This is a genomic window from Methylobacterium sp. 275MFSha3.1 (assembly GCF_900108435.1).
Taxonomy (GTDB): Bacteria; Pseudomonadota; Alphaproteobacteria; order Rhizobiales; family Beijerinckiaceae; genus Methylobacterium.
The window spans coordinates 221,468-276,174 of the sequence record NZ_FNWP01000007.1; the positions used below are offsets into that span (position 1 = coordinate 221,468).

Sequence of the window (54,707 nt, forward strand, 5' to 3'; positions counted from 1 at the left end):
AGCACCACCAGCCGCACGCCGCGGGCACGGCGCGAGAAGGCCTCGACGAGCGTCAGGATGTTGTTGTCCGGCTCGATGCGGGCGATCGAGACGAGGTAGCGGTCGGGCTCGAGGCCGAGGGGCGGCGGCCCGACATCGGCCGCCGGGGGATCGCCGCCGTACGGGATGGTCGCGATGGCGCCGCGCGGCCTGCGACGGGCGAGGTGGTCGGCGATGACGGGATGGTCCGCCACCAGCCGCTGCGAGGACCACGCGGCGATCCACTCGCTGACGTAGAAGAAGGCGCGCACGGGCAGCGACCATTTCGGACGGCGCCACTCGATCCCGTCCATGTTGGTCAGGATACGCCCGCCCCGCGCCCGCAGGTAGGGCAGGAACGCGGCGCCGTTGTAGCCGAGCACGAGGCAGACGCCGCCGCGGGTCGCGGCGTCGTGGGCGCAGATGGCGTCGAAGGCGAGCGTCGCGACGGGACCGCCCAGGCCGATCTCCACGGTGATCAGTTCGACGCCGTTCCAGGTGCTCCGCACGATGCGGTCCCGCACCGCCTCGACATCCCTCTGGCAGTACACGCCGACCTGCCAGCCGCGTTCGACCAAGTAGAGCGCGAGACGTTCCGCGAAAGTCTCGAAACCACCGTGGGCGGCCGGGATACCGCGCGTGCCGAGAATAAGTAGTTTCGGTGCGCGGTCAGGCATGAAACTTCCTTTCCAATGTGTCGGCCCTATTGTAGATCCGAAGGATACAATCCCGACGACCGGCCTCTACAACTGCTAGTTGTTTATTTAATATAGAAATCATCTTATGGTAGACAATTTCGGACTGAGAGCGGCGCGCGACAGCGATCATGCTGCCGCCCCCGCGCTGCGGGCCGTCGGCAACGCCGCGGCGGAGCTTCGGATCACGTGCGTCCACCAGGGATTCGAGCTGTACGGCTCGGATCGCTGCTTCATCGAGACCGTCCGCACGATCCGGGCCGCCCATCCGGGTGCGCGGATCGACGTGGTGCTGCCGCGACGCGGGCCGATCGTGGCCGCGCTGGAGCCCTTCGCCAGCGAGATCGTGATCGCCCCGCTCTGGATCCTGCGGCGCAAGAAACTAGCGCGCCTCGTAACCCTGGGTCTGATGGCTCTGCCCATCGCGATGATCCGTGCGTGGCGCCGCATCCGCGCGAGCGACCTCGTCTACATCAACACCACCGTGGTGGCCGACTACCTGCTGGCCGCCCGGCTGGTCCCCGGCCGGAGCATCGTCCACGTCCATGAGATCCCCGAAGGCGCCGTGCTGAAGGTCCTGCGCGGGCTGATCCGCTGGAGCGGCGCCAACGTGGTGTTCAACTCGCGCGCCACCGAGCGGGCCTACGCCCTGCCCCGCGGGGCGACCGCCCGGGTCGTCTACAACGGGATCGCGGGTCCCGCCGAGCCGAATCGGAGCGCCTACGACGGCTCCCGCCCGCTCCGCGTGCTGATGCTCGGCCGGATCAGCCGGATCAAGGGCCAGGACGTCCTCGTGGAGGCGCTGGCCTCCCTGCCGGAGCCCGTGCGTCGGCGGATCGCGCTGCGCATCGTCGGCAGCGCCTTCGAGGACGAGGCCCGCGAGCGGGCCCTGGTCGGGCGGATCGCCGAGGCGGGGCTCGCCGCGCAGGTCACGCTCGAGCCGTTCGTGGCCGATCCCGCCGCCCTCTACCGCTGGGCCGACGTGGTCACGATGCCGTCGCAGCGGCCCGAATCCCTCGGCCGCGTGGCGATCGAGGCGATGTCCTACGGCGTGCCGCCGCTCGTCACGGCGATCGGCGGCCTGCCCGAGGTGGTGGAGGACGGGAAGACCGGCTGGATCGTCCCGCTGGGCGGCCCGGAGCCGATCGCCGCCGTGCTGGCGGATCTGGTCGCCGACCCGGCGCGCTGGCGCGACTTCGGCCGGGCGGCCCGGGCGCGCTACCTGAGCCTGTTCTCGGAGGCCTCGGCGGCGGAGGGCATCGAGGCCATGGTCCGGACGACGCTGCGCCGCCCGACACCGACGGATCCGTCCCGCGCCGCGGACGCGCCGGCGCGACCGGCCGCCTAGGATCCCCGCGCGTCCCCGTGGGACCGGCGTCGGTCCGGAACGGGCGTGCGCCCTGAGCGCGGGCGCCCTCGGCGTTACCGGGACGCCCTCAAGCACGCTCGCGGTCCGTGGCCAAGCGCCGCGGCCGGGCCTGCTGCCGGCGCCGCGCAACGACCGGCCCGGGCGCGTCCCCTCACCGGCCCCGGCCGCCCGGGCACCGGAGCCCCGCCGCGACGCAGCGGAATCCGACCCGCGCGACCGCCGTCACCCTGTGGACGATCGGCCGCGCGAGGATGCAATGCGGTGGCGCCTGACCGATGAGGCGTGCGGCGCGGGAACCCCTGCCCGGCCGGGACGGGGCGCGAGGACGAGGAGCGACATGGCGGCCAAGCTCGCGGTCCAGGAGATTGCGGATGCCCCGGACTGGGACCGGCGGGTCTGGGCCTGCCCGGGCGCCAACATCTATTGCGGCAGCCCCTGGGGCACCTACAAGGCGCGGCGCGGCCTGGAGGTGCGGCGGGCGGTCGTGTCCGGCGACGGCGCGGACCTCGCCTTCGTCCAGTGGCAGACGCGCCGGAAGGGGCCGGCGCGGTTCATCCACGTCCAGGGCGGCCCGCTGCTGACCGCCGCGGGCGCGCACCGCGCGGAGGCGGTGTTCGCCGCGTTCATCGACCACCTCGCGCTCGGCCGGCTCGACGTCCTCGCCGTCGACTACGAGCAGTTCGAGACCCGCGGCGCGACGCTGGCGCTGCTGATGCACGGCTTCGCCCCGGTGATCGGCGCGCCCGACCACACCCTCGAGCTCGACCTGACCCAGGACCTCGACGCCATCCAGGCCGGCATGGAGCCGCGCTGGCGCAAGGCCCTGCGCAAGGCCGAGCGGAACGCCGAGGTGACGACGCACTTCCTCGAGGACAGGGCCGAGCGCCTCGAAGCCTTCGACGACTTCACCGCGATGTTCGCGGCCCTGCGCGAGCGCAAGGGCTTCGCCACGACGCTGCAGCCGCAGGCCTACCGCGACATCGCGGCCGAGGACGAGCGCCTGCTGTTCCTCGACGTCCGCGAGAACGGACGGCGCGTCCTCGTGCGGATCGCGCACCTGTCGGACAGCCGCTGCACGGATTTCTACACGGCCTCGAACGAGCGGGCCCGCGCGACGGGCGCCGCGACCCTCGCGGTCTGGCGCTTCGTGGAGCGGGCGAAGGAAGAGGGCTGCCGGGTCTTCGATTTCGGCGGCATCGATCCGGCGGCGAACCGGCCCGTCTTCGAGTTCAAGCGCGGCCTGTGCACCGACGTCGTCCAGCACAACCCGCTCTGGGTCTACAGCCGGACGCCGGCGCTGCGGAGACTGGCGCCGGCCCTGCTCGCGCTGCGCTGAGCGACGGGCCGGTCACGCGGCGCCGAGGGGTCGCGCCGGTCCCGGGCGCCGCGCCAGGGTCCGGAAGGCCGAGACCGACCAGACCAGCGTCGCAACCTCGGAGGCCAGCAGGCCGGCGAGCGCGGTGGCGGGCGGCAGCAGCAGCAGCGCCGGCACCATCACGGCCATCCCGAGGGCGGCGCTCGCCACCGCCCCCGCCGTGATGGTCCGGAACGCCGCCGAGGCCTCGAGATAGGCCCGCGGGATCGCGTAGAGCAGCGACACGGTCACCACCGCCCAGACACCGAGCCCGATCCAGCCCATCGGCTGCGCGGCGAACCGACCCTTGAACAGGATGTCCTCGACCAGCGGCAGGGCGGCCGCCATCACCGCCCCGTAGGCGAGACAGGCGCTGCCGAGCAGGATTCCGTTGCGGACGACGAGCCGGCGGGCGGCATCGACCTGCCCGGCCGCGAGCAACCGGCTGATCTCGGGCAGGATCATGTTCAGCAGCGCGCTCGCGGGGATGCGCAGCGGCGCGTAGAGCACGATCGTGGCGGCGATCGGCGCGTAGGCGGCGGGCCCGGCCAGGAGCGCCAGCAGCAGGGTCAGCCCCTGACCCTGGACCGTCAGGCTGGTGACGCCGGCGAGCGACCACGCCAGGGTCCGCCAGATGGCCCGGTAGCGGGCGCGCGCCCGCGCGTGCAGCGAGAAGCGGATCCGCTCGCGCAGCGCCGCGTAGGCCACCGCGATCGCGACCGCGTGCGCGAGCGCGATCGCCGTGAAGGCCCGATCGAGAAGGGCCGTGCCCTCCCCGTTCAGCCAGCGCGCGACGAGGAGACCGCCGCAGACCGCGTAGACCAGGTCGCTCAGGCCGGCGATCCGGGGCCGGCCGCGGGCGAGGAGCACGATCCGCAGGTAGCTGCGGAAGGCGTAGAGGCCCACGAAGGCCCCGGCCGCCAGGGCACCGAGGCCGATCACCGGGATCAGCACGAGGCCGACGGCGGCCGCCATGAGGCCGGAGACCAGCACCGCGCCCGAGCCGAACATCACGTCGTAGCCGAGCGCCGCCGGACGCCCCAGGCTCCGGGCGACGTGGATCGTCGCCGGGACCGCCACCAGGGCCCGGATGTAGGTGATGCCGACCGCCCCGACCGCGAAGACGATGGCGAACAGGCCGTAATCGTGCGCGCCGAGCGCGCGCACCAGCAGGATGTTGAGGAGGAAGTGGAACAGGCTCTGGGTCAGCTCGCCCGACAGGATCACGGCGAACCGCCCCGACAGGACGGCACGCATCGGTCCGGGCAGGCGGAGGCGGCCGGCGCCCGGGAGCCGGAGCCGATCACCGGGACGCGGCATCGAATCGGTCATGCGGGGGTGGACGGTCTCCGTGTGGGCGCGCGGGCCGGGCGCCGGCGCCGGGAAGCGGTCGGCGGCGCGCAATCGTCTCGCGACTCTCTCCCGGCCCGCTCATGCCGGAGCGTCCGTTTCCGGACCGTCTCAGGTGATCCCCCGGAAGGCCCCGGACAGTGCGGCAAGGCAGCGCGCGAGATCGTCCTCGTCCGCCCAGACGTGCGGGCTGATGCGCAGCGCGCCGGAGCGCTCGCTCACGTAGACCCGGTCCCGCTGCAGGCGATCGACGAGGCCCGTCGGCAGACCCGCGGGTGGCCGCAGACCGAGGATGTGCGGCGCCCGCAGGGAAGCCGGCAACGGCGCCAGGCCGAGCCCGGCGGCCCCGTCCGCCAAGCGGTCCGTCAGCCCGCGCAGCCGGGCAGCGACGGCGGGCACGCCCCATTCGGCGATCTGCTCCAGCCCGGTCACGGCCATGAACAGCGCGACCGGATCGTTGAGCTCGCCCCGGTCGTAGCGGCGGGCACCGGCGGCCGGCGGGCGGTTCCCGATATTCTCCTCTATTGCCGCCCCGTCCTGCCGGTGCGGCGCTGCGTACAGGAAGGCGAGACCGTACGGTCCGAGAGCCCACTTGTAGGTCGGGAAGGCCAGGAAGTCCGGGCGCCACCGGGCGACGTCGACCGGCACGGCGCCCACGGCCTGCGTGGCGTCGATCACCAGGGCCGCGCCGGCGGCGTGGACCGCGGGAGCGAGCCGGTCGAGGTCGATCAGGCTGCCGTCGGTCCAGTGCAGCGGGGTCAGGGTGGCGAGGGCGAGCGGCGGGGCGCCCGGCCGGTCGATCGCGGCCGCGACCGCCGCGGTCCAGTCGCCGTCCGGGGGGCGCGGCACCTCCTCCACCACCAGACCCTGCCGGTCGGCCAGCCGATCGAAGGCGAAGCGCAGGGACGGAAACTCGTCGGCCACGCGGAGCAGGCGCCCGCCCGGCCTCAGGGTCAGGTTGCGGGCGGCCACCGCCATGGCGTGGCTGACCGCGCCGACGATCGCGATCTCGTCCGCGCCGGCGCCGATCAGCCGCGCGGCCGCAGCGCGCGCCCGCTCGGCCCAGGGCGGGACCGCCGTGCGGGGATGGTCCCAGGGGCGGCTCTTGACCAGGATCCCCGCCTCACCCGCCGCTCGCACGGCCCGCGGCAGCGGCGACCAGGCGGCGGCGTCGAGGTAGCTGACGTCGGCGGGCATCTCGAAGAGATGGCGCTGGCACGGGAGCGCCGCGGCGACGGATTCGGTGAACGCCATGATGCGCGACAGCCTAGAGGATCGGATCCGCCGGCACCACGGCCCGGACTCCATCGCGCGGCGCCCAGGCCGCAGGCCGGCGCGCCCGGTCCGCGCGGGTCGGCGGCGGCGTGCCCCCTGGCGGACCATCGCATCCTGGTGCTCCGACGCTCCGGCGCCCTGTCGAGCCTCGCGGGACGCGACGGGCTGGTGGACTCGCGGAAGATCTGACCGTGATCCGCCCGAACGACGCCCGGCCCGACCGGCCGCGCCGGGTGTTCGGCGGGGGCGGCAGCTGAGCTGTTGTTCCGGGCCGCGAGCCTGTAGAGCCTCGGGACACATCGCCACGACCCGACCGAGACCCCGTGACCCTGCTCGCCGATCGCGCCCCCGCCAAGGTCAACCTGACGCTCCACGTCCTCGGCCGCCGCGTCGGTGACGGCTACCACGTGCTCGAGAGCCTCGTCGCCTTCGCGGGCACGGCCGACCGCCTGACGCTGGATCCCGCGGCACCGCTCAGCCTGACCGTCAGCGGCCCCACCTCCGGCCCCGCCGGCCCGACGGACGACAACCTCGTCCTGAGGGCCGCCCGGGGGCTTGCCGCCCGGGTGCCGAACCTGCGCCTGGGCGCCTTCCACTTGGTGAAGCGCCTGCCGGTCGCGGCGGGGATCGGCGGCGGCTCCTCCGACGCCGCCGCGACCCTGCGCCTGCTGGCGCGCCTCAACGGGCTGCCCCTCGACCACGAGGCCGTCGGCGCGGTGGCGCGGGAGACCGGCGCCGACGTGCCGGTCTGCCTCGACCCGCGGGCCCGGATGATGCGCGGCGCGGGCGAGGCGATCGGGCCGGTCCTCGGCCTCGCACCGCTGCCCGCGGTGCTGATCAATCCCGGCGTTCCGGTGCCCACCGCCCCGGTCTTCAAGGCGCTGGGCCTGAGCGTCGGCCAGGATCTCGCGGGCGCGCCGCACCCGACGATCCCGCGGGCCATGGCGAGCGAGCCGCTGCTCCGGGCCCTGGCCGGGGCCCGCAACGATCTGGAGGCGCCGGCCCTGACCGTGGCGCCGGTGATCGGCGACGCGCTGGCGGCCCTCCGCGCCCAGGGCTGCCGCCTCGCGCGGATGTCGGGCTCCGGCGCGACCGTTTTCGCGCTATTCGCCGACCGGCGCGCGGCCGTCTGGGCCGCCGCCGCCCTGCGCGCCGCCCATCCGAGATGGTGGGTGGCGCCGACCTTCCTGCGCTGACCCGGCCCGCGGGCGGCGTTCAGCCGGACTCCGCCTCGTACACCGTCACGACGCCGCGGCCCTCGGGCACCATCACGCGCCAGCCGCGCGCCCGCGGCAGGTCGCCGGGATCGATGGCGCTGGCCCGACCGGTCCCGACATCGTAGGTCGCGAGCCGGCCGTCCGAGATGCGTCCGCGCAGATACGCCCGGCCGTCGCCGAGGTGGAGCGCGGCCGGAGCGGCGGTGACGCCGAGGGCGACGTCCGCGAGGGCGCCGCTCGGCGCCAGGACGGCCCCCGGCAGCGCCAGCACGTCGGCCTCGGGAGCGATCTCGGACGGGACCCGCAGGTGGCCATCGACCGCGTGACGGCGGTTCAGCAGCAGGGCCTCCCGACGTCCCTCACGCTGCACGACGAGGGCGAGATCCGGCCCGTCCCGGCCGGCGATCAGGTAGACGCTGCCCGGCGCGAGCCGATCGAGGCGGGTGGTCCGGCCGGGACGGTGCAGGTCCAGGGTCATGCTTCCATCCGCGCGCGCCGCTCACCCCGCCCCTTCCGGTAGAACGCGCGACGCTCGGCTTCGGCCCGAACCACGGTGGCGCGCACCTGGAGCAGGTCCTTGCGGGTCAGGAGCCCGACGAGGCCGCCGGTGCGCGGATCGGTGACCGGCAGGCGCCCCTGCCCGGCCGACAGCATCACGTCGAGGGCGTGCGAGACCACGTCGCCCGGATGGACGACGGCGAGATCGGCGTCCGAGACGCGCTCGCCGAGGGTGCCGGCCTCGGCCTCGCCGTCGCGCTCCTCCAGGGTCCAGCGCAGGGCGTCGCTGCGCGAGACGAGACCCACGGGCCGGCCCGCGCCGTCGACCACCGGATAGGCGTGGTGGGCACCGATCTCGATCGCCGCGAGGGCGTCGGCCAGGGGCAGGTCCGCGTCGAGGGTCTCGACCGTGCGGGTCATCACCGCCTCGACCCGGGCGAGTTCGTAGGGATCGATCCCGTATTCCCGGATCACGTGCTGCCCGCGCCGGGCGATCTTCTCGGTCAGGATCGAGCGCTTGAGGAGGAGCACGGTCACCGCGTAGGCCGCCATGGTGGCGGCGAGCAGCGGCGCCAGAGCGGCGACGTCGCCGGTCACCTCGACGGCGAAGACGACGCCGGTCAGCGGCGCCGGCAGGGTGCCGCCGAGCATCGCCGCCATGCCGATGAGCGCCCAGAAGCCGTGGGCGCCGGGCAGGAGGAGGCCGATCAGCCAGCCGACGGCGCCGCCGAGGATCAGCAGCGGCGCGAGCACGCCTCCGGACGTGCCCGACGATAGGGCGGCGAGCCAGATCACCGCCTTCACCACAAGGATCAGCACGACGGCGCTCGCCAGCATGTGGCCGGAGAGCAGGTCGTGAATGACGTCGTAGCCGACGCCGAGCGCCCGAGGCTCCACGAGGCCGCCCAGCCCGACCACGACGGCGCCGAGGGCGGGCCACCACATCCAGTGCAGCGGAAGCCGCCCGAAACCGTCCTCCAGCGCGTAGAGCGCCCGGGTCAGCGCCCCCGAGATCAGGCCGCAGGCGACCCCGAGCAGCGCGCAGGCGGGCAGCCCCCACCAGGGCAGGGCCGGATTGTCGGCGAAGGCGAAGAGCGGGCCGGCGCCGAACAGGGCCGGCCGCCAGCAGGCCGCGGTGACCGCCCCGACGGTCACCGGGACGAGGCTGCGCGGCCGCCACTCGAACAGCAGGACCTCCACGGCGAGCAGCACGGCCGCCACGGGCGTCCCGAAGATGGCGGTCATTCCGGCCGCCGCGCCCGCCACCAGCAGGGTCTTCCGCTCGGCGGCGCTGAGATGGAAGAACTGGGCGAAGAGCGAGCCGACCGCGCCGCCCGTCACGATGATCGGCCCCTCGGCGCCGAACGGGCCGCCGGTGCCGATCGCCACCGCCGAGGAGAGCGGCTTGAGCACGGCGACCTTGGGCGACATCCGGCTGCTGCCGATCAGGATCGCCTCCATCGCCTCCGGGATCCCGTGGCCGCGGATCTTCTCCGAGCCGTAGCGCGCCATGGCGCCGACGATCAGCGCCCCGATCACCGGGATCGCCACCATCCAGGGCCCCGGCGCCGCGCCGGCCAGGGAGGTCAGGTCGGTGTCGAGCCGGCCGTACCAAGCGAGGTTGGTCACGAGGCCGATCAGCGTGAGCAGGATCCAGGCGGTGCCGCTGGCGGCAGTCCCGGTGACGACCGCCATGCCGGCCAGCGTCAGGACCCGCCGGTCCGCGCTGAAATCTCCCAGCGCCCGCCGCGACGGCCTACCGTCCCCGCTCCCGCTCCCAGTCCCGCCGATCATCAGGGCCTCCTTTCCTCGCGGCGGCACTTATGTCGTGATCCGATATATTCGACAATGGCTCGACCGTTGCAGCCGGGACAGGACTGCCGATACGACGCAGCATCGGCGGCTCGGACGATTCACCACGGAGGCGATCATGGAGGCCGATGCCCCCGGAACGGCGGCACTGTCGCGGGAGCAGTACGCGGCGCTGGCGGATTTCCGATTCCGTCTCCGCCGCTTCCTGGCGTTCAGCGAGGCCGCCGCGGCCCGGGCGGGGCTGCCGCCGCAGCAGCATCAGGCGCTGCTGACGCTCGCAGGCCACGTCCGGCGCGCGCCCGCCACGGTCGGCCTGCTGGCCGAGCAGCTGCTCATCGCCCCCCACAGCGCGGCCGAGCTGGTGTCCCGCATGGTCGAGGCCGGCCTGCTGACCAAGACTCGCGCCGTCGAGGACAGGCGGCGCAGCGAGCTGTCGCTGACGCCGCGCGCCGAGGCCCTGCTGCGGACCCTCACGGACGCGCATCTCGCGGAGTTGCGCGACCTCGCCCCCGCCCTCACCGAGGCCCTCGGGCCCGTGACGCGGTGAGGCCGACGCGCCCCGTCAAGCTGGCGGAGGTCGGTTGCCGTCGACGCGGGAGCCGAGAGCGCCCGCCCTCAGCGCGCCCGCGCCACGCAGAACTCGACGGCCCCGAGGAGCGCCGCCTTGACGGGCCCGTCCGGGAAGATGTCGAGGGCGGCCCGGGCCTCGGCGCCGTAATGGTGGGCGCGGGCCACGGTCTCCTCCAGGGCACCGTGGCGCTGCAGGAGGTCGAGGGCGGTCTCCAGGTCGGTCTCGCCGATCTCGCCCTGCTGCAGGGTGCGCCGCCAGAAGCCGCGCTCGCCCTCGCTGGCCCGGCGATAGGCCAGCACGATCGGCAGGGTGATCTTGCCCTCGCGGAAATCGTCGCCGACGTTCTTGCCGAGCTCCGCGGAGGTGCCGCCGTAGTCGAGCACGTCGTCGATCAACTGGAAGGCGATGCCGAGATTCATCCCGTAGGACCGGGCGGCCGCCTGCTCGGCCTCGGGCCGGCCGGCGAGCACCGGCCCGACCTCGCAGGCGGCGGCGAACAGCTCGGCGGTCTTGCCGCGGATCACCGCCAGGTAGGCGGCCTCGTCGGTCTCCAGGTTCTTGGCGTTGGTGAGCTGCATCACCTCGCCCTCGGCGATCACCGTGGCGGCGGCCGAGAGGATGTCGAGCGCCTTGAGCGAGCCGACCTCCACCATCATCCGGAAGGCCTGGCCGAGCAGGAAGTCGCCGACCAGCACGGAGGCCTCGTTGCCCCACTTGATCCGGGCCGCGACGCGGCCGCGGCGCATGTCGCTCTCGTCGACCACGTCGTCGTGGAGGAGCGTCGCGGTGTGCATGAACTCGACGCTGGCGGCGAGCTTCACGTCGCCGTCGGCGGCGCCCGCGTAGCCGCAGAGCCGGGCGCAGGCCAGGGTCAGGATCGGGCGCAGGCGCTTGCCGCCGGAGGCGATCAGATGGTTGGCGACCTCGGGGATCATCGCCACGTCCGATCCCGTCCGCGACAGGATCGTGGTGTTGACCCGCGCCATGCCGTCGGCCACCAGCGCGACGAGGTCGTTGAGCCCCGCCTCCGCCTCGGGCTTCGGATTCTCGATGGAGAGGGCCATACCCAAGATCCGTGACCTCCAGACCGGTCGCCCCGCAGGGGGCGGGCGATCCCTTCGCACGCGCCCCGCGGCGCCGCAACATCGTCGCCGGCCGGATATGGGGTGTCGCCAGCGCGGATCTCACGCGACGAAACCGCCGATCCCCGCCCGTTCCGGAGCCGCGCCGCGATGATCGAGCTGATCCGGGCCAACGACGTGGTGCTGATCGGGTTCGCCCGCTCGGTCCTCGAGGCGGCCGAGATCCCGGTCCTCGTGGCCGACGGTCACATGAGCCTGATGGAGGGGTCGATCGGCGTCTTCGGCCAGCGCCTCCTCGTGCCGCGCGACCACGAGGCCCAGGCCCGCCGGCTGCTGACCGATGCCGGCATCGCCCACGAGTTGCGTCAGCCGTGACGGCCGAGGCCGACAGCGGCGCCGATCCCTTCCTCGGCGGCCGCCTGCGCCTGCACCAGCCGCCGCGGGGGGCGCACCGCGCCGGGACCGACGCGGTGCTGCTCGCCCGGCTGCTCGCGCCGCGCGCCGGGGACCGGCTCTGCGACGTCGGCGCCGGGACCGGCGCCGTCGGCCTCGCCTGCGCGGCCCTGGCGCCGGGGCTCCGGCCGACCCTGGTCGAGCGCGACCCGGCACTCGCCGATCTGGCCCGCGCCAACGCGGCCCTCAACGGCATCGACGCGCGGATCGTGGTCGCCGACGTGCTGGCACCCGCGGCGGAACGCCGCGCCGCCGGTCTGCTGCCGGACAGTTTCGACGTCGTGCTCACCAACCCGCCGTTCTTCGCGGCCGGCGATCACCGCGCCTCGCCGCATCCGGGCCGCGCCGCCGCCCACACCTTCGCGGGCGGCGATCTCGACGCCTGGATCCGCGCCTGCACGGCGATCCTGCGGCCCGGCGGGCGCCTCGGCCTCATCCACCGGGCGGACGCCCTCCCGGCCTGCCTCGACGCCCTCCGGGGCCGCTACGGCGGGCTGGCGATCCGCCCGGTCCATCCCCGCGGCGACGTGCCCGCGATCCGCGTGCTGATCGCGGCGACCCGCGGCAGCCGCGCCTTGCCGAGCCTGCTGCCGCCCCTCGTCCTGCACAGCCCCGACGGCACCTTCACCGACGAGGCCGAGGTGCTCCATCGCGGCGCGCCGTGGCCGGCGCTCTGATCGCCCGCGTCACGCCGCGAGGGCGGCGGGCTCGGCGTCGCGGATGCCGAGGAACCGCTCGACCTCCGGAAGGTCCGGGAAGGCGAGGAATTCGGGGCGCAGCGGCTCGGGCAGCCCCTCGAAGTTGAGCCCCGGGAACGTGTCGGGATGCGGGTAGAGCTGCCAGGCCGCGCCGGGCTCGACCGGAGGGAACAGGATCGCGACCTTCTCGGCGCCGAGGCGGACGATCCGCGTCGGGCTGTACGACAGGGTCTCGATGCTCCAGCCGCGGTGGGAGTCCCGGCGGGCCTTCATGGTGCGGCGGCTCGTCGCGCGATGCATGGCGGTCTCCTTCGGTGGGGGTGGAAGCGGGATCAGGCGGCGCTGCGGCGTCCGGCGCGCTTCGGCCAGCCCAGCGCCACGAGGCGGGCCTTGGCGTAGTCGCGCACCTCGTCGCGGGTGCCGGGCGGCATGGTCGCCAGAACGGCCTGGGTGGCGCCGTCCAGCATCAGGTCGGTGACCGCGTTGATGGTCTCGGCCTCGTCGATGCGGCGCTTGAGGTCGCCCTCGGCCTCGGTCACCTCGTCGAAGGCGGGCGCCTCCTCGAAATCCTCGTCGACGGCCCGGACCGGGACCTGATGGGCCCGGAACTCGTCGGCCTCCTCCTCGGAGTAGACGAGGCCGTGCAGCTCGATGAGCTTGAGGATGACGCGGTCCTTCCCGCGCTTCTCGGCCATGGCGTAGACGTAGGCCGCCTGCTTGCCCGAGACGCGGTAGTTCACGTTGACCAGCGCCTCGCCCATGGACCACTCGACCCGCTCGGTCCCGGGCTTCGCGCCGGGCAGCCGGCCGGTGACCAGGATCACGGCCTCGTCGCGCTCGGCCCGAATGACGGTCGGCGGCTCGAACACGATGCCGGCCTGCGCGGCGATGCGCTCCAAGGTCTTGTGGTAGATGACGGCGGTCCCCTGGACGCGCCAGACGTTGCCCCCGAAGGGCTCGCCGTAGCGGACGAGGATGTCGGCGATCTGCTTGTCGGCGGTTCGCATGGGGCGCTCGTTCCGTCAGGGTGAGGTCACGTCGTCCACAGCTTTTATCGGCGACGCTCTTTCGTTCTCTTTTTGTTCACATCTATATGCGCAATCCGCCCGCGATGCGCAAGGCTCGGACGCGAAAAGCGGCGGCCGCGGACATGCGTCATCGTCGGACACGTGCGGACGTGGCGCGGGTCCCCGCTCCCGTGCGGGAGAGCGCGTGCGTCGCGGATGTCTCAGGAAGACGGCTCGTTGTCGGCGCAGTCGTACAGCAGCTTCTCGGATCCGAAGGCCCGACGGGTTCCGGCCCGGCGCACGATGCCATTGCGGCACCCCCGCCGCCTGCGCCGCCGACCCGCATTGTTGCTGCACCGCACCCTAGGCTAGACCGCTTCCACGATGTCCGAGACAGCTGCCGCGATGACGCCTTCCCTCTGGACCCGCCTGTCGAACCCCAGCCACTTCATGCGGTGGTCGGGGGCGCTCGTGCCGTGGCTGACGGCCCTGTCCCTCGGCGTGCTGGCCCTGGGCCTGTACCAGACCTTCTTCGTGGTGCCGCCCGACTACCAGCAGGGCGAGACGGTGCGGATCATGTACATCCACGTCCCGGCGGCGTGGCTCGGCGTGTTCTTCTACGGCGCGATGAGCGTGTCGGCGATCGGAACCCTGGTCTGGCGCCACCCGCTGGCCGACGTCGCCCAGCGGGCGGCCGCGCCGATCGGGGCCGCCTTCACGCTGATCTGCCTCGTGACCGGCTCGCTGTGGGGCAAGCCCATGTGGGGCACCTACTGGGTCTGGGACGCGCGCCTGACCTCCATGCTGATCCTGCTGCTGATCTACTGCGGCATCATCGCCCTGTGGCGGACCCTGGAGGATCCGAACCGCGCCGCCCGCGCGGTCGCGATCCTGACGCTGGTCGGCGCCGTGAACCTGCCGATCATCAAGTTCTCGGTGAACTGGTGGTCGACCCTTCACCAGCCGGCCTCGATCCTGCGCATGGGCGGCTCCACCATCGATCCCTCGATGCTCCACCCGCTGCTGGTCATGATCGCCGCCGCGACCCTCGGCGGGACGACCCTGCACCTCTACGCGATGCGCACCGAGATCATGCGCCGCCGGGTGCGGACGCTGACGATCCGCGAGGCCGAGCGCCTCGACCGCGCCCAGCCGCGCCTCACCCCGACACCGGCCGCGATGCCGGTCGGGCAGCCGGTCTAGGAGGACCGCGATGGATCTCGGGTCTCACGGCGGCTTCATCCTGGCCGCCTACGCGTTCACGGCGGTGGTGATGGTCGCCCTCGTGGGCAACGCCCTGCGCGACCGACGGGCGCAGCGGCGCGCCCTCAGGGGCTTCGGCGAGGACCGGCGATGAGCGCGCCCCTCGACGACACCGCCGGCCGGACACCGCCGGTCCGCCGCTCGCTGTTGCTGATCCTGCCGGCGCTCGTCTTCGCGGCGCTCGCCGCCGTGCTGTTCCTGCGCCTGCGCTCCGGCGCCGACCCGGCCGCCCTCCCCTCCGCGATGATCGGCAAGCCGGTCCCGCGCTTCGACCTGCCCGCCGTGCCGGGGCTGACCGCCAACGGCGTACCCGTGCCCGGCCTGTCGAGCGCGGACCTCAAGGGCCAGATCACGGTGCTCAACGTCTTCGCCTCGTGGTGCGCGCCCTGCCAGGTGGAGCACCCGATGCTGATGCGGCTGGCGAAGGAGCCCGGCATCCGGCTCGTGGGGATCGACTACAAGGAGCCGAACCCCGAGGCCGGCCAGCGCTTCCTGACCCGGCACGGCGTGCCGTTCAGCGCGGTGGGAGCCGATGCCGGCGGCCGCGCGGCGATCGATTTCGGCGTCTACGGCGTGCCCGAGACCTTCATCATCGGGCCCGACGGCGTGATCCGCGACAAGCTGGTCGGCATCCTCACGCCGGAGAATTTTTCCAGCGTGCTCGCCCGCATCCGCGCGGCCGGCAAGGTCGCGGCGGCGCAGTAGGCGTCACGCCTCCGGCTGCGCCTTCTTGCGCTCGTAGCGGGTGAGCAGCGGCGTCTGCGCGAGGGCGAACAGCACGGTGATCGGCATGATGCCGAACACCTTGAAGTTGACCCAGAAATCCTCCGTCTGGGTCCGCCAGACCAGCTCGTTGAGCGCCGCCAGCACGAAGAAGAACACGCCCCAGCGGAAGGTGAGCTTCCGCCAGCCCTCGTCGGTGAGGCTGAACATCGAGTCGAGCACCACCGACAGCAGCGAGCGCCCGAACACGAGGCCGCCGAGCAGCACGGTGCCGAACAGGGCGTTCACGATGGTCGGCTTGACCATGATGAAGGTCTTGTCCTGCAGCGCCAGGGTCAGGCCGCCGAACACCACCACCACCACGCCGGACACGAGCGGCATGATCGGCAGGCGGCGCACCATCACGTAGTGGATCGCCAGAGCCACCACGGTCGCCGCGATGAACACGCCCGTGGCCACGAACAGCTTCTGGTCCGGGGCGACGCCGAACTTCTCGGAATAGGCGTTGCCGAGGAAGAACAGCACCAGCGGCCCGAGTTCCAGCGCCAGCTTCACGAGCGGCGGCAGGTGGCGGTGCGGGGGGACGGATTCGATCTGCATACGCTCGGTTGGCTCGGCTGCGGCGCTCACGGTAGGCTGAGAGCGTCGGACGGGATTCGCCGGGGTGTGTGTAACGCGGAGCGGGCGATGTCCATGACATCGCGCACCGAAGAGCGGCGGGCGCCCGCGCCCTAATCCTTCTCCAGCCCGGCGATCGCCCGGGCGAAGTCGCGGGCCGCGAAGGGCTCCAGATCCTCCACGCCCTCGCCGACACCGATGAAGTGCACCGGCAGGCCGAACTTCGCCGCCAGCGCCACCAGGATGCCGCCCCGGGCGGTGCCGTCGAGCTTGGTCATCACCAGGCCCGAGACCGGCGCGGCCTGCGAGAACAGCTCCACTTGGCTGAGCGCGTTCTGGCCGACCGTGGCGTCGAGGACGAGGAGCGTGGCGTGCGGCGCCTCCGGGTCCTGCTTGCGCAGGACGCGGACGATCTTCTCCAGCTCGGCCATCAAGCCGGCCTTGTTCTGGAGCCGGCCGGCGGTGTCGATCAGCAGCACGTCGGTGCCGGCGGCGCCCGCCTGCTTCAGGGCGTCGAAGGCGAGGCCCGCCGCGTCCGCCCCCTGCGCGCCGCTCACCACCGGCGTGCCGGTGCGCGCACCCCAGACCTTGAGCTGGTCGATCGCCGCCGCGCGGAAGGTGTCGCCGGCCGCGAGCATCACGGTGCGCCCCTCCGCCCGCAGCTTCGAGGCGAGCTTTCCGAGCGTCGTGGTCTTGCCGGCGCCGTTCACGCCGACCGTCAGGATCACGAAGGGCTTCCGGGCGGCGTCGATCGTCAGCGGCACCGCAACCGGCTCCAGCGCCCGCTCCACCTCCGCGGCCAGGATCGCCCGGACCTCGTCGGGCGAGATGCCCTTCTCGTAGCGGCCCTTGCCGACGGCCTCCGAGACCCGCATCGCGGTCTCCAGGCCGAAATCGGCCTGGATCAGGGCGTCCTCCAGGTCCTCAAGGGTCGTGGCGTCGAGCTTGCGCTTGGTGAACAGGCCCGTGACCCGGTCGGACAGCGCCGACGAGGTCCGCTTCATCCCGGAGGTGAGGCGGCTCCACCAGCCCTTGGCCTCCGGCTCGCGGTCCGGCCCGGCGCCGGCGTCGTGCGCGAGGGCCGCGGCGTTGTCGACCGGCTGGATGTCGGGCTGGGAAGCGGGTTGAATCTCGGGCTGCACGTCGGCAGCCGGCTCCACCACCGGCTCGCGGTTCATATCACCCGTATCGACCGGGTCGGCGCCGTGCGCGGGATCGTCACCGGCGGTGCCGGCCGGCGGACGCTCCGGCTCGCCCTCCACGGGCAGCAGGTCCGCACCCTCGACCGCGTCCGGGACCGGCTCCCCGGTCTCCTCGGGCGGCAGCGGGACGTGGGTGACATCTTCCGCGGCGGTGGCGAAGTCCGGCTCCCCCTCGGAGAGCGAGGCCGCCCCGGCCGGAAGCTCGGCCTCGGGCTTGTCCTCGGCCTGATCCTCGGCTCTGTCCTCGGGCGCGGGCTGGCCTTTGCGCCCGAACAGGCGTCCAAACCAGCCGGGCTTCTCCTCGCTCGCCATGAAATCGCGTCCTCGCCCCACCTTGCCCCGCCGACACCGACCCTCTAGCCGATCCGGATGTCCAACGCCTTCGACATAGGCGCGCGCCTCCTCTACCGCGATGCCCTGCTGCTCGTCATCGACAAGCCGGCGGGTTTACCGGTCCATCCGGGCCCCCGCGGCGGCGAGACGCTCACCGACCACCTCGACGCGCTCCGGTTCGGCCTGCCCCGCCGGCCGGAGGCCGCGCACCGGCTCGACCGCGACACCTCCGGCTGCCTCGCGCTGGGCCGCCACGCCAAGGCTCTGGCGCGGCTCGGAAAGCTCTTCTCCGGCAGCGCCGTCGACAAGACCTACTGGGCGATCGTGGCCGGCGGTCCCGCCGAGGAGGAAGGCAGCATCGACCTGGCGCTGGCCCGCCGCTCGGACGATCCGCGCTCGTGGTGGATGAAGGCCGACCCCGCGGGGGACCCGTCGCTGACGCACTGGCGGGTGCTCGGCCGCGCCGGCGGGCGGACCTGGCTGGAGCTGAAGCCGGTCACCGGCCGGACCCACCAGCTCCGGGTCCACTGCGCCGCCTCCGGCTGGCCGATCCTGGGCGACGCGGTCTACGGCGGCGCGCCCCGCGGGAGCGCGCTGCACCTCCACGCGCGGGCGCTGTCGATCCCGCTTTATCCTAAACGGGAGGCCATCACGGTGACGGCGCCGCCCCCACCGCACATCGCCGAAGCCGTGGCGACGATGGGCGCGTGAGCCTCGCATCATCGCGAGCGCAGCGAAGCGACCCAGGGCAGCGCGACATCGGGAGACCTGGCGCCGCTGGATTGCTTCGCTCCGCTCGCAAAGACGGCGCCGGGCACGATTGAACATGCGCCTGGACCGCATCCGTCCTTTCGGGGCCGGCACGGAGTGTGACAGGCCAGGAAGACCGGGCGCTAGGCGCCGATCAGCCGCGCCCCGTCGTGCCCGGCGATGGCGATGCTGTGAAACGTCCCGGGCGCCTCATCGGCCGCCAGCCGCACGGCCGTGAAATCCACACTCCGCCCGACGCCGCCTCGCTCGGCCAGGACCGTCAGGCGGCGCCCGACCTGCGCGTCGAGGTGCCGCCGCAGGGCACCCGCACCCGCCTCGCGCAGCCGCGCCGCCCGCGCACGGATCACGTCCGGCGCAACCGGCGGCATGCGCGCGGCCGGCGTCTCGGGACGTGGGGAATAGGGGAAGACGTGCAGGTGCGTCAGCCCGCACTCCGCCACGAGGTCGAGGGAGCGGGCGAACTGCGCCTCCGTCTCGGTCGGGAAGCCGGCGATCAGGTCGGCGCCGAGCACGATGTCGGGTCGCAGCCGCCGCACCGTCTCGCAGAAGCGGATCGCGTCGGCGCGCAGGTGCCGGCGCTTCATCCGCTTGAGGATCAGGTCATCGCCGGCCTGCAGCGACAGGTGCAGGTGCGGCATGAGCCGCTCCTCCTCGGCGATCGCCGCCAACAGGGCGTCGTCGGCCTCGACGGAATCGATCGAGGAGAGGCGCAGGCGCGCGAGGTCGGGCACCGCCCGGAGGATCGCCCGCACGAGGCCGCCGAGGGACGGGGCCGGGCCGGCGAGGTCGCGGCCGTAGGCGGTGAGGTCGACGCCGGTCAGCACCACCTCGCGCCCACCCCGGGCCACGAGGGTCTCGACCTGCGCGATCACGTCCGCCTCCGGCACCGAGCGGGAGACGCCCCGCCCGAACGGGATCACGCAGAAGGTGCAGCGGTGGTCGCAGCCGTTCTGCACGGGCACGAAGGCGCGGGTGTGCCCGGCCACGGCCTCGACCCGCGTCGGCTCGGCCGTTCGCGCCGCCATGACGGCGCCCGGGCCGGTCGCGGCCGCAGACCAGCCCTCCGGCCGCAGCTTCTCGGCGTTGCCGACGAGGCGCGCGACCTCCGGCATGGCCGCGTAGGCCTCCGTCTCGACTTCGGCGCCGCAGCCGGTGACGACGATCTCGGCGCCGGGCCGCTCCCGGGCGATGCGCCGGATCGCCTTGCGGGCCTGCCGCCCGGCCTCGGCGGTCACCGCGCAGGTGTTCACCACCACCCGGTCGCGCCCGTCCGCAGCCGCGTGGGCCCGGAGGGCCTCGGACTCGACCGTGTTGAGGCGGCAGCCGAAGGTGAGGGTCTCGACCGCCATCAGGCCGCGCTGTCGAACAGCTCCGGCGCCAGGGTCCCCTCGGCGACGAGCGCGACCGGACCGGTCATCAGGACGTGGTCGTCGGCACGCCACTCGACGAACAGCTCGCCGCCCGGCAGCGCGACGCTGGCCTGCCGGCCGATCATCCGCAGGCGCGAGGCGGCCACCACGGTGGCGCAGGCGGCGGTGCCGCAGGCGAGCGTCAGCCCGGCCCCCCGCTCCCAGACACGGAGCTTGATCGTCTCGCGGCCCGTCACCTGCGCCACCGAGATGTTGGCGCGCTCCGGGAACAGCGGGTGGTTCTCCAGCATCGGGCCGATCCGGGCGAGGTCGAAGCTGTCCGGATCCTGCTCCACGAAGAACACCGCGTGCGGGTTGCCCATGTTCACGGCGCCAGGCGAGTGCAGGATCGGGTCGTCGATCGGGCCGATCTGCAGCTCGATCCGCCGGGTATCGGGGAACGGCTCGGACAGGGGGATCTCGTCCCAGGCGAGCCGCGGCCGGCCCATATCGACCGTGAAGGCGCGTTCCGAGACGCGGCGCACTCCGAGCAGGCCGGCCTTGGTCTCCAGGGTGAGCCGGCCTCCCTCGGCCGGCCGCGCCATGGCCGGGTCGTCGAGCATCGCGTAGGCGACGCAGCGCGTGCCGTTGCCGCAGGCGCCCGATTCCGAACCGTCGGTGTTGTAGATGCGCATGAACGCGTCCGTGCCCGGACTCACGGGATCATGCAGGACCATCAGCTGATCGAAGGTCGAGCCGGGATCCTGGGCGATCGCCCGCGCCTCCTCGGGCCGGACTTTCGCCGCGGAGCCGCGCAGGTCCAGCACCACGATCGCGTTGCCGGCGCCGTGCATCTTCAGGAAGCGTCTGTGGGCGAGTGCGCTCATGCGGTCCCGCGGTTGGAGGAAGGCGCGGGCTATATCGCAAAAGCCGCTGCCCGGCGCGAGGGGTGCCACGGCGTGGCAGATGCGCCGCACCCGCGGCTCTCGTCCGCGGCGCCCTCGCGGGCCGTCCCGTTCGCCACTAGGTTACGCCGCGGGAGCCCGCGCGATCATCCGCGGGCCTCGACCGGAGCGCCCTACGTGATCCGCCTTCGTCCGCTCGTCGCCCTCTCGGCCGCCCTCGTACTCGCGTCGGCCGGCCCGATCGCCGCCCAGCAGCAGCCCGCGCCGCCGCCCTCCACGGCGCCCGCGCCGGCCCAGACGAACCCGCTGCCGACCACGACCGCGCCGAACCCGGTCGCGGACCCGGACAAGAGCGCGGCCCCGGCCCCGCAGCAATCGGTGGCGCCCCCGCCCGCGGGCCAGTCTGCGGCGGGAACGCCCCCGGCCACGAGCACGGGGACACCCGGCCGGCCCACGCTCATCGAGAAGGCCGGCGAGCCCGGCGACGTCGACGAGGTCACCCTCCCGGCCAAGCCCGCCGCGATCCTGTCCGGCAAGACCAAGTGGGAGGAGGCCGTGCCGAACCTGAAGCAGGCCTTCGCGCGGATCGAGGCCGACCTCGCCAAGCTCGGCGTCGCGCCGGCCGGCCGGCCGCTCGCGGTCTTCACCCGCACGGACGACGACGGCTTCGAGTTCGAGGCGATGGTCCCGGTGGCGGCCGCGCCGAGCCCGGCACCGGCCGAGACCGACGGCCTGCGCTTCGGCACGACGCCCTCCGGCAAGGCGCTGCGCTTCGCCCACAAGGGCTCCTACGAGTCGATCGACAGCACCTACGAGACGCTGACCGCCTACCTCGATGCCAAGGACATCGTCGTGCAGGACCGGTTCGTGGAGGAGTACGCCACCGACCTCAAGGACAGCACCGACGACAGCCTCGACGTGAACATCTACGCGCTGGTGAAGTAGGCGAGCGCGGGCCGGCGGCGGCGCCCTTCGGTCGCGACGACCGCCTCGGAATCGAGCGCGCCCTGCTCTCCGCTGGAAGCGCGCGGACCCGACGATGCGGACAGATCGCCGCTGCCTCGTACCAGCAGGAACAGGGGCGGCGGCTGACGGATTCGCCCGACATGCCCGCCGCCGACCTCAGATCCGCGACCGTCCCGCGTTCACGCCGCAAGGCGGTCCCCGCCGTCGCGGATCCGGCGCTGGCCGAGAAGGCGCTCGCCGTCCACGCGCGGCTCTGCCCGGTCTACGGCTGCCCGATCCCTTACTTCCACAGCCTCGATCCGGTCAGCGAGCTCGTCTCGTCGCTCCTGTCGCACCGGACCCGCAATGCCGAATCCGGCCGGGCCTTCAAGGCGCTGCGGGCGCGCTTCCCCGACTGGGACGCGGTGCTCGACGCGGACGTGCCGGAGATCGAGGCCGCCATCGCGGGCGTGACTTGGCCGGAGCTGAAGGCGCCGCGTATCCGCGACGTGCTCCGCGCCCTGCGCGACCGGCACGGCAGCCTCGACCTCGCCTTCCTGGCCGACATGGAGGTCGAGGCGGCGCGGGAATGGCTGCAGGCGATCCCGGGCGTCGGGCCGAAGACCAGCGCGGCGGTCCTGTCCTTCTCCACCCTGCGGATGCCGGCGCTGCCGGTCGACAGCCACCATCACCGGGTCGCCCAGCGCCTCGGGCTGATCGGCAGGCGGGTCGATGTCGGCCCGTCGCACCCGATCCTGCGGGCGCAGCTCCCCGCGGACTGGAGCGCGCAGGACCTCTACGACAATCACGAGATCCTGATGCTGCACGGGCAGAAGGTCTGCCATCATCATCGCCCGGCCTGCGGGCGCTGCGTCCTGGTCGACCTCTGCCCCAGCGCGAAGCTGCCCACGCGGGAGCCGTGAGCGCGTCCTTGACCATTCCGGCCTACGGGTGCGAGTAACCGCGCGCCCGGACGGCGCGGAGCCCCGGTCTTCCCTCGCTCAGGATCGGCGCCGATGGCCGCGTTCACCGAATTGGTCTTCTCGGGCGTCCAGCCCACCGGCAACCTGCACCTCGGCAACTATCTCGGGGCGGTGAAGCGCTTCGTGGAGATGCAGGAGCGCGACGCGCAGTGCCTGTACTGCGTGGTCGACCTGCACGCGATCACCGTCTGGCAGGATCCCGAGGCCCTGCGCGGCCAGATCCGCGAGGTCACGGCCGCCTTCCTCGCCGCCGGCATCGATCCGAAGCGCTCGATCGTGTTCAACCAGAGCCAGGTGCCGCAGCACGCCGAGCTCGCCTGGGTGTTCAACTGCGTCGCCCGTCTCGGCTGGCTGAACCGCATGACCCAGTTCAAGGAGAAGGCCGGCAAGGACCGGGAGAACGCCTCGATCGGCCTCTACGACTACCCGGTGCTGATGGCGGCCGACATCCTGGCCTACCGGGCGACCCATGTGCCGGTCGGCGAGGACCAGAAGCAGCACCTGGAGCTGACTCGGGACATCGCACAGAAGTTTAACACCGACTTCTCGGGGTCGATCACGGCGCACGGCCACGGCGACGCGTTCTTCCCGATCACGGAGCCGCTGATCGGCGGCCCGGCCGCCCGGGTCATGTCGCTGCGCGACGGCACCAAGAAGATGTCGAAGTCGGATCCGTCGGACAACGCCCGCATCAACCTCACGGACGACGCGGACGCCATCGCGCAGAAGATCCGGAGAGCGAAGACCGACCCCGAGCCCCTGCCATCCGAGGTGGCGGGCCTGAAGGAGCGGCCCGAGGCCGACAACCTCGTGGGGATCTACGCGGCGCTCGCCGGGATCACCCGCGAGGACGTTCTGCGCGATTTCGGCGGGGCGCAGTTCTCGACCTTCAAGCCGGCTCTGGCCGACCTCGCGGTGACGAGCCTCGCGCCGATCGCCGAGGAGATGCGCCGCCTCACCGCCGATCCGAGCCATATCGACGCTGTGCTGGCCGACGGCGGCGCCCGGGCCGAGACCATCGCGGCGCAGACCCTCGACGCGGTCAAGGACATCGTCGGCTTCGTACGGCGCGGTCCCAGCCTGCAGGCGGTGCGGTGACCGTCCGGGCGCTGATCTTCGACGTCTTCGGGACGCTGGTCGACTGGCGCTCCGGCGTCGCCCGCGAGGCGGCGCGGCTGCTCGCGCCCGTCGCGCCGGACCTCGATGCCGGCGCCTTCGCGGACGCGTGGCGGGCCCGCTACAACCCGTCGATGGAGACGGTGCGCTCCGGCGCCCGACCCTACGTCGACCTCGACACGCTCCAGGCCGAGTCGCTGCCCAGCGTGCTGGCGCAGTTCGGCATCGCGGGCGTCTCCGAGGCCGTGCGGGGCGAGCTTGTCCAGGCGTGGCACCGGCTCGACGCGTGGCCCGAGGTGCCGGACGCGCTGCGACGCCTGCGCGAGAAGCACCTCCTGGCACCGAACTCCAACGGGCATGTCCGGCTGATGGCCGACCTCGCCCGCCGCAACGGCCTGATCTTCGACGCGGTGCTCGGCGCCGGCTATTCCCGCGACTACAAGCCGAAGCCGGCGCTCTACCGCGACGCGGTCGCGGCCTTCGGCTTCGCGGCCGGCGAGACCATGATGGTCGCCGCCCACTGGAACGATCTCGCGGCGGCCGCCAGCCACGGGCTCGCCACCGCCCACATCGCCCGCCCGCACGAGCACGGCCCGGCCGGCGGCGAGACTGCGCCGACGGTGCCGGTCACCCACGCGGCGCGGGATCTGGCGGATCTCGCCGACCGGCTCGGCTGCTGACGGATCGATACGGGAGGGTGTGATGGCCGACTGGAACCCCGCCCTCTACACCCGCTTCGAGGACGAGCGGACCCGCCCCGCCGCCGAGCTCCTCGCCCGCGTGCCCCTCGACGCACCGCGGCTCGCCGTCGATCTCGGCTGCGGGCCGGGCAATTCCACCGCGCTGATCGCGGCGCGCTTCCCCGACGCGGAGGTGATCGGCCTCGACACCTCCCCGGCGATGCTGGAGAGCGCCCGCGCCCGCCTGCCGGGCCTGTCCTTCGCGCTGGCCGACGCCGCCACCTGGGTACCCGAGCGGGCCCCGGACCTGATCTACGCCAACGCCGTGCTGCAATGGCTGCCGGACCACGCGACCCTGCTGCCGCGGCTGTTCGGTCTCCTCGCCCCGGGCGGCGTGCTCGCCGTGCAGATGCCCGACAACCTCGCGGAGCACACCCATCGCCTGATGCGCGCGGTCGCGGCGGACGGCCCCTGGGCGGCCGCGATCGGCGATCCCGCCGTGGCCGGCCGCCTCGGGCGGATGCTGGAACCCGCCGCCTACTACGACCTGCTGGCGCCGCGCGCCGCCGCCGTCGACGTCTGGCGCACCGCCTACCACCACCGCATGGCGGACGCGGCCGCCATCGTGGACTGGGTCAGCGCGACCGGGCTCCGGCCGTTCCTCGACCCGCTGGATCCGGAGGAGCGGGCCGGCTTCCTGGCGGCCTACACCCGCGCGATCGACGCCGCCTACCCGCCGCGCAGCGACGGGCGGCGCCTGCTCGCCTTCCCGCGCGTGTTCATCGTCGCCCGCAAGGCGCCGTAGCGCGGGCCGGCACGGCGACCATCAGGCCGCGCGCACCGTTCCGAGGAAGCGGCCGACCTCCGCCCGGAGATGCGCGGATTGCCGCGACAGGTCCGCGGACGATTCCAGCACCTGACCGGCGGCAGAGCCGGTCATGTCGGCGGCTTCGGCCACGCGGGCGATGTTCGTCGTCACCTCGCCCGTGCCGGCGGCGGCCTGGGTCACATTGCGGACGATCTCCTGGGTTGCCGTGCCCTGCTGCTCGACCGCGGCCGCGATCGTCGTGGCCGCCCCGCTGATCTCGTCGACGCGCGTCGTGATGCTGCCGATCGCCGAGGCCGCCTGCTCGGTCGAGGCCTGGACGCGGGCGATCTGGCCCGCGATCTCCTCGGTGGCCCGTGCGGTCTGCTCGGCCAGCGCCTTCACCTCGGCGGCCACAACCGCGAAGCCCCGGCCGGCCTCGCCGGCGCGGGCCGCCTCGATGGTGGCGTTCAGGGCCAGCAGGTTGGTCTGGCCGGCGATGCCGCTGATCAGCGCCACAACATCACCGATCTTCATCACCGCCGCGCTCAGATCCTCCACCAGCCGCACCGTGCGCCCGGCCTCGTCGGCCGCGGCCCGCGCGAGTTGCGCGGATCCCTGGACCTGACGCCCGATCTCCTGCACCGAGCTGCCGAGTTCCTCGGCCGCGGAGGCCGCGGCCCGGACGTTGGCGGCGGCCTCCTCGGCCCCGGCCGCGACGGTGGTCGACTGGCCGGCGGTCTCCGACGCCGTGGCGGCCAGCGCCCCGGCCGTGGCCTGCAGCGCGGTGGCCGCGTCCGTGACCGTCGCGACGATGCCGCCGATGGCCTGCTCGAAGCTGTTCGCCAGGTCCGCGTACACCCGCTTGCGGTCCCGGTCGGCCGCCGCCTGAGCCTCCGCCCGCGTCCGCGCGTCGGCCTCCGCCTGCGCCCGCAGGCCGTCGCGCAGCTTCAGCACGGCACGCCCGACCAGTCCGACCTCGTCGCGGCGCCGCGCCTCGCGCACATCCGCCCCGTAATCGCCCGCGGCCATGTCGCCGATGGTCCGGCCGAGGCCGCGGATCGGCGCCCCGACGAGACGGTGCAGCGCGCCGAAGACGGCCGCGCACCCGATCAGCACGCAGAGGACCGAGATGCCGATCAGCGTCGCGCGCGCCCGATCGGCGGCGGCCGTGAGCGTCGCCACCGGCACCGCGACGACGATCGCCCAGCGGTCGGGCGTCTCGCCCGCCTGGATATGCTGCGCCATGTAGCGCCACGGCGCCCCGTCCGGGCCCGGCGCGTCGGTCACCACCACGGCTCCCGCCGCGATCGCCTGCCGGGCCGCGTCGGCCGCCGACGCGTCGAAGCCGTGCATCGGCTTCCCGGCCGCCGCGCGGGTCGGATGCGCGACGGTCGTTCCGTTCGCCGAGACCACGGCGAGGTAGCCGGTCCCGAACGGCCTCGCCGCCCCGAGGGCGGCATTCAGGAACCCGAGATCGATGTCGACGCCGGCGGTGCCGCGATACGTGCCGTCCACGCTGATCGGCGCACCGAAGGACATCATGACGACGTCCTTTCCGGCCACCGGGTAGATGTAGGGTTCGATGGCGACCAAGCGGTTCAGCCGCTTCGGCCGGAGGTAATAGGCGCCGTCCGGCTCGGCCTCGTAGCCCGTGAGGACCTCGCGCTTGATCGTGCCGCTCCCGCGGTTCCAGTAAGGCATGAAGCGGCCGCTCGCGTCCGAGGAGGCCGTGCCGGCGAACGCGCGGTCGCGCCCATCCAGAGCGTTCGGCTCCCAGCCCGTCCAGGTGGCGATCAGCTCGGGGTTGGCGCGCAGAAGCTCGCGCAGCAGCGCGTCGTAGATGTCCCGGTCCTGGATGCGGCCGGCGCGCAGGGCCGACGCGGAGGCCGCGATGCTCTCGGCAGTCTTGGCCGCTACCGCGAGGCGGAAGCGGACCTCGCGCGCCTCGTTCGACAGCGTCTCCGACTGTATCTCTGCGGCCTGCTCATCGAAGGAAGCGTCGATTCGGCGGGCGAGAAAAGTCGTCCCCCCCGCGAACACCGCAGCGATCAGGATGCTGCAGATCAATGCGACGCGCAGCGGGAGCGAAACCATGATCTTAACGGTCCGAGCAAAGATGCGATCGGCAAAATCTGCACGAAATTTATGGCTCGGCACTCGCATCGTCAAGAATTTTTTGGACAATTAAACTATAGAACACAGAAGTTTTGCTTTATTAGTATTTTGTACGGCAGATTTATACTCGGAAAAATCTGATTTGACGAAAATTGAGTTCCTCACCGGCCGCCCGGGACTGCGGGGCGGCCGGAATGGACGATCAGGCCTCGCCGCGGGCCATCAGCGCCTCGTACTCCGCGACTTCCAGCCGGCCCTCCTGGGCAACGCGGGCCTTGTCGGCATCGCTGATCACGTCGCCCGCGAGGTCGAGGCGCTTCCAGGCGGCGAGCGGGGTCTCGCGGCCGGGACGCGGCACGTACTTGTTCTGCTCGAGCTTCTGGTACTTGTGGATGTAGCGCGGGCAGTTGATCCAGATCTTCGTCACCGCGACCTTCACGAGGTACTTGGCCTCGGTGTACGCGGCCATGAGGGCGTCGTCGCGCAGCAGCGACGCGTGGCCCTGGACGCGGATCCGGTGGGGCGTCTCGAAGTCGATGAACAGCAGGCCGACCTTGGCCTGCCCCTCGATGTTGCCCATCGAGTAGAACATGCCGTTGCCGTCGAAGCCCGGGAAGACGAGCGTCTTGTCGTCGAGCACCTTCACGAAGCCCGTGGGACCGCCCTTGTAGGAGACAGTCGGCATGCCGTCGGGGTCGACGGTCGAGAGGAAGAACATGTCGCGGGAGCCGATGAAGGCGGCCTCGTCCGGCTGGACGCTCTCGTGGACCCAGTCCTCGTCGAGGCGCACGGCGAGCTTGGTGGTGCCGAACTCCTCCTGCAGCGCCCGGTGCGCGTCGGAATAGAGCGATGCCATGGGTGTCCTCTCCGCTTGCCGGTCCTCGTGCAGGCGAGACCGCTGCCGGGCTTATGGCCGGGATTTCCGGTGCCGGACAACCCGGAACGCGAAGGGCCGGCCACGCCTTCGCGCGACCGGCCCTCAAGCGCGGGCGAGCAGAGCCCGGCCGCGCGATCCGAAGCAATCAGTTGCGGGTCTTGTCGACCAGCGCCTTCTCGGAGATCCACGGCATCATGCCGCGGAGCTTGGCGCCGACCTCCTCGATCGGGTGGGCGGCGAGCTTGGCGCGGGTCGCCTTGAACGAGGTCTGGTTGACCCGGTTCTCCAGCATCCAGTTGCGGGTGAAGATGCCCGACTGAATGTCGTTCAGCACGCGCTTCATCTCGGCCTTGGTCTCGGGCGTGACGATGCGCGGGCCGGTGACGTACTCGCCGTACTCGGCCGTGTTGGAGATCGAGTAGTTCATGTTGGCGATGCCGCCCTCGTAGATGAGGTCGACAATCAGCTTCACCTCGTGGAGGCACTCGAAATAGGCCATCTCGGGGGCGTAGCCCGCCTCGACCAGGGTCTCGAAGCCGGCCTTGATCAGCTCGACGAGGCCGCCGCACAGCACGGCCTGCTCGCCGAACAGGTCGGTCTCGCACTCCTCCTTGAAGGTCGTCTCGATGATGCCGGCGCGGCCGCCGCCATTCGCCGAGGCGTAGGACAGGCCGAGGTCGTGGGCGTTTCCGCTCGCGTCCTGCGCGATGGCGATCAGGGTCGGCACGCCGCCACCGCGCAGGTACTCGGAGCGCACGGTGTGGCCCGGGCCCTTCGGGGCGACCATCAGGACGTCGAGGTCCTTGCGCGGCTCGATCAGGTTGAAGTGGACGTTGAGGCCGTGGGCGAACAGGAGCGCGGCGCCCTGCTTCATGTTGCCCTCGAGGGACTCGCGGTAGATGTCGCCCTGCAGCTCGTCGGGGGTCAGCATCATCACCACGTCGGCCCACTTGGCGGCCTCGGCGACCGACAGGACCTTGAAGCCCTCGTGCTCGGCCTTCTTGGCGGTGGCGGAGCCCTCGCGCAGCGCGATGACGATGTCCTTCACGCCGGAATCGCGCAGGTTGAGCGCGTGGGCGTGGCCCTGGCTGCCGTAGCCGACGATGGCGACCTTCTTGCCCTTGATCAGGTTCAGGTCGGCGTCGCGATCGTAATACACCCGCATGTCTGTCTCCTCTTAAGATCGGTGGTTCGGGTCGGGTTTGGCCCGGCCGTAGAGGGCCAGGAACTGCTCGACGGCGCGGCCCGCATCGCGCCGGATCTCGGCCCCGTCGAGGTCGAGGGTCTCGCCGAGCAGAAGTCGGATCTGAATATCCCGGCCGACGAGGCCGAAGAAGGTGCGGAACGCGGCCTCGCTGTCGGCGAAGGTGAGCAGGCCGGCGGCGCGCCCCGCCTCCAGCACGGGCTTCACCCGCTCGCCGATGGCGAAGCGGCCGTTGGCGAGGACGATGCCGCCGAGATTGCTCTTGCGCGAGCCCGCATGCGCGATGGCGATGCGGTTCAGCGCCACCGAGGTCGGGCCGGTGATGACCTCCAGCCACGTCACGGCGAAGTCCTGCAGGCGCTCCCGCAGGGTCGCGCCGTCGAGCACCTGCGCGGAGTCGTGCCCGGCATGGACCCGGGAGGCCTGCCAGCGCACGGTCGCGGTCAGCAGCCCGTCGCGGTCGCCGAACCACTTGTAGAGCGTCTCCTTCGAGCAGCTCGCCCGTCGCGCGACAGCGTCCATGGTGACTTGCTCGCCGTCCTCGACCATGAGGCCGAGCACGGCGTCCAGCACCGCCTGCTGGCGGGCCGACGGGGCTTCCTGCTCTGCTGTGGCGCTGGCCTGCATCGTCTCGAAATGGCGTACCGTACCGTACGGTACGCCCTCTAGGCCGATTCGGCGGCCGCGGCAAGGGGGTGCCGCGGCCGAACCGCGTCAGCGCGGCAGCGGCAGGCCCTCGCGGGCGAAGACGGCCTGCACGGCCGGGCGCTCGGCGACGCGGCGGGCGTGGGCGGTCCAAGCCGGGAAGCGGCCGGCCATGTCGAACCGCAGCACCGGACCGTTGGCCCAGAACCAGAAGACCATCAGGTAGGCGTCAACGACACTGAAGCGGTCGCCCACCGCCCAGCCGCCGTGCGAGAGGCGCACCTCGGTCATGGTGGCGAGGTCGGCGTAGGTGTTGGCCGCCTTCGCCTTGATGCCCGGAAAGGCGCTCTCGTCGTCGGAGTAGCGCTCGGGACGTCGGACATGGGCGTAGGTCACGTGGTGGTTGCAGGCGAGCCAGCCCAGCCACTCGTCCGCGGCCGCCTGCTCGCGCAGGTCCGCGGGCCACAGCCCCGTCTCGGGAATCTGACGGGCGACGTGGCGCATGATGGCCGCGCACTCGGTGAGGACCCAGCCGTCCTCGGTCAGGGCCGGCACGCGGCCGCGATCGTTGATCGCGAGGTATTCCGGCCGGCGCTGGTCGCCCGCGGCGAGGTCGAGCTTGATGCCCTCGTAGGGCAGCCCGGACTCCTCCAGGATGATGTGGGCGGCGAGCGAGCAGGCGCCGGGGGCGTAGTAGAGGGTGCGGGCGGTCATGAGAGATCCTTGATCGACGAAGTCGGGCGCCGCGTGTCCGCCACGGCGAGGCGACCGCAATCGGCTCGCCTCATCGATACAGCCGGCTCCCCGCAACAATGTTCGGCCTGGTTGCCAGATTTAGAGCGGCTCCGCCCCGCGTCCCATCGCGGAGATGCCGGTCCGGCAGATCTCCACCAGACCGATCACGCTCATCAGGCGCACGAACCGGTCGACATCCTCGGTGGCGCCGGTCAGCTCGAACACGAAGGAGTTGAGCGTGGCGTCCAGCGTCTTGGCGCCGAAGGCAGCGGCCAGTCGCAGGGCCTCGCTGCGGTGCTCGCCCTCGCCCTTCACCTTCACGAGGCAGATCTCGCGCTCGATGGCGTTGCCCTGGAGCGTGAGGTCCACGACCCGGTGCACCGGCACGAGACGGTCGAGCTGCGCCTTGATCTGCTCGATCACGGCGTTCGTCCCGGTGGTCACGATGGTGATGCGCGAGATGTGGCGCGCCTCCTCGGTCTCGGAGACGGTCAGGCTCTCGATGTTGTAGCCGCGGCCGGAGAACAGGCCCGAGATGCGGGCGAGCACGCCGGGCTCGTTGTCGACGATCACCGCCAGCGTGTGCCGGTTCACCGGCTCGACGCGGACGGCATCGGGGTAGTGGGTGTTCATCGCGTTCATCGCCGGCCTCGTCCTCGTCGTTCGACCCATCGCCGCCGCAGCGGCGGATCGCGGCCCGGCGGTGACGCCGGGCCGCCCGCCCTCACACCAGCATCTTGCCTTCCTCGGAGATCACGTCGCCGAGCTCGACGCCGGTCTCACCGAGGTAATCGGACAGGAGCATCTCGTTGTGCGCCTTGCCCGACGGGATCATCGGGAAGCAGTTCTCGGTCTTGTCGACGATGCAGTCGAAGATCACCGGGCCGTCGTAGGCGAGCATCTCGGCGATGGCGCCGTCGAGGTCGCCCGGCTTCTCGCAGCGCATGCCCTTGGCGCCGTAGGCCTCCGCGAGCTTCACGAAGTCCGGCAGGCTCTCCGAATAGCTCTGCGAGTAGCGCGAGCCGTGCAGCAGCTCCTGCCACTGCCGGACCATGCCCATGTACTCGTTGTTCAGGATGAACACCTTGATCGGCAGGCGGTACTGCACCGCCGTCGACATCTCCTGCATGTTCATCAGGATCGAGGCCTCGCCGGCGATGTCGATCACGAGCCCGTCCGGGTGCGCGAGCTGCGTGCCGATCGCGGCCGGCAGGCCGTAGCCCATCGTGCCGAGGCCGCCCGACGTCATCCAGCGGTTCGGCTCGTCGTACTTGAAGTACTGGGCGGCCCACATCTGGTGCTGACCGACCTCGGTGGTGATGTAGGTCTCGCGGTCCTTGCAAGCCTCGTAGAGGCGCTGCACGGCGTATTGCGGCTTGATGATCGTGCCCGACGGCCAGTAGGCGAGGCAGTCCCGCGCCTTCCAGGCGCTGATCTTCTGGAACCACGGATCGAGGTTCGACCTGTCGGGCCGCGACGGCAGGGCGCGCCACGCCTCCAGCATGTCGGCGAGCACCGAGGCGCAGTCGCCGACGATCCCGACATCGACCTTCACGACCTTGTTGATCGAGGACGCGTCGACGTCGATGTGGATCTTCTTGGAGAAGGGCGAGAACGCGTCGAGCCGGCCGGTGATCCGGTCGTCGAACCGGGCGCCGACGCAGATCATCACGTCGCACTCGTGCATCGCGAGGTTGGCCTCGTAGGTCCCGTGCATGCCGAGCATGCCCAGGAACTTCTCGTCCGTGCCCGGATAGGCGCCGAGGCCCATCAGGGTTGAGGTGATCGGGAAGCCGGTCTCGCGGACGAGCTCGCGCAGCAGGCGCGAGGCCTCGGGACCCGAGTTGATCACGCCGCCGCCGGTGTAGAAGACCGGCCGGCGCGCACCCGCCATCAGCTCGACGGCCGCGCGGATCCGGTCGGAATCGCCCTTTACGGCCGGGCGGTAGGTCTTGTGGCTCGCGATCTCGGGGCGCTCGTAGAGGCCGGAGGCGAACTGGATGTCCTTGGGCAGATCGACCACGACCGGGCCCGGCCGGCCGTTCGCCGCCACGTAGAACGCCTCGTGCAGGATGCGCGGCAGGTCGTCGATCGATTTGACGAGGTAATTGTGCTTCGTGCAGTGGCGCGTGATGCCGACCGTGTCGCATTCCTGGAAGGCGTCGGTGCCGATCAGGTGCGTCGGGACCTGGCCGGTGATGCAGACCAGCGGGATCGAGTCCAGCATCGCGTCGGTCAGCCCGGTGACGATGTTGGTCGCGCCGGGGCCCGAGGTGACGAGGACGCAGCCGACCTTGCCGGAGGAGCGGGCATAGCCCTCCGCCGCGTGGACGGCGCCCTGCTCGTGGCGGACGAGGATGTGCTTGACGGCGTTCTGGTGGAAGAGCGCGTCGTAGATCGGAAGTACGGCGCCGCCCGGGTACCCGAACAGCGTGTCGACACCCTGATCCTGGAAGGCCCGGATGACCATCTCGGCCCCGGTCATGACCTCGCCGCCCATGCTCGTCTCCTCGCGCTCTCCGGAGCCACCGCGATCCCGTGATCGCCGCCCTGCCCCGTCCTCTCTCCCGGCACCCCCGTCACGCGGGGCGGTCTCCGCCTCGCCCGAAGGTGCCTCTCGCCCCGGATCTCCGTCCGTCCCAGTCCTGTCCCGCCCGGCCGCGGGCAACAAAAAAGGGCCCCGAGGGACCCTGCATGCGCCACCGCCCGGATCGCGGCCCTAGCTCAGGGCCGCCCCGTCGGTGACGCTACCGCTACAATAAGGACCGTCGTCATCGGAAACCCGAACCTGCCCCGCGGCGGCCCCATGATCCGGAACTGGCTCATGGTCGGCGCGCGAAGTGTCGGGCCTCTTAGCGGAGTGCGCGGGGCCGGTCAACGCGTCCGCGCGTGCAATCGCGCCGGTTCCGCGCCGGTTCAGTGCCGGAGCCGCGCGCTCAGTGCAGCGGCGGCGGGAAGCGGCGGCCCCAGCTGCTGGCCGCGTCGTAGGCGGCGCCGAGCTGCAGGCAGGCGAGCTCGCCGTGGTTCGGGCCGACGATCTGGATGCCGGTGGGCAGCCCGGCCTCGCCGAACCCGGCCGGCACGGCGAGGGCCGGCAGGCCCGACATCGTCGCCGGGATCGTGATCTGCATCCAGCGGTGATAGGTGTCCATCGCGTGGCCGCCCACCGTCTCGGGCCAGCGCAGGGCCTTGTCGAACGGGAAGACCTGGGCGCTCGGCATGACCACGTAGTCGTAGGCCTCCATGAAGCGGCGCAGGGTCTCGTACCATCGGGTGCGCCCCTCCAGCGCCGCGATGATCCGGTCGGCGCCGAGCGCCAGCCCCCGCTCGACCTCCCAGGCCGCCTCCGGCTTGAGCAGGGCCCGGTGACGGGGCTCGTCGTAGAACGGGCGGAGGTTCGCCGCGACGGTGAGGGCCCGCAGCACCAGCCAGTCCTCCCAGAGCCGCTCCATGTCGTAGCGCGGCGTCGCCTCCTCGACGGTGCAGCCGATCTCCGCGAAGGTCGCCAGGGCGGCGCGCCCGACGTCGAGCACGCCGGGATCGAACGGGATCTGGCCGCCGCAATCGCCGAGCCACGCGATCCGCGTCCCGCGGAAGTCGCGGGCGAGCGGGCTCGCGAAGGCCGACGGGTCCTGCCGGATGGCGTTCGGGCAGCGCGGATCGTAGCCCGCCAGCACCGAGAGCATGAGGCCGATATCGCCGGGCGTGCGCCCGATCGCCCCGAGCACGCCGAGGTTCGGGCTGAACACGTCCTTCGCCTCGGCGGGGATCCGGCCCCAGCTCGGGCGCAGGCCGTAGCAATTGTTGAAGGCCGGCGGGTTGCGCAGGGAGCCGGCATGGTCGCTGCCGTCGGCGACCGGCTGCATCCGCAGGGCCACCGCGACGGCGGCGCCGCCGCTCGACCCGCCCCCGGTCTTGTCCGGATCGTAGGCGTTGCCGGTGGCGCCGTAGACCGGGTTGAAGCTGTGCGAGCCGAGGCCGAACTCGGGAATGTTGGTCTTGCCGATGAAGATCGCCCCGGCGGCGCGCAGGCGCGTGACCATGATCGAGTCGGTGTCGGCGACCCGGTCGGCGAAGATCGGCGAGCCTTGCGTGAACCGCAGGCCGCGGACCGGGTCGAGATCCTTCACGGCCAGCGGGAAGCCGTGCAGCGGCCCAACGGCGTCCCCCCGCGCCAGGGCGGCGTCGGCCGCCTCGGCCTCGCGCATGAGCGCGGCGTCGTCGGCGAGGCCCACGAGGGCGTTCACCCGCGGGTTGATCCGGTGGATCCGCTCCAGATAGGCGCGCATCACCTCCGCGCAGGAGACCACCCGGCCGCGGATGGCGGCCGCGAGGTCCACCGCGCCCATGGCGGTGATGCCGTCCTGTCGCGCGTCCTGCATCTTGCCCTCCCCCGGATCAACGGAAGATCGGTAACCGGAGGTTGGATCCAGGCAAAGATGGCTCGGCCGATTGAATGGATCGCCGATCATCGTCTTTGCGAGCGCAGCGAAGCAATCCAGTGTCGCGCGACGATCACCGATGTCGCGCATCCCTGGGTCGCTTCGCTGCGCTCGCGATGACGGAGCGCACCCATCGCCCTGATTCGCTATACCACCGACCAGGGCAGCGTCTCCTCGCCCCGGAACACCACCACCGCGGTGTCGTCGACCGCGACGGCCTCGGCGATGCGGCTCTCCCGCCGCTCCAGGGTCACGGTCCCGGCATTCGGCTCCAGCCCGTGGAAGCGGGCGCCGTTGAGCGACGCGAAGGCCTCGAACTTGTCGAGCGCCCCCTCCTCGTCGAAGACCTGCACGTAGGTCTGGAGCGCGGAAGGCCCGCAGAACACGCCGGCGCAGCCGCAGGATGCCTCCTTGGCGCCGCGGACATGCGGGGCGGTGTCGGTGCCGAGGTAGAAGCAGGCCTCGCCGGAGGTCGCGGCCTCGCGCAGGGCCAAACGGTGCCGCTCGCGCTTGGCCACGGGCAGGCAGTAGAGGTGCGGGCGCAGCCCCCCCTGGAAGATGTGCGTCCTGTTGATCACGAGGTGGTGCGGCGTGATCGTCGCCGCGCACCGGCCGCGGTGCTCCCGGACCACGTCGAGGATCTCCGCCGTGGTGGCGTGCTCGACGGTGACCTTCAGCCCCTGATGGCGAGCGAGCAGCGGGATCAAGCTGCCCTCCATGAAGGCGGCCTCGCGGTCGAAGATGTCGATCTCCGGGTCGGTCGCCTCGCCGTGGATCAGGAGCGGCATGCCGATCCGCTCCATGCGCTCCAGGACGGGGGTAATGCCGACGAGGTCCGTGACGCCCGCGTGCGAGTTCGTGGTCGCGCCGGCCGGGTAGAGCTTGGCGGCGACCCAGACCTTCTCGGCGAAGCCCCTCTCGATCTCGTCCGGGTCGGTGTCGTCCCGCAGGTAGCAGGTCATCAGCGGGGTGAAGTCCATGCCGGCCGGCAGGGCCGCCAGGATGCGCTCCCGGTAGGCCTGCGCCGCGGCGACCGTTGTCACCGGCGGCACGAGGTTCGGCATGATGATGCCCCGGGCGAACTGCGCCGCCGTGTAGGGCAGCACCGCCTTCAGCATCGCGCCGTCGCGCAGGTGAATGTGCCAGTCGTCCGGCCGCCGGATCGTGATCCGGTCGACGGTCTTCGCGGCCTGGCGCTCGGCGGGGAACAGGTCGGCGACGCTCATCGCGGGATGCCCCTCAGGCCTGGCCGAAGGCGGAGATGCCGCCGTGGGCCGCCGACCATTCCGCCGGCGCGTTGAGGAAGCGCTCGACCTCGGCCAGCGTCTTCGGGTCGAAGGTGCCCATCTCCTTGGCCACCGCCAGCACGTCCCACCACGTGGTGAGGTAGTGGAGCTTGATACCGATCTCCTCCATCAGCGCGGCGCTGTCGGGGAAGATGTCGTAGTAGAACAGCACGAAGCAGTGATCGACCTGGGCGCCCGAATCGCGGAGGGCCTTGCAGAAATTGACCTTGCTGCGCCCGTCGGTGGCGAGGTCCTCGACGAGCAGCGTCCGGGCGCCCTCGACGATCTCACCCTCGATCTGGGCGTTGCGGCCGAACCCCTTGGGCTTCTTCCGGATGTACTGCATCGGCAGCATCATCCGGTCGGCGATCCAGGCCGCGAAGGGGATGCCGGCGGTCTCGCCGCCGGCGATGTGGGTCAGCTTCTCGTAGCCGATCTCGCGCACGATGGTGGCGGTGGCGAAATCCATCAGCGTCGAGCGCAGGCGCGGGAACGAGATGATCTTCCGGCTGTCGGTGTAGACCGGGCTCGCCCAGCCCGAGGTGAACTTGAACGGCTCGTCCTTGTAGAAGAGCACCGCCTCGATCTCGAGGAACATCTTGGCCGCCTCGCGGGCGATCACTTTCCGGTCGAGGGGCAGGAAGGGGCTGGTCATGCGGCGTGCGCGCTCCGCTTGGGGCGCTCTCCGGGGCCTTGAGAACCGGTCCGGCCAGAGAGATCGCGTGGGAATAGGGCCTGACCGCCCTCCTCCGCCCTGTCTCCGCCAGCGTCAACCCTGATCGTGGCGCTATCCGCGCCTCAAGCAGGTCTGCCGGCCCGCAGATGCGCGAGGTGCCGGATCGCCAGCGCGTAGCCGTGCGTGCCGAATCCCGCCAGCACGGCCGTAGCCGCGAGCGAGATGTAGGAATGGTGGCGGAAGGCCTCGCGGCGGTGAACGTTCGAGATGTGGCACTCGATCACCGGCACCTCGCAGGTGTTCAGCGCGTCGAGGATGGCGACCGAGGTGTGGGTGTAGGCGCCCGCATTGATGACGATGCCGGCCGAGCCGACGCGGTACTCGTGGATCGCGTCGATCAGCACATGTTCGGCGTTGCTCTGGCGGAAATCGACCGCGAGGCCGAGGGCGGCGGCCGTCTCGCGGCACAGGGCCTCGACGTCGGCCAGCGTCTCGCGGCCGTAGATCTCCGGCTGGCGCTTGCCGAGCAGGTTCAGGTTCGGCCCGTTCAGGACCAGGACGGTGTCGTTCATCGTGTGCCTCGCGGGTCGAGAGGTGCGGCAAGCGCCCGCAAGACTCAAGTCCGGGCTGTCATCCGGCCGGAGATGTCCCGCACACGGAGCTGCCGCCCGCGCCGGGCGGTTCAGATCCGGATCCCGCGGCGCTATCCCGGTCGCGGAAGCCCGATGCGGCAGGGAGGACAGGCGAATGGCAGGATCCCGGAGCGACGCGCCCGTGGTGATCGCGGTGGCGATCACCGGCTCGGTGCCGCGCAAGACCGACAACCCGGCCGTTCCCGTCACCGTGCCCGAGCAGGTCGAGTCGACGCAGCAGGCCTTCGAGGCCGGCGCCACGCTCTGCCACATCCACGTGCGCAACGACGACGAGTCGCCCTCCTCCGATCCGGACAGGTTCGCCGCCGTGCAGGAGGGGCTGCGCCGGCACTGCCCGGGGATGATCGTGCAGTTCTCGACTGGCGGGCGCGGGCGCGACCCGGCCGCCCGCGGCCTCTCGCTCAGGCACCGGCCCGACATGGCCTCCCTGTCCACCGGCTCGGTGAACTTCCCGACGATCGTCTACGAGAATTCCGCGAGCCTCGTGACCGACCTCGCCGGCCAGATGAAGCAGTACGGCGTCCGTCCCGAGATCGAGATCTTCGACCTCTCGCACCTGCACGGCGCCAAGCGCCTCGTGGAGGCGGGCCTGATCGACGCGCGCCCGCACGTGCAGTTCGTCATGGGCGTCCAGAACGCGATGCCGGCCGAGGAGCACCTCCTCGACATCCTGCTCGCCGAGACCCGGCGGATCCTGCCGGAGGCGACCTGGACGGCGGCCGGGATCGGACGCAACCAGGCGATCGTGATGGACTGGGCGCTCGCCCGCGGGGCGGATGCGGTCCGCACCGGCCTGGAGGACAACATCCGGGTGACGAAGGACCGCTTGGCGGCGAGCAACGCCGAGCTTGTCGGCCTCGCCGCCGAGGCGGTGGCGCGCCACGGCCGCCGCGTCGCCACGCCCGCGGAGGCCCGCGCCGCCCTGGGCCTGGGTTGAGCGGGCGCGGATGTTGCCGCGGTCGCGCGGTGGAGACGGCACCGGATCCATGCGCCTCACGACACGCACGCCGTCCCGACCGCGATCCCTGATCGTCGGCTGCGCCGCCGCGGCCTGCGCGCTCCTGGCCGTGGCCTCGGAGGCCCCCGGTCAGGCCGGACCGGGATCGGCGGAGGCGCTCGTGAACGGGATCCAGACCATTCGGCGCGGCGACACCGTCACGAAGGTCGACCGGACCGGCAAGGGTGCGGTGCTGTGCATGCGCGGCATCCTGCAGGCGATGCGCGCCGTCGGACAGGCGTGCCACGCCGGCGTCGACCCGGACTTCCAGCAGGAATTGCGCGCCGCGCTCGCGCGCATCGATCGGTTCATCGCCGACAACGCCCCGGACAGGGCCGGCCCGCCGCGCGACGGGACGACGGAACCGGAGCAGCGGCCCGGCGCGGTCTGCGGCCGCGACGCAGAGGCCCTGTACGAGGCCCTGCGGACCGGCGGCGCCGCGGGCCTGCGCGCCCAGGTCGACGACCTGCTCTCGATCCCGCGCGAGCCGGTCATGAATCCGTGTCTGTGAGCCGGCCGTCGCTGCCGGGAATGCGGGACGGCGCCCGCGCTGCAGCGATCCCGACCCACCTTCTCACGGCCATCCCGGCGTGCTAACGATCCGCCCGCGCGGGTGTAGCTCAATGGTAGAGCAGCAGCCTTCCAAGCTGAATACCCGGGTTCGATTCCCGGTACCCGCTCCAAGCCCGCCGCGCGCCGCGCCTTCGGGCTCATCCGTCAGATCCCGTCAGGCGACGCCCGTGAAGAAGGTGGCGTAGCCGTCGTCGTTCACCCGGGCGAGATAGGCCCGGTACGGCGCGTAGCCCGGCTCCTCCGGCCCGATCCGCCCGTACCCGTGCGCGCCCGCCTGCTCGGGCAGCAGCGCCAGGGGCGCCGCGGCCGGGGTCAGCTGCGTGCCGCGCCCGGCGTGGAGCGTCGTCAGGACCCCGTACATCTCGCCCTGGATGTTGGGGCGGCACAGCACCGCGAGGCGGTGCTGCCCGTGCCAGTTGGTCACGAGGTAGATCATGCCCGACTGGCTCGGCACGGCGACGCTGCCGGACTGCGCGAAGGGGGCGTCGAGCCGCTCGGCCTCGCGGAACACGAGGCGGGCCGCGTCCGCGTCCCAGGCGATCTCGGTGCGGTAGGCGAAGATCGCGCCCGCCGACCCGAACGAGGGCCGCAGGGTGAGGTAGCGCCCCTCGATCCAGGCGACGCTCTCCCGCGAGTAGGAGCCGAGCTCGTCGGGCGCGTGACGGGCCGCCTCCGGGGCCGGGCGCGCCGTCTCCTGGCGCAGGGACTGGCCCAGGGCTTCCTCCAGGCGGATCGTCGTCGCCAGGGTGAAGGGCCTGCGGCCGGCGAGCGCCTTCTCCAGGGTCGAGATGCTGATCCGGGCCTCCTCGGCCAGCGTCTGCCGCGAGATGCGCCGGCGGGCCAGCGCCTCGCGCACGGTCTGGGCAATGGCGCGGCTCTGCGCCTCGGACAGTTCGATCTCGCTCACAGGCACGGCTCGCACGGGCTTGACCCGCACAGATCCGCACGAAACCGCACATTCGCGCAAGCGCGGCCAAGCTGACCGTCCACGCCGAGCCGTCAGGAACGCTCCGGCTCCGGGGCCAGCTCGGTCTCGACGATCAGCCGGAGCGGACCGGCCTGCAGCGCCTCCAGGGGCCAGCAGGTGACGAGGTCGAGATGCCGCCCCGGGGCCTGCGGGTCGATGCCCGAGGCGTCCCAGCGGGCCACCCGCGTGCCGGTGACGCGGAAGCGCAGAATCCGGCCGTCGCGGCCGGTCACCGTGACGGGATCGCCGGGTCCGAGCTGTCCCAGCACCGCGAACTGCGTGTCGCGGTGGGCGGCGATGACCGCGGTGCCGGGCGCGCCGACCTCCGGGGTGCCGTCCAGGTGGCCGGGGCCGAAGGCCAGGGCCTGGCCGCTCCCGCCCCGCAGCACCACGAAGCTGCGGCCCGCGACGGTGAGCCGGGCGACCGGCTCGGTGTCGGCCCAGGGCCAGGGCCGGGCGGGCCGACCCTCGGCCCGGGTGCGGGCGAAGGCGCGCTCCAGCAGCAGCTGGGCCAGGGCGGCCTTGGCGGGGATCCAGGCGGCCTGCGCCGCGAGCCCGAGCCCCGCGAGGGTGAGGAGGGCCGCGAGGGCCCTCCCCAGTCCGGTCACCGTGCGCCGGCTCATCGCGCGTCCCCGGTCCGCCGGCCGCCGATCGTCAGGCCGGTGCCGAGCAGGAGACCCAGCAGGGCGAGGAGCAGGCCCAGGCCGAGCTGCGCCACGATGCCGGCCCCGGTCCGCGGCAGGTCGACCGCCGCGCCCTCGGCCCGGATCGGCACGATCCGCGCTGCCCCGTCGTCGGCGGGCATGGCGCCCGGCCGGTCCGTGCCGAACACCTTGGCGAAGTCCCAGCCCGCCGGCAGGTTCAGCGGCAGGTCGGCGGCGACGAGGGGCGTGCCGGGCGCGCGGCGCGGCGTGGCGTCGACGGCCACGAGGCTGGTCAGCCGCGTCGTCAGGCCGTGCTCCAGGGCCAGCGCCAGGATGGCGGCGTCGGCCGCGTCCGCACCGAGGCGCCCCGTGATGCGCGCCGTCTCGGTCTCGCCGATCCGGGACCGCGCCCAGACCTTGGAGATGCCGGCGCCCGCACCTGCCTCGGCGAGGGGGAGCGTCCGGGTCCATGTCCGGCCGCCCACCCGGCCCGAGACGGTCACAGTCCCGCGGGCCGTGTCCTCGGCCGCGCCCGGCAGCCGCGCGGCGAAGACCAGCGGCTCGCCGCGATACAGGTCGGGCAGCGCGCCCGGCGTGACCTCGACGCCCGGGACCGAGAAGGTCGCGGTCAGGTCGGTGACGGCGGGGGATTCCAGCTTCTCGTAGAGCGCGCGGGTCCGCTCGCCGACCTGCGCGAGGTCGCGGATCTCGGTGAAGCTGCCGCGGCCGATCTCGGCGGCGTGGCGCATCAGGTGGCCGTTGGGCGCCGAGCCGATGCCGACCATGAACAGGCGCGTGCGCCCGAGATCGGCGTGGATCGCCGCGAAGATCCGCTCCTCGTCGCCGACGGCGCCGTCGGTGAGGAACACGACCTGCCGGACGCGCCCGTCCTCGGGGTGCGGGTCGGCGAGGGCCGCCTTGAGCGGCGCCAGCATCTCGGTGCCGCCGCGGGCTTCCAGAGCGGCGACGAAGGCCTGGGCCTGCGCCAGGGCCTCCGGCGTCGCCGGGACGGGCGCGGGATGAAGCGCGTCCCAGGTGTCGTCGAAGCGGATGACATTGAAGCGGTCCGACGGGGTCAGGCGGGCGAGACCGGCGAGCAGCCCGGCCTTGGCCTGCCGCATCGAGGCGCCCGACATCGAGCCGGAATTGTCGATGACGAAGGTGACGTCGCGCGCCGGCCGGGCGGCCGTGTCGGTCTCGATCGCCGGCGGGCTCACGGCGGCCAGCAGGTAGGTCCGGCCCGCCACGGTCTCGCGGAACAGGCCGAGGCCGGGCACCCGGCTCGGGACCGGCGCCCAGGTCAGCTCGAGGTCGCGGTCGGCCGGGACGACGCCGTCGGCGAGCGTGACGGTCCGCGCCTCCGGGCCGGTCTCGGTCACGCGGATCGCGTGGGTCGCGCTGCGGACGTCACCGACGGGGAAGCCCGCCTGCAGCCGCACGGTGACGGCGACCGGGTTGGTCGGCGACGACAGGGCCGGGTCGAGCACCGGCGGGCTGATCCGGGCGCGATCCGGAACCGGGTCGCGGGCCGCTCCGGCCACGCCGTCGAGGGAGACCGCGTCCACCGGGGCGAGGGCGGGATTGTAGCGGGGCGCGACCACCAGGGGCAGGCGCAGCGTCCGCGTCTCGCCCGAGACGGGGATCGTCTGCTGATAGGTGATCTGGACCACCACCGTCTCGCCGGGGCCGATATTGGCGACCGCGTTGGTGAAGACGTTGGGCCGCTCCTGCGCGGTCAGCGCCGCCGACTGCCCGGCCGCCTTCGCGGCCTCGTAGGCGCGCTTGGCCGCCGCCCGCTCGCGGATGTCGGCGACGATCACGTGGGAGCCGACGACGAGCTTCATCCCGTCGACGGCCGCGTCCTCCGGCAGGGGGTACACGTAGGTGCCCTCGACCCAGTCCGCCGTGACGTTGCGGAAGGCCTGGGTGACGGTGGCCCGGGCGGTCGGGCCGCTGACGTCGACGCTGATGTCGGTCGCCAACTGGACGGCCTCGACCGGCGCGGTGCCGGCCGGCCCGCGCAGGGTGAGGCCGCCCCGGTCTCGGCCCGGCGCCGCGTGGGCCGAGGCCAGCATGATGAGCAGCGCCAGCAGCGCGAGGAAGAGCGGTGACAGCGCGGCGTTGCGGGGGGGCTCGACCGCGGATCGTGGAGCGAAGAACGGCATCGGGGAAACCTCCTGCACCGGCGGATCGATGCCGGCTCGCCGCTGAAGCTCCCGCGCCAGCCCCTCCGTCGCCACGAGAAGCTTCGCCCTTTTCCAGGCTCGGACCGCACCGGCCGGCCGTGCCCGGGCGGATCTGTGCGGAGCCGGTGCGGAGCTGTGCGTTCCGCGGCGCTTCCCGGCGAATCCGCTCTCGGCTTGACATATGCGCAATCTGCGTCTTAGTTATGCTCAACTTGAGTAGAAAGACCGATGACCGAGTCCGAGTTCCTGGCAGGCTATGATCCTGCGGCCTACGAGCGGCCCGCCCTGGCGGTCGATCTCGTCCTGCTGGGGATCCGGGCGGGCCGGCTCGCCGCCCTCCTGCTGCGGCGGGGCCAACAGCCGCAGGCGGGCCTCTGGGCCCTGCCGGGCGGGTTCGTGGGCATCGCCGAGACCCTCGACGCCGCCGCGGAGCGCGTCCTGCGCGACAAGGCCGGCATCGGGCGGGCGCGGCTCGAGCAGCTCTACACCTTCGGCGCCGTTGATCGGGATCCGCGGATGCGGATCGTCTCGGTGGCCTACCTCGCGCTGCTGCCGGAGGCGGCCTTCGCCGAGGCCCTGGCGGGCCGCGCCGGGCTCGCGGCGGCGGTGCTGGTCGTGCCCTGGGCGGGCGAGTCCGGCGGCCCGGTCTCGGCCGAGGCGGAGGACGGCGCGCCCCTCGCCCTCGCCTTCGACCACGCCGACATCCTCGCGCTCGCCGTGAAGCGGCTGCGCGGCAAGCTCGACTACACGGATGTCGGCTTCGCGCTGCTCCCGGAGCACTTCACCCTCCGGCAGCTTCAGGACGTGCACTCGGCGATCCGCGGCGCGCCCCTCAACAAATCCGCCTTCCGTCGCCGCATGCGCGACCGGGGCTGGATCGCGCCGACGGGCGCCCGCGAGGCCGGGACGGCGTTCCGCCCCGCCGAACTCTTCCGCTTCGACAGGTCAGGCCAGTTCTAAGCCTTTGTTTCAACGTGCTCTCTTGAGCCGAACCGGTATCCACTTCGGCGGAGAGCGCTTCGAGGAGCCCATCATGGCTACGGTCCGCAACATCGGTGTCATCGCCCAGCTTCGGAGCGAGGCGAGCAGCCACATCATCCGCTTCCGCAACGGCCGTGTCCGGCAGAGCGGGCGGGGTCTGGTCTTCTGGTTCCGGCCCGAGACCGCCAGCATCAGCGAGGTGCCGGTGGACGACCGCGAGATGACGCTCTTCGTCCGCGGCCGCAGCCGAGACTTCCAGACCGTCGTGGTCCAGGGGACGATCGGCTGGCACGTCGTCGATCCGGAGCTGCTGGCGAGCCGCGTCGACTTCTCGATCGACCTCCGAACCGGGCGCCTGCAGGGTGAGCCGATCGAGCGGATCGAGGCGCGCCTCGGCGGCATCGCCAGCCAAGCGGCGCTCCAGTATCTCGGGGCGAGCCCGATCGGCGTCCTCCTCGACGCGGGTCCGGAGCCGCTGCGCGCCGTGCTGGAACGGGTGCTGTCCGACGCCCCGGCGCTGGCCGAGATCGGCGTGGCGGCGGTGTCTGTGCGGCTCACCAACCTCGCGCCGACGAGCGAGCTGGAGCGCGCCCTGCAGACCCCGACCTTCGAGGCCCTGCAGCAGAAGGCCGACGAGGCGACCTTCGCGCGGCGCGCCCTGGCGGTCGAGAAGGAGCGCGCCATCGCGGAGAACGAGCTCGCGACGAAGACCGAGCTGGCCCGGCGCGAAACCGTGCTGATCGCCCAGGAGGCCGAGAACGCCCGCGACCGCGCCGCCGGCGTCGCGGAGGCGCGGGGCCTGGAGGCGGCCGCGGAGGCCGAGCGGATCCGGCTCGTCGAGGGCGCCCGGGCCGACGCGGAGCAGCGCCGCGCCGCCGTCTACCGGGACATGCCGCCCGCCGTCCTGCTCGGGCTGGCGGCCCGGGAACTCGCCGGCAAGCTGGAGACGATCGAGCACGTCAACGTCACGCCCGACCTGCTGGCGGCCGTCCTCGGCGAGTTCCGGGGCGCGCTGTCCCCGCGGCTCGCGCCGCGCTGAGGAGGTCCGCCGTGCCGGCCATCACCCCCCGCGTGGTCTTCGTGATCCGCGACACGGATTACGAGCTGCTCATCGCCCGGCACGCGACCCGCGGCCAGGTCCGGTTCTTCCTGGAGAGCAGGGGCCAGACGCTCGCCGAGGTCGAGGCGCGCCACGCGCAATTCCAGGCCGTGCTCGCCGAGGCCCGGTCCGCCGTGCCGCTGGACTGGCGGCAAGCCCTGGTGCGGCGCCCCGACCTCGACCGCTTCCTGTTCGCCCCCGAGGACGTGGTCGTGGCCGTGGGGCAGGACGGGCTCGTGGCCAACGTCGCCAAGTACCTCGACGGGCAGCCGGTGGTCGGCGTCAACCCGGCGCCCGACCTCTACGACGGCGTGCTGGCCCGGGCGCGGGTCGAGGCCCTGCGCGCGCTCCTGCCCGCCAGCGCGGCCGGCGCCGCCCCCCTCCAGCGGCGCACCATGGTGCAGGCGACCTTCGACGGCGGCGAGCGGCTGCTCGCCCTGAACGAGATCTTCGTCGGCCATCGCAGCCACCAATCGGCGCGCTACCGCATCGACGACGGGGCGCGGGCGGAGGACCACTCGTCGAGCGGGCTGATCGTGGCCTCGGGCACCGGCCTGACCGGCTGGGCGCGCTCGATCAGCGAGGCGACGCACCTCACCGTGGAGGTGGGCATCGAGGAGGCGGCCTTCGGCTACTGGGTGCGCGAGCCGTTCCCGAGCGTCGCCACCGGCACCGACCTCCGCGGCGGCAAGTTCGCCGGATCGCCCCTCACCGTGGTGTCGCGGATGAACGAGGGCGGCGTGGTGTTCTCGGACGGGATCGAGCAGGATTTCGTCGCCTTCGACTGGGGGCGGCGGGTGAGCCTCGCCCCGGCCGACCGCACCTTCAACCTCGTGGCCGCGTAGCGCGGCGCCGACCGGGCGCCCGATGGCCGCCTGTGCGCGAGGCTCGGGATGCTGCCCGAGGGCCCGCTCCGCGCGTTCTTCGCCCGCGCGGGACCGGCATTGGTCGAAGAGCCCGGCTGAATACGCCGGCGGCATTCCGCTGCTTTCGCGGGCGTCGGACCGGTCGATGCGACACCTTCGTCATCACGAGCGCAGCGAAGTGACCCAGGGCAGCGCCATGTCCGGAGGCGTGGCGCGGCTGGATTGCTTCGCTCCGCTCGCAAGGACGGGATGGTACAGGTCTCCGACAGCGCCGACGGGCGAGGTGCGCCGCCAACACCGCAGATTCCCGCGTCTGGCACGCTTCTTGGTTCGTATTCACCAGCGCAGCGTCGCCCCGGCGGCGGCTAGAGGTTGGCGTGCCGTCGATGTGGTGAGGTGCCGGGCGACCGGATCTCCGCGACTGCCTTGAGCCTGTCCCGAGCTCCGATCCCTCCGTTTCAGCACCGGCACGCGCCGTCCGGCGGATCGCGCGATCCGCCCTCTGAGGAGAGTCGATATGTGCGACCGTCACGGCGATTATCGCGTCCCGGATCTCACGCGGTTCAAGCCCAGTCGCAGGCGCTTCCTCGGCGGGACCGCCGCCGCGCTGACCCTGGCGGTGGGCCCGGGCCTGACCGGCCCGGCCGCGGCGGCCACCGGCATCCGCGCGACCCACGGCACCGGGTTCTGCAACCTCGACTTCTTCCTGGCCGAGGCGATGCAGCTCGCCAAGGATGACGGGCTGACGATCGACTTCGTCAACACGCCGACCTTCTCGGATCAGGTCACCTTCCTCGGCATGGGCCAGGTCGATGCCGGCGTGATGCCCTACACCAGCTTCATGGCCCTCTACGACGCGGGTGCCCCGGTGAAGATCGTGGCCGGCGGCGGCATCGAGGGCTGCGTGCTCGTGGCCCAGCCCGGCCTCGACAGCCCGGAGAAGCTCAAGGGCAAGACGCTCGGGACCTTCCAGCTCGATACGCTCGAGGTCCTGCCCTACGACTGGCTGAAGAAGAACGGCGTTGCCTTCAAGGACATCACCGTCCGCTACATGGGCTCGACCCCGGAGGCCGTGGAGGCGTTCCGCGCCGGGGCGCTGGACATCATCTCGACCATCGAGCCCTACGGCACGGCGCTGCTCACCGACGTGAAGGGCGCGGTGAAGCTCTCCGACGGGACCGACATCTACGGCAAGGGCTACACCGACTGCGTGCTGGCGGTCCGCAACGAGTTGATCGTCAAGAACCCGGCCGCCGTGAAGGCCCTGATCAAGGGCATGATGAAGGCCCAGGCGCTGGCGGAGGGCGACCCCCAGGCCGCCCTGAACAAGCTCGTCGGCTCCTACTACAAGACCTCGATGAGCAACGCCCAGCTCGCCATGGGCCGGCAGCCCTCGGTGGTCGACGCCCGCAACCAGACGCAGTTCATCCTCGACCGGACCGATTCCGTCGCCGAGATGGGCTACATCAAGAAGAAGCCCGGCCGCGACGCGATCGACTGGACCCTGCTGGAACAGGTCATCGCCGAGAACCCGGACCTCTACGGCAAGCTCAAGCTGAAGTCGGCCTGAGCGGATGGCCACCTTCCTCGCCCGCGCCGCCGCCGTCCCGCAGGACCGGCCGCGCCTCCCGCTCGGTCAGCGCCTCGCGCTGCCCGAAGGGCTCGTCCCCCTGCTCCGCCGGATCGGCTGGATGCTGGTCTCGGTCGGCTGCTTCGCCGGCCTCTGGGAGCTGCTCTGGGCGCTCGGCATCGCCGACGCCAAGCTCCTGCCGCCGCCGCACATCTTCCTCGGCAACCTCGCCGAGCAGGCGCGCTTCTTCAACACCGCGCAGCGCTGGCAGATCGGCACCGGGATGAATACCGGCCCCAGCCCCGCCATGGCGGTGCTGATCACCGTGCTCGCCTCGACCGGCCGGGTGCTGGCGGGCCTCGCCCTGGCGGCCTCCCTGTCGATCCTGGTCGGGGTGGCGATCCGCTACTTCGAGCTGTTCGAGCGGCTGACCCTGCCGACCATCACGCTCCTGGCGCCGGTCTCGCCGATCGCGTGGCTGCCGGTGGCGATCTTCATGTTCGGGATCGGCAACGCCCCGGCGATCTTCATGGTGTTCATCGCCCTGTTCTTCACGATGGTGCTCTCGACCATCCAGCAGATCGACGGGGTCAACCGCAACTTCATCAACGTCGCCCGGACCATGGGGGCGTCGAAGCGCCAGATCTACGCCCGGGTGATCGTGCCGGCGATCCTGCCGGGGCTGCTCGCGGTGCTGCGCCTCAACCTGTTCGGCGCCTGGATGGTGGTGCTCGTCGCCGAGGCGACCGGCGTCGGCTACGGGCTCGGCCAGGTGATCATGCTGGCGCGCAACACCTTCAACCCGTCGCTCGTGTTCTTCACCATCACGCTGATCGGCCTGCTCGGCTTCGCCTTCGACCTGCTGTTCCGGCTGGTCCAGCGGCGGCTGCTGTACTGGCTGCCGCGCGACGCGGGGTCCTCCCTTGGCCTCTGATCCCGCATCCGAGGACGCCGTCTCGTGCCGCGGCGTCGCCAAGGTCTGGGCGGCCGGCACCGCCCGCGCCCACGAGGCCCTGCGCGACATCGACCTGACCGTGCGGCCCGGCGAGTTCGTGGTGTTCCTCGGCCCCTCGGGCTGCGGGAAGAGCACGCTGCTCTACCTGATCGCCGGGCTCGAACCCACCTCCGGGGGCGAACTCCTGGCCTTCGGCGAGGCCGTCACCGGTCCGTCGCCGGAGCGCAGCCTGATCTTCCAGGAGACCTCGCTGCTGCCCTGGCTCAGCGTCTGGCAGAACGTCAGCTTCGGCCTGTCGCTGAAGGGCGTGCCGGAGGCCGAGCGCCGGAGCGTCGCCCGGGCGGCGCTCCAGCGCGTCGGCCTCGCCGAGGCCTTCGACAAGCGGCCGGACGAGCTGTCCGGCGGCATGCGCCAGCGCGTGGCGGTGGCGCGGGCGCTGGCCATGCGCCCGAAGGTGCTGCTGATGGACGAGCCCTTCGCGGCGCTCGACGTCCAGACCCGCCAGAAGATGCAGGACTTCCTGCTCGACGTCTGGCGCGACAGCGGCGCCTCGGTGCTGTTCGTGACCCACCACATCGACGAGGCGGTGGCGCTCGCCGACCGGGTGGTGGTGTTCACCGCTCGCCCCGGGCGGATCAAGACGATCGTCCGCAACGATCTCGCCCGCCCGCGCGACCCGTTCTCGCCCGAGGCGGAGGCCTTGCGGCGGCACCTCACCGAGCTCCTGCGCGACGAGGTCGACCGGGCCTTCGCCGAGCAGGAAGCGCTCGTCTGACCCCCTCCCCCAACACGGACACGACCATGGCCACATCGCTGATCCGCAGCCGGCGGATGATCACCCGTACCCTCGACCACGATCGCTGGGAGGAGATCGCCGACGGCGCGGTTCTTCAGAAGGACGGGGTCATCGCCGCGGTCGGCACCTACGCGGACCTGCACGCCCGCTATCCCGACGCACCCGTGATCGGGTCCGGCCGCGAGATCCTGCTGCCGGGCTTCGTCAACGGCCACCATCATGTCGGCCTGACGCCGGTGCAGCTCGGCTCCCCCGACATGCCCCTGGAGCTGTGGTTCGTCACCCGCATGGTGGCACGCAACCTGAACCTCTACCTCGACACCCTGTACTCGGCCTTCGAGATGGTCGGCTCCGGGATCACCACGGTCCAGCACATCCACGGCTGGATGCCCGGCGGCCTGGAGGAGGTCGAGGCGCGCTCCAACGAGGTGCTGCGCGCCTACCGCGACATCGGCATGCGGGTCTCGTACTGCTTCGCGGTCCGCGACCAGAACCGCCTCGTCTACCAGGCCGACATGGACTTCGTGGCGAGCCTGCCGGCGCCGCTGCAGGACCCGATGAAGCGCTGGTTCGAGCGCTTCCAGATGTCCCTGGAGGACAATTTCTCGCTGTTCCGCAGCCTGCATGCCGGTCAGGAGGGCGCGTCGCGGGCGAAGATCCAGCTCGCACCCGCCAACCTGCACTGGTGTTCGGACGCGGCCCTCGAGGGCTTGGCCGGCCTGTCCGAATCCTACGACGTGCCGATGCACATGCACCTCGTCGAGACCGCCTACCAGAAGGCCTACGCGGAGAAGCGCGGCGGCGGGACCGCGGTCGAGTACCTCGACCGGTTCGGCATGCTGGGGCCCCGCCTGACGCTCGGCCACGGGGTCTGGCTCAACGAGTCCGACATCGACCGGGTGGCGGCGACCGGCACCTGCATCTGCCACAACTGTTCCTCGAACTTCCGGCTGCGCTCCGGCGTGGCGGCGCTCAACCGCTTCGAGGCCAAGGGGATCAACACGGCGATCGGCCTCGACGAGGCCGGCATCAACGACGACCGCGACATGCTGCAGGAGATGCGCCTCGTGCTGCGCGCCCACCGGGTGCCCGGCATGGACGAGGCCGACGTGCCGAGCATGGCGCAGGTGCTGCGCATGGCGACCGTCGGCGGCGCCCGCACCACCCCCTACGGCGACAGCCTCGGCACGATCGAGGTCGGCAAGGGCGCCGACATGGTCCTGATCGACTGGGACCAGATCGCCTACCCGTATCTCGACCCGGAGACGCCGCTCCTCGACGCGGTGATCCAGCGGGCCAAGACCGGCGGCGTCACCGCGGTTCTGTGCGAGGGTGAGGTGCTCTACGCGGACGGCCGCTTCACCCGGGTCGACCGCGACGCCGCCCTGAAGGCGCTCCACGACGACCTGTCGCGGGCGCTCTCGGATGACGAGGTCGAGCGGCGCCAGCTGTCGAAGGCGCTGCTCCCCCACGCGCGGCGCTTCTACGCCGACTACATCGACCCGTCGCGGCACGAGCCGTTCTACCGCCCGAGCTCGCGCGTCTGACGGCGCGGGCCCGGGCCGGGCCTCAGCGGACCAGGCAGGGCTTCTTGTTGTCGAAGGTCCAGCCGGGGATCAGGAACTGCATGGCGGCCGCGTCGTCGCGGGCGCCGAGGCCGTGGTCGCGGTAGAGGGCGTGGGCCTCCTCCACCGCCGACATGTCGAGCTCGATGCCGAGGCCCGGCCGCTCCGGCACCCGCACGAGGCCGCCGCGGATCGCCAGCGGCTCCCTGGTCAGGCGCTCGCCGTCCTGCCAGATCCAGTGCGTGTCGATCGCCGTGACGTTGCCGGGCGCCGCCGCGGCGACGTGAGTGAACATCGCGAGCGACACGTCGAAATGGTTGTTCGAGTGGGAGCCCCAGGTCAGGCCGTGGTCGCGGCACAGCTGGGCCACCCGGACCGAGCCGGCGAGCGTCCAGAAATGTGGGTCGGCCAGCGGGATGTCGACGGCGCCGAGCTGGATCGCGTGGTTCATCTGGCGCCAGTCGGTGGCGATCATGTTGGTGGCGGTGGACAGGCCGGTGGCGCGGCGGAACTCGGCCATGATCTCGCGGCCCGAGAACCCGCCCTCGGCGCCGCAGGGATCCTCCGCGTAGGCCAAGACGTGGCCCTGGCCTTTGCAGAGGCGGATCGCCTCCGCGAGGGACCACGCGCCGTTCGGGTCGAGCGTGACCCGCGCCTTGGGGAAGCGCTCGTGGATCGCGGTGACGGCGGCGATCTCCTTCTCGCCGCGCAGCACGCCGCCCTTCAGCTTGAAGTCGTTGAAGCCGTACCGGTCGTAAGCGGCCTCGGCGAGCCGGGCGACGGCCTCCGGGGTCAGCGCCTCCTCGTCGCGCAGGCGGAACCAGCCGTCGCGGGCGGTCGGCGCACGGTAATCGAGATCCGTGCGGGTGCGGTCGCCGACGTAGAACAGGTAGCCCAGCATCTCGACGGCGTCGCGCTGCTGGCCCTCGCCCAGGAGCGCGGCCACCGGGACGTCGAGGTACTGGCCGAGCAGGTCGAGGAAGGCGGATTCGACGGCCGTGACCGCGTGGATGGTGATGCGCAGGTCGAAGGTCTGCAGCCCGCGCCCGCCGGAATCGCGGTCCGCGAAGCGCGTGCGCATGGCGTTGAGCACCGCGTTCCAGGCGCCGAGCGGCTGCCCGACGACGAGGTCCCGGGCATCCTCCAGAGTCTTGCGGATGCCCTCGCCGCCGGGGACCTCGCCGAGGCCAGTGGCGCCGGTGGAGTCGGTCAGGATCACGAGGTTGCGGGTGAAGTACGGGCCGTGCGCGCCCGAGAGGTTGAGCAGCATGCTGTCGTGGCCGGCCACCGGCACGACCTTCATGGCGGTCACGGTCGGCGTGTGGCGGGCGGCGTGGCGACTGTCGTTCAGCATGGCGTCCTCCTCGGGGGCCCCCGGCCGGTCTGCGCCGGGCGCGAGGCGGGATCGATGCGGGGCCGGACCGGCCGGGGCCGGTCCGGCAGGCGAGTCAGTGGGGCTTGAGCTCGACGCGGCGGATCTCGCCGACCACCACGAGGTAGCAGAAGCAGGCGACGAGAGCGTTCAGGCCGACGAAGACCAGGGCGCCGTTGAACGAGCCCGTGCTCTGGACGATGTAGCCGATCGCGATCGGCGTGGTGATGCCGGCGGTGTTGCCGAAGGTGTTGAACAGGCCGCCCGAGAGGCCGCCGCTCTCCCGCGGGGAGGTATCGGCGACGACCGCCCAGCCGAGCGCGCCGATGCCCTTGCCGAAGAAGGCGAGCGCCATCAGGCCGACCACCAGGGCGTCCGCCTGGACGTAGTTGCAGCCGATGATGCTCATCGACAGCAGCATGCCGCCGACGATCGGGATCTTGCGGGCCGCCGTCAGCGAGAAGCCGCGGCGCAGGAGCAGGTCGGAGATCACGCCCCCGAGGATGCCGCCGATGAAGCCGCAGAGCGCCGGCAGCACCGCCGCGAAGCCGGCCTGCAGGATCGACAGGCCGCGCTCCTTGACGAGGTAGACCGGGAACCACGTCAGGAAGAAGTAGGTCAGCACGGTGATGCAGTACTGGCCGATATAGATGCCGAGCAGCATCCGGTTGGCGAGCAGCTGGCGCAGCGTCCGGCCGGCATCGCCCTGCTTGCTCCGGCTCAGGCCGTCCATGTCGAGCAGGGCACCGCCGGCCTCGATGTAGTCCCGCTCCGCCTGGTTCATCGACGGGTGGTTCTTCGGGCTGTCGACCACGCGCAGCCACACCACTGCGAACACGATGCCGAGCAGGCCCATGCTGGTGAAGACGTGGTGCCAGCCGAAATTGTGGACGATCCACGCCATCAGCGGCGTGAACAGCACCGTGGCGAAATACTGCGCCGAGTTGAAGAACGCCGAGGCCATGCCGCGCTCGCGGGTCGGGAACCACGCGGCGACGATCCGGGCGTTGGCGGGGAAGACCGGCGCCTCGGTGAGGCCGACGGCGAGCCGCAGGGCGAAGAGTATCACCACTGCGGTCAGGCCGGTGAAGAAGCCGACGGCGCCCTGGACCAGCGTGAAGGCCGACCAGAGGGCGACGGCGGCGGCGTAGACCCACTTGACGCTGTAGCGGTCGAGGAGCCAGCCGCCCGGGATCTGGGCGAGGACGTAGGACCACGCGAAGGCCGAGAAGACGTAGCCCATCTGGACCGGCGAGAGGCCGAGTTCCTTGGCCATGTCGGGGCCGGCGATCGAGATGGTCGCGCGGTCGGCGTAGTTGATGGTGGTCGCGGCGAACAGCATCGCGACGATCAGCAGGCGGACGCGGGTGCGGCGACCCGCGTCGGCGGCGGCGAGCAGGGTGCTCGGCGCGCCGGTCGAACTGGCACTCATGGACGTTCTCCCAGGCTCGTCGCCGCCCGGTTGATCCGGGAGGCGGGTCGTGGCCGCCGTTGGCTCGGCGGGTCTGTCTTGGGTGTCGAGGCGGGGGCTCAGCGGCGGTCGCCGATCAGGGCCGTCAGCTCGGCGCGCTCGGCCGCGTCGAGCTCGGTCAGCGGCGGCCGGACCGGGCCGGCGTGGCGGCCGACGGCGCTCATGCCCGCCTTGACGATCGAGACCGCGTAGCCGCGCTTGCGGTTGCGGATCGCGATGTAGGGGAGGACGAAGTCGCGCAGCTCCCGGTAGACGGCGTCGCGGTCCCGGCGGCGGACGCTGTCGTAGAAGGACAGCGCCCATTCGGGCAGGAAGTTGAAGATCGCCGAGGAGTAGGTGGTGACGCCCATCTCCAGGTACGGCAGCGCGAAGGTCTCGGCGGTGGGCAGGCCGCCGATATAGGTCAGGCGGTCGCCCAGAGCGGCGTAGACCCGGGTCATCAGCTCGACGTCGCCGACGCCGTCCTTGAAGCCGACGAGGTTCGGGCAGCGCTCGCACAGGCCCGCGAGCGTCTGCTCGTTGAGCTGGGCGTTGGCGCGGTTGTAGACGATGACGCCGAGCGAGGTCGCGCGGCAGACCGCCTCGATATGGGCGGCGAGACCGGCCTGCTCGGAGCCGACGAGGTAGGGCGGCAGCAGCAGGATCCCGTCCGCGCCGGCGGCCTCGGCGGCCCGAGCCATCTCGACCGCCAGGGCGGTACCCTGGCCGGCGGGGGCGATGACCGGGGTCCGGCCGCGGGTCTCCTCGACGGCGGCGCGCAGGACGCGGTCGATCTCGGCGGGCGTCAGCGAGAAGAACTCGCCGGTGCCGCCGGCGGCGAACAGGCCCGAAACCCTGTAGTCGGCCAGCCGCCCGAGATTGTCCCGGTAGGCGGTCTCGTCGAAGCTGAGATCGTCGCGGAAATGCGTGACCGGGAAGGACAGCAGGCCGGAGCCCA

At 72.3% G+C, this 54,707-nt stretch carries 53 protein-coding genes and 1 tRNA gene (2 of these 54 running past the window's edge); 25 read left to right on the forward strand and 29 right to left on the reverse strand.

All coding sequences use genetic code 11. The features are described from left to right. Positions 1-695: the 5' portion of a DUF1972 domain-containing protein gene (locus tag BLW78_RS10510; RefSeq protein ID WP_091679213.1), read on the reverse strand. It extends 490 nt beyond the left edge of the window; 695 of the gene's 1,185 nt are visible here — the first part of the coding sequence; the start codon lies at positions 693-695; its stop codon lies beyond the left edge, outside the window. 106 nt (positions 696-801) lie between these two features. On the opposite strand from BLW78_RS10510, the gene BLW78_RS10515 reads away from it, so the two are divergent. Both BLW78_RS10515 and BLW78_RS10520 read left to right on the forward strand, forming a co-directional pair. Then, a complete protein-coding gene (locus BLW78_RS10515) occupies positions 802-2,061 on the forward strand; it encodes a glycosyltransferase family 4 protein (RefSeq protein ID WP_091679216.1) in 1,260 nt (419 codons plus the stop codon). Positions 2,062-2,419: 358 nt separating this feature from the next. After that, entirely contained in the window at positions 2,420-3,418 is a 999-nt protein-coding gene (locus tag BLW78_RS10520) for a lipid II:glycine glycyltransferase FemX (RefSeq protein ID WP_091679219.1), read from the forward strand. 12 nt (positions 3,419-3,430) lie between these two features. Here BLW78_RS10520 and BLW78_RS10525 read toward each other — a convergent pair whose 3' ends face one another. After that, positions 3,431-4,768, reverse strand: coding sequence for an MATE family efflux transporter (locus BLW78_RS10525; RefSeq protein ID WP_244526900.1), 1,338 nt, complete (start codon positions 4,766-4,768; stop codon positions 3,431-3,433). Positions 4,769-4,897: 129 nt separating this feature from the next. Beyond that, complete coding sequence (locus BLW78_RS10530; protein WP_091679220.1) at positions 4,898-6,040, reverse strand: aminotransferase class V-fold PLP-dependent enzyme; 1,143 nt, start codon at positions 6,038-6,040, stop codon at positions 4,898-4,900. A gap of 344 nt (positions 6,041-6,384) precedes the next feature. On the opposite strand from BLW78_RS10530, the gene BLW78_RS10535 reads away from it, so the two are divergent. Continuing rightward, a complete protein-coding gene (locus BLW78_RS10535) occupies positions 6,385-7,257 on the forward strand; it encodes a 4-(cytidine 5'-diphospho)-2-C-methyl-D-erythritol kinase (protein WP_091679223.1) in 873 nt (290 codons plus the stop codon). Between the two features lie 19 nt (positions 7,258-7,276). On the opposite strand, the gene BLW78_RS10540 is transcribed toward BLW78_RS10535, so the two are convergent. After that, a complete protein-coding gene (locus BLW78_RS10540; RefSeq protein WP_091679225.1) occupies positions 7,277-7,756 on the reverse strand; it encodes a hypothetical protein in 480 nt (159 codons plus the stop codon). Continuing rightward, a complete protein-coding gene (locus BLW78_RS10545) occupies positions 7,753-9,570 on the reverse strand; it encodes a chloride channel protein (protein ID WP_091679228.1) in 1,818 nt (605 codons plus the stop codon). The genes BLW78_RS10540 and BLW78_RS10545 overlap by 4 nt, the downstream gene beginning before the upstream one ends. Before the next feature lie 136 nt (positions 9,571-9,706). On the opposite strand from BLW78_RS10545, the gene BLW78_RS10550 reads away from it, so the two are divergent. Then, the gene (locus tag BLW78_RS10550; RefSeq protein WP_091679230.1) at positions 9,707-10,135 is read left to right on the forward strand and encodes a MarR family winged helix-turn-helix transcriptional regulator; all 429 of its coding nucleotides are present in this window, start codon (positions 9,707-9,709) and stop codon (positions 10,133-10,135) included. A gap of 68 nt (positions 10,136-10,203) precedes the next feature. Here BLW78_RS10550 and BLW78_RS10555 read toward each other — a convergent pair whose 3' ends face one another. Further along, the gene (locus BLW78_RS10555; RefSeq protein ID WP_091679233.1) at positions 10,204-11,223 is read right to left on the reverse strand and encodes a polyprenyl synthetase family protein; all 1,020 of its coding nucleotides are present in this window, start codon (positions 11,221-11,223) and stop codon (positions 10,204-10,206) included. Between the two features lie 168 nt (positions 11,224-11,391). On the opposite strand from BLW78_RS10555, the gene BLW78_RS10560 reads away from it, so the two are divergent. Together BLW78_RS10560 and BLW78_RS10565 are read left to right on the forward strand one after the other, a co-directional pair. Further along, positions 11,392-11,616, forward strand: coding sequence for a putative signal transducing protein (locus tag BLW78_RS10560; RefSeq protein WP_091679359.1), 225 nt, complete (start codon positions 11,392-11,394; stop codon positions 11,614-11,616). Then, a complete protein-coding gene (locus tag BLW78_RS10565) occupies positions 11,613-12,371 on the forward strand; it encodes a tRNA1(Val) (adenine(37)-N6)-methyltransferase (protein ID WP_091679235.1) in 759 nt (252 codons plus the stop codon). The genes BLW78_RS10560 and BLW78_RS10565 overlap by 4 nt, the downstream gene beginning before the upstream one ends. Before the next feature lie 9 nt (positions 12,372-12,380). Here the strand turns inward: BLW78_RS10565 and BLW78_RS10570 are convergent, their stop codons facing one another. Both BLW78_RS10570 and BLW78_RS10575 read right to left on the reverse strand, forming a co-directional pair. Further along, positions 12,381-12,692: a hypothetical protein gene (locus BLW78_RS10570; RefSeq protein WP_056531638.1), complete on the reverse strand. Its 312-nt coding sequence runs from the start codon at positions 12,690-12,692 to the stop codon at positions 12,381-12,383. A gap of 32 nt (positions 12,693-12,724) precedes the next feature. Then, the gene (locus tag BLW78_RS10575; protein WP_056531636.1) at positions 12,725-13,399 is read right to left on the reverse strand and encodes a hypothetical protein; all 675 of its coding nucleotides are present in this window, start codon (positions 13,397-13,399) and stop codon (positions 12,725-12,727) included. Between the two features lie 405 nt (positions 13,400-13,804). Here BLW78_RS10575 and BLW78_RS10580 point away from each other — a divergent pair, with 405 nt between their 5' ends. Genes BLW78_RS10580 through BLW78_RS10590 form a run of 3 tightly spaced genes read left to right on the forward strand, consistent with a single transcriptional unit; the run spans position 13,805 to position 15,367 of the window. After that, positions 13,805-14,602 (forward strand): heme ABC transporter permease, encoded by a 798-nt coding sequence (locus tag BLW78_RS10580; RefSeq protein ID WP_026604551.1) that lies wholly within the window; start codon positions 13,805-13,807, stop codon positions 14,600-14,602. Between the two features lie 10 nt (positions 14,603-14,612). Next, on the forward strand, positions 14,613-14,756 hold the full coding sequence (gene ccmD, locus BLW78_RS10585) for a heme exporter protein CcmD (RefSeq protein ID WP_020090708.1): 144 nt from the start codon (positions 14,613-14,615) through the stop codon (positions 14,754-14,756). Further along, positions 14,753-15,367, forward strand: coding sequence for a DsbE family thiol:disulfide interchange protein (locus BLW78_RS10590; protein WP_091679238.1), 615 nt, complete (start codon positions 14,753-14,755; stop codon positions 15,365-15,367). The genes ccmD and BLW78_RS10590 overlap by 4 nt, the downstream gene beginning before the upstream one ends. A 3-nt stretch (positions 15,368-15,370) precedes the next feature. Here the strand turns inward: BLW78_RS10590 and BLW78_RS10595 are convergent, their stop codons facing one another. Beyond that, the gene (locus tag BLW78_RS10595; protein WP_091679240.1) at positions 15,371-15,985 is read right to left on the reverse strand and encodes a septation protein A; all 615 of its coding nucleotides are present in this window, start codon (positions 15,983-15,985) and stop codon (positions 15,371-15,373) included. Positions 15,986-16,116: 131 nt separating this feature from the next. Continuing rightward, positions 16,117-17,517: a signal recognition particle-docking protein FtsY gene (ftsY, locus tag BLW78_RS10600; protein ID WP_091679243.1), complete on the reverse strand. Its 1,401-nt coding sequence runs from the start codon at positions 17,515-17,517 to the stop codon at positions 16,117-16,119. A 57-nt stretch (positions 17,518-17,574) separates the two neighbouring features. On the opposite strand from ftsY, the gene BLW78_RS10605 reads away from it, so the two are divergent. Further along, positions 17,575-18,249 (forward strand): RluA family pseudouridine synthase, encoded by a 675-nt coding sequence (locus BLW78_RS10605; RefSeq protein WP_091679246.1) that lies wholly within the window; start codon positions 17,575-17,577, stop codon positions 18,247-18,249. A 182-nt stretch (positions 18,250-18,431) separates the two neighbouring features. Here the strand turns inward: BLW78_RS10605 and mtaB are convergent, their stop codons facing one another. Continuing rightward, positions 18,432-19,658 (reverse strand): tRNA (N(6)-L-threonylcarbamoyladenosine(37)-C(2))-methylthiotransferase MtaB, encoded by a 1,227-nt coding sequence (gene mtaB, locus BLW78_RS10610; RefSeq protein WP_091679250.1) that lies wholly within the window; start codon positions 19,656-19,658, stop codon positions 18,432-18,434. After that, positions 19,658-20,545: a diaminopimelate epimerase gene (gene dapF / locus BLW78_RS10615; protein ID WP_091679253.1), complete on the reverse strand. Its 888-nt coding sequence runs from the start codon at positions 20,543-20,545 to the stop codon at positions 19,658-19,660. The genes mtaB and dapF overlap by 1 nt, the downstream gene beginning before the upstream one ends. 195 nt (positions 20,546-20,740) lie before the next feature. Between dapF and BLW78_RS10620 the strand changes: the two genes are divergently transcribed. The 5 genes from BLW78_RS10620 to tam all read left to right on the forward strand — a co-directional run bounded on the left by BLW78_RS10620 (position 20,741) and on the right by tam (position 25,092). Continuing rightward, complete coding sequence (locus tag BLW78_RS10620; RefSeq protein ID WP_091679256.1) at positions 20,741-21,508, forward strand: GyrI-like domain-containing protein; 768 nt, start codon at positions 20,741-20,743, stop codon at positions 21,506-21,508. A 161-nt stretch (positions 21,509-21,669) separates the two neighbouring features. Next, positions 21,670-22,431 (forward strand): endonuclease III domain-containing protein, encoded by a 762-nt coding sequence (locus tag BLW78_RS10625; protein WP_042674887.1) that lies wholly within the window; start codon positions 21,670-21,672, stop codon positions 22,429-22,431. Positions 22,432-22,524: 93 nt separating this feature from the next. Further along, a complete protein-coding gene (trpS, locus tag BLW78_RS10630; protein WP_091679259.1) occupies positions 22,525-23,589 on the forward strand; it encodes a tryptophan--tRNA ligase in 1,065 nt (354 codons plus the stop codon). After that, a complete protein-coding gene (locus tag BLW78_RS10635) occupies positions 23,586-24,287 on the forward strand; it encodes a haloacid dehalogenase type II (protein WP_091679262.1) in 702 nt (233 codons plus the stop codon). The genes trpS and BLW78_RS10635 overlap by 4 nt, the downstream gene beginning before the upstream one ends. A 22-nt stretch (positions 24,288-24,309) precedes the next feature. Next, positions 24,310-25,092: a trans-aconitate 2-methyltransferase gene (tam, locus tag BLW78_RS10640; protein ID WP_091679265.1), complete on the forward strand. Its 783-nt coding sequence runs from the start codon at positions 24,310-24,312 to the stop codon at positions 25,090-25,092. A 21-nt stretch (positions 25,093-25,113) separates the two neighbouring features. On the opposite strand, the gene BLW78_RS10645 is transcribed toward tam, so the two are convergent. The 11 genes from BLW78_RS10645 to aroQ all read right to left on the reverse strand — a co-directional run bounded on the left by BLW78_RS10645 (position 25,114) and on the right by aroQ (position 37,647). Beyond that, positions 25,114-27,189 (reverse strand): methyl-accepting chemotaxis protein, encoded by a 2,076-nt coding sequence (locus tag BLW78_RS10645; protein ID WP_091679268.1) that lies wholly within the window; start codon positions 27,187-27,189, stop codon positions 25,114-25,116. Between the two features lie 223 nt (positions 27,190-27,412). Beyond that, the gene (locus BLW78_RS10650; RefSeq protein WP_091679271.1) at positions 27,413-28,066 is read right to left on the reverse strand and encodes a pyridoxamine 5'-phosphate oxidase family protein; all 654 of its coding nucleotides are present in this window, start codon (positions 28,064-28,066) and stop codon (positions 27,413-27,415) included. 166 nt (positions 28,067-28,232) lie between these two features. After that, complete coding sequence (gene ilvC, locus BLW78_RS10655) at positions 28,233-29,252, reverse strand: ketol-acid reductoisomerase (protein WP_091679273.1); 1,020 nt, start codon at positions 29,250-29,252, stop codon at positions 28,233-28,235. A gap of 12 nt (positions 29,253-29,264) precedes the next feature. Then, positions 29,265-29,918, reverse strand: a complete 654-nt coding sequence (locus tag BLW78_RS10660; protein ID WP_091679276.1) for a TetR/AcrR family transcriptional regulator C-terminal domain-containing protein — start codon at positions 29,916-29,918, stop codon at positions 29,265-29,267. An 87-nt stretch (positions 29,919-30,005) separates the two neighbouring features. After that, a complete protein-coding gene (locus tag BLW78_RS10665; RefSeq protein WP_091679278.1) occupies positions 30,006-30,650 on the reverse strand; it encodes a glutathione S-transferase family protein in 645 nt (214 codons plus the stop codon). Between the two features lie 120 nt (positions 30,651-30,770). Continuing rightward, positions 30,771-31,313 carry an acetolactate synthase small subunit gene (gene ilvN / locus BLW78_RS10670; RefSeq protein ID WP_020090724.1) on the reverse strand — a complete coding sequence of 181 codons (543 nt, stop codon included), beginning with the start codon at positions 31,311-31,313 and terminating at the stop codon, positions 30,771-30,773. A gap of 82 nt (positions 31,314-31,395) precedes the next feature. After that, positions 31,396-33,171, reverse strand: a complete 1,776-nt coding sequence (locus tag BLW78_RS10675) for an acetolactate synthase 3 large subunit (RefSeq protein WP_091679281.1) — start codon at positions 33,169-33,171, stop codon at positions 31,396-31,398. 436 nt (positions 33,172-33,607) lie between these two features. Then, the gene (locus BLW78_RS10680; protein ID WP_091679283.1) at positions 33,608-35,053 is read right to left on the reverse strand and encodes an amidase; all 1,446 of its coding nucleotides are present in this window, start codon (positions 35,051-35,053) and stop codon (positions 33,608-33,610) included. Between the two features lie 206 nt (positions 35,054-35,259). Continuing rightward, positions 35,260-36,339, reverse strand: coding sequence for a dihydroorotase (pyrC, locus tag BLW78_RS10685; protein WP_091679286.1), 1,080 nt, complete (start codon positions 36,337-36,339; stop codon positions 35,260-35,262). A gap of 13 nt (positions 36,340-36,352) precedes the next feature. Further along, positions 36,353-37,054 carry an orotate phosphoribosyltransferase gene (locus BLW78_RS10690; RefSeq protein WP_056531596.1) on the reverse strand — a complete coding sequence of 234 codons (702 nt, stop codon included), beginning with the start codon at positions 37,052-37,054 and terminating at the stop codon, positions 36,353-36,355. 143 nt (positions 37,055-37,197) lie between these two features. Further along, positions 37,198-37,647, reverse strand: a complete 450-nt coding sequence (gene aroQ, locus BLW78_RS10695) for a type II 3-dehydroquinate dehydratase (RefSeq protein ID WP_091679289.1) — start codon at positions 37,645-37,647, stop codon at positions 37,198-37,200. 175 nt (positions 37,648-37,822) lie between these two features. Here aroQ and BLW78_RS10700 point away from each other — a divergent pair, with 175 nt between their 5' ends. From BLW78_RS10700 to BLW78_RS10710, 3 genes are all read left to right on the forward strand, one after another. Beyond that, positions 37,823-38,665 carry a 3-oxoadipate:acetyl-CoA acetyltransferase gene (locus BLW78_RS10700; RefSeq protein WP_091679292.1) on the forward strand — a complete coding sequence of 281 codons (843 nt, stop codon included), beginning with the start codon at positions 37,823-37,825 and terminating at the stop codon, positions 38,663-38,665. Between the two features lie 49 nt (positions 38,666-38,714). Further along, entirely contained in the window at positions 38,715-39,236 is a 522-nt protein-coding gene (locus BLW78_RS10705) for a hypothetical protein (protein ID WP_091679295.1), read from the forward strand. 98 nt (positions 39,237-39,334) lie between these two features. Continuing rightward, a tRNA-Gly gene (locus BLW78_RS10710) sits at positions 39,335-39,408 on the forward strand. A gap of 44 nt (positions 39,409-39,452) precedes the next feature. Here the strand turns inward: BLW78_RS10710 and BLW78_RS10715 are convergent. From BLW78_RS10715 to BLW78_RS10725, 3 genes are all read right to left on the reverse strand, one after another. Then, complete coding sequence (locus BLW78_RS10715; RefSeq protein WP_091679297.1) at positions 39,453-40,205, reverse strand: helix-turn-helix domain-containing protein; 753 nt, start codon at positions 40,203-40,205, stop codon at positions 39,453-39,455. A 92-nt stretch (positions 40,206-40,297) separates the two neighbouring features. After that, positions 40,298-40,888: a class GN sortase gene (locus BLW78_RS10720; protein WP_091679300.1), complete on the reverse strand. Its 591-nt coding sequence runs from the start codon at positions 40,886-40,888 to the stop codon at positions 40,298-40,300. After that, the gene (locus BLW78_RS10725) at positions 40,885-43,074 is read right to left on the reverse strand and encodes a marine proteobacterial sortase target protein (protein ID WP_091679361.1); all 2,190 of its coding nucleotides are present in this window, start codon (positions 43,072-43,074) and stop codon (positions 40,885-40,887) included. Before BLW78_RS10725 ends, BLW78_RS10720 begins: the two co-directional genes overlap by 4 nt. Positions 43,075-43,323: 249 nt before the next feature. Here BLW78_RS10725 and BLW78_RS10730 point away from each other — a divergent pair, with 249 nt between their 5' ends. The 7 genes from BLW78_RS10730 to BLW78_RS10760 all read left to right on the forward strand — a co-directional run bounded on the left by BLW78_RS10730 (position 43,324) and on the right by BLW78_RS10760 (position 50,909). Next, on the forward strand, positions 43,324-44,055 hold the full coding sequence (locus BLW78_RS10730) for an NUDIX hydrolase (protein WP_091679303.1): 732 nt from the start codon (positions 43,324-43,326) through the stop codon (positions 44,053-44,055). 73 nt (positions 44,056-44,128) lie between these two features. Continuing rightward, positions 44,129-45,115 carry an SPFH domain-containing protein gene (locus BLW78_RS10735; RefSeq protein WP_091679305.1) on the forward strand — a complete coding sequence of 329 codons (987 nt, stop codon included), beginning with the start codon at positions 44,129-44,131 and terminating at the stop codon, positions 45,113-45,115. Between the two features lie 11 nt (positions 45,116-45,126). Continuing rightward, entirely contained in the window at positions 45,127-46,020 is an 894-nt protein-coding gene (locus tag BLW78_RS10740; RefSeq protein ID WP_043386741.1) for an NAD(+)/NADH kinase, read from the forward strand. Between the two features lie 538 nt (positions 46,021-46,558). Then, positions 46,559-47,611 (forward strand): ABC transporter substrate-binding protein, encoded by a 1,053-nt coding sequence (locus BLW78_RS10745; RefSeq protein ID WP_091679308.1) that lies wholly within the window; start codon positions 46,559-46,561, stop codon positions 47,609-47,611. A gap of 4 nt (positions 47,612-47,615) precedes the next feature. Beyond that, complete coding sequence (locus BLW78_RS10750) at positions 47,616-48,545, forward strand: ABC transporter permease (protein WP_091679310.1); 930 nt, start codon at positions 47,616-47,618, stop codon at positions 48,543-48,545. Further along, the gene (locus BLW78_RS10755) at positions 48,535-49,341 is read left to right on the forward strand and encodes an ABC transporter ATP-binding protein (protein WP_091679313.1); all 807 of its coding nucleotides are present in this window, start codon (positions 48,535-48,537) and stop codon (positions 49,339-49,341) included. The genes BLW78_RS10750 and BLW78_RS10755 overlap by 11 nt, the downstream gene beginning before the upstream one ends. A gap of 26 nt (positions 49,342-49,367) precedes the next feature. Continuing rightward, positions 49,368-50,909 carry an amidohydrolase family protein gene (locus BLW78_RS10760; protein WP_091679316.1) on the forward strand — a complete coding sequence of 514 codons (1,542 nt, stop codon included), beginning with the start codon at positions 49,368-49,370 and terminating at the stop codon, positions 50,907-50,909. A 22-nt stretch (positions 50,910-50,931) separates the two neighbouring features. On the opposite strand, the gene gudD is transcribed toward BLW78_RS10760, so the two are convergent. The 3 genes from gudD to kdgD all read right to left on the reverse strand — a co-directional run. After that, on the reverse strand, positions 50,932-52,281 hold the full coding sequence (gene gudD / locus BLW78_RS10765) for a glucarate dehydratase (RefSeq protein WP_091679318.1): 1,350 nt from the start codon (positions 52,279-52,281) through the stop codon (positions 50,932-50,934). 94 nt (positions 52,282-52,375) lie between these two features. Continuing rightward, complete coding sequence (locus BLW78_RS10770; protein ID WP_091679320.1) at positions 52,376-53,731, reverse strand: MFS transporter; 1,356 nt, start codon at positions 53,729-53,731, stop codon at positions 52,376-52,378. Positions 53,732-53,829: 98 nt separating this feature from the next. Next, positions 53,830-54,707 carry the 3' portion of a 5-dehydro-4-deoxyglucarate dehydratase gene (gene kdgD, locus BLW78_RS10775; RefSeq protein WP_091679323.1) on the reverse strand. The gene runs 37 nt beyond the window's last position, so the window shows 878 of its 915 coding nt (coding positions 38-915); its start codon lies off the right edge, out of view; the stop codon is at positions 53,830-53,832.

Bases quoted from the DNA above. Each gene is read 5' to 3' on its own strand.
- BLW78_RS10525 (WP_244526900.1), bottom strand. From the start codon at position 4,768: ATGACCGATTCGATGCCGCGTCCCGGTGATCGGCTCCGGCTCCCGGGC.
- BLW78_RS10515 (WP_091679216.1), top strand. From the start codon at position 802: ATGGTAGACAATTTCGGACTGAGAGCGGCGCGCGACAGCGATCATGCT.
- BLW78_RS10675 (WP_091679281.1), bottom strand. From the start codon at position 33,171: ATGGGCGGCGAGGTCATGACCGGGGCCGAGATGGTCATCCGGGCCTTC.
- ilvN (WP_020090724.1), bottom strand. From the start codon at position 31,313: ATGAACGCGATGAACACCCACTACCCCGATGCCGTCCGCGTCGAGCCG.
- BLW78_RS10575 (WP_056531636.1), bottom strand. From the start codon at position 13,399: ATGCGAACCGCCGACAAGCAGATCGCCGACATCCTCGTCCGCTACGGC.
- BLW78_RS10745 (WP_091679308.1), top strand. From the start codon at position 46,559: ATGTGCGACCGTCACGGCGATTATCGCGTCCCGGATCTCACGCGGTTC.
- ilvC (WP_091679273.1), bottom strand. From the start codon at position 29,252: ATGCGGGTGTATTACGATCGCGACGCCGACCTGAACCTGATCAAGGGC.
- BLW78_RS10530 (WP_091679220.1), bottom strand. From the start codon at position 6,040: ATGGCGTTCACCGAATCCGTCGCCGCGGCGCTCCCGTGCCAGCGCCAT.
- BLW78_RS10605 (WP_091679246.1), top strand. From the start codon at position 17,575: ATGTCCAACGCCTTCGACATAGGCGCGCGCCTCCTCTACCGCGATGCC.
- BLW78_RS10660 (WP_091679276.1), bottom strand. From the start codon at position 29,918: ATGCAGGCCAGCGCCACAGCAGAGCAGGAAGCCCCGTCGGCCCGCCAG.
- BLW78_RS10720 (WP_091679300.1), bottom strand. From the start codon at position 40,888: ATGAGCCGGCGCACGGTGACCGGACTGGGGAGGGCCCTCGCGGCCCTC.
- BLW78_RS10550 (WP_091679230.1), top strand. From the start codon at position 9,707: ATGGAGGCCGATGCCCCCGGAACGGCGGCACTGTCGCGGGAGCAGTAC.
- ftsY (WP_091679243.1), bottom strand. From the start codon at position 17,517: ATGGCGAGCGAGGAGAAGCCCGGCTGGTTTGGACGCCTGTTCGGGCGC.
- BLW78_RS10760 (WP_091679316.1), top strand. From the start codon at position 49,368: ATGGCCACATCGCTGATCCGCAGCCGGCGGATGATCACCCGTACCCTC.
- BLW78_RS10570 (WP_056531638.1), bottom strand. From the start codon at position 12,692: ATGCATCGCGCGACGAGCCGCCGCACCATGAAGGCCCGCCGGGACTCC.
- pyrC (WP_091679286.1), bottom strand. From the start codon at position 36,339: ATGAGCGTCGCCGACCTGTTCCCCGCCGAGCGCCAGGCCGCGAAGACC.
- BLW78_RS10770 (WP_091679320.1), bottom strand. From the start codon at position 53,731: ATGAGTGCCAGTTCGACCGGCGCGCCGAGCACCCTGCTCGCCGCCGCC.
- BLW78_RS10545 (WP_091679228.1), bottom strand. From the start codon at position 9,570: ATGATCGGCGGGACTGGGAGCGGGAGCGGGGACGGTAGGCCGTCGCGG.
- BLW78_RS10580 (WP_026604551.1), top strand. From the start codon at position 13,805: ATGACGCCTTCCCTCTGGACCCGCCTGTCGAACCCCAGCCACTTCATG.
- ccmD (WP_020090708.1), top strand. From the start codon at position 14,613: ATGGATCTCGGGTCTCACGGCGGCTTCATCCTGGCCGCCTACGCGTTC.
- aroQ (WP_091679289.1), bottom strand. From the start codon at position 37,647: ATGAACGACACCGTCCTGGTCCTGAACGGGCCGAACCTGAACCTGCTC.
- BLW78_RS10665 (WP_091679278.1), bottom strand. From the start codon at position 30,650: ATGACCGCCCGCACCCTCTACTACGCCCCCGGCGCCTGCTCGCTCGCC.
- gudD (WP_091679318.1), bottom strand. From the start codon at position 52,281: ATGCTGAACGACAGTCGCCACGCCGCCCGCCACACGCCGACCGTGACC.
- BLW78_RS10625 (WP_042674887.1), top strand. From the start codon at position 21,670: ATGCCCGCCGCCGACCTCAGATCCGCGACCGTCCCGCGTTCACGCCGC.
- BLW78_RS10725 (WP_091679361.1), bottom strand. From the start codon at position 43,074: ATGCCGTTCTTCGCTCCACGATCCGCGGTCGAGCCCCCCCGCAACGCC.
- BLW78_RS10645 (WP_091679268.1), bottom strand. From the start codon at position 27,189: ATGGTTTCGCTCCCGCTGCGCGTCGCATTGATCTGCAGCATCCTGATC.
- BLW78_RS10650 (WP_091679271.1), bottom strand. From the start codon at position 28,066: ATGGCATCGCTCTATTCCGACGCGCACCGGGCGCTGCAGGAGGAGTTC.
- BLW78_RS10590 (WP_091679238.1), top strand. From the start codon at position 14,753: ATGAGCGCGCCCCTCGACGACACCGCCGGCCGGACACCGCCGGTCCGC.
- BLW78_RS10555 (WP_091679233.1), bottom strand. From the start codon at position 11,223: ATGGCCCTCTCCATCGAGAATCCGAAGCCCGAGGCGGAGGCGGGGCTC.
- BLW78_RS10700 (WP_091679292.1), top strand. From the start codon at position 37,823: ATGGCAGGATCCCGGAGCGACGCGCCCGTGGTGATCGCGGTGGCGATC.
- BLW78_RS10750 (WP_091679310.1), top strand. From the start codon at position 47,616: ATGGCCACCTTCCTCGCCCGCGCCGCCGCCGTCCCGCAGGACCGGCCG.
- mtaB (WP_091679250.1), bottom strand. From the start codon at position 19,658: ATGGCGGTCGAGACCCTCACCTTCGGCTGCCGCCTCAACACGGTCGAG.
- BLW78_RS10520 (WP_091679219.1), top strand. From the start codon at position 2,420: ATGGCGGCCAAGCTCGCGGTCCAGGAGATTGCGGATGCCCCGGACTGG.
- BLW78_RS10735 (WP_091679305.1), top strand. From the start codon at position 44,129: ATGGCTACGGTCCGCAACATCGGTGTCATCGCCCAGCTTCGGAGCGAG.
- BLW78_RS10690 (WP_056531596.1), bottom strand. From the start codon at position 37,054: ATGACCAGCCCCTTCCTGCCCCTCGACCGGAAAGTGATCGCCCGCGAG.
- BLW78_RS10680 (WP_091679283.1), bottom strand. From the start codon at position 35,053: ATGCAGGACGCGCGACAGGACGGCATCACCGCCATGGGCGCGGTGGAC.
- BLW78_RS10705 (WP_091679295.1), top strand. From the start codon at position 38,715: ATGCGCCTCACGACACGCACGCCGTCCCGACCGCGATCCCTGATCGTC.
- BLW78_RS10540 (WP_091679225.1), bottom strand. From the start codon at position 7,756: ATGACCCTGGACCTGCACCGTCCCGGCCGGACCACCCGCCTCGATCGG.
- trpS (WP_091679259.1), top strand. From the start codon at position 22,525: ATGGCCGCGTTCACCGAATTGGTCTTCTCGGGCGTCCAGCCCACCGGC.
- BLW78_RS10730 (WP_091679303.1), top strand. From the start codon at position 43,324: ATGACCGAGTCCGAGTTCCTGGCAGGCTATGATCCTGCGGCCTACGAG.
- dapF (WP_091679253.1), bottom strand. From the start codon at position 20,545: ATGAGCGCACTCGCCCACAGACGCTTCCTGAAGATGCACGGCGCCGGC.
- BLW78_RS10560 (WP_091679359.1), top strand. From the start codon at position 11,392: ATGATCGAGCTGATCCGGGCCAACGACGTGGTGCTGATCGGGTTCGCC.
- BLW78_RS10595 (WP_091679240.1), bottom strand. From the start codon at position 15,985: ATGCAGATCGAATCCGTCCCCCCGCACCGCCACCTGCCGCCGCTCGTG.
- tam (WP_091679265.1), top strand. From the start codon at position 24,310: ATGGCCGACTGGAACCCCGCCCTCTACACCCGCTTCGAGGACGAGCGG.